The 57,671-nt window shown below is 44.4% G+C and carries 51 protein-coding genes (2 of these 51 cut by a window edge); 47 read left to right on the forward strand and 4 right to left on the reverse strand.

Annotated elements, in window-relative coordinates; all coding sequences use genetic code 11:
- The 44 genes from EXU57_RS17665 to rsgA form a co-directional block, all read left to right on the forward strand.
- Positions 1-226: the 3' portion of an N-acetyl sugar amidotransferase gene (locus EXU57_RS17665; RefSeq protein ID WP_133269568.1), read on the forward strand. It extends 935 nt beyond the left edge of the window; 226 of the gene's 1,161 nt are visible here — the last part of the coding sequence; its start codon lies off the left edge, out of view; it ends in the stop codon at positions 224-226.
- Between the two features lie 484 nt (positions 227-710).
- Positions 711-1,646, forward strand: a complete 936-nt coding sequence (locus tag EXU57_RS17670; RefSeq protein ID WP_133269569.1) for a hypothetical protein — start codon at positions 711-713, stop codon at positions 1,644-1,646.
- A 47-nt stretch (positions 1,647-1,693) separates the two neighbouring features.
- Entirely contained in the window at positions 1,694-2,623 is a 930-nt protein-coding gene (locus tag EXU57_RS17675; RefSeq protein ID WP_165958192.1) for a glycosyltransferase family 2 protein, read from the forward strand.
- Between the two features lie 8 nt (positions 2,624-2,631).
- Positions 2,632-3,678: an NAD-dependent epimerase/dehydratase family protein gene (locus EXU57_RS17680; protein ID WP_133269571.1), complete on the forward strand. Its 1,047-nt coding sequence runs from the start codon at positions 2,632-2,634 to the stop codon at positions 3,676-3,678.
- A gap of 8 nt (positions 3,679-3,686) precedes the next feature.
- Entirely contained in the window at positions 3,687-4,757 is a 1,071-nt protein-coding gene (locus EXU57_RS17685; protein ID WP_133269572.1) for an acyltransferase family protein, read from the forward strand.
- A gap of 62 nt (positions 4,758-4,819) precedes the next feature.
- The gene (locus EXU57_RS17690; RefSeq protein ID WP_133269573.1) at positions 4,820-5,821 is read left to right on the forward strand and encodes a glycosyltransferase family 1 protein; all 1,002 of its coding nucleotides are present in this window, start codon (positions 4,820-4,822) and stop codon (positions 5,819-5,821) included.
- Between the two features lie 2 nt (positions 5,822-5,823).
- The gene (locus EXU57_RS17695) at positions 5,824-6,984 is read left to right on the forward strand and encodes a glycosyltransferase family 4 protein (RefSeq protein ID WP_165958193.1); all 1,161 of its coding nucleotides are present in this window, start codon (positions 5,824-5,826) and stop codon (positions 6,982-6,984) included.
- Positions 6,984-8,006 carry a glycosyltransferase gene (locus EXU57_RS17700; RefSeq protein WP_133269575.1) on the forward strand — a complete coding sequence of 341 codons (1,023 nt, stop codon included), beginning with the start codon at positions 6,984-6,986 and terminating at the stop codon, positions 8,004-8,006. Before EXU57_RS17695 ends, EXU57_RS17700 begins: the two co-directional genes overlap by 1 nt.
- A gap of 4 nt (positions 8,007-8,010) precedes the next feature.
- Positions 8,011-9,003: a Gfo/Idh/MocA family protein gene (locus EXU57_RS17705; protein WP_133269576.1), complete on the forward strand. Its 993-nt coding sequence runs from the start codon at positions 8,011-8,013 to the stop codon at positions 9,001-9,003.
- Complete coding sequence (locus tag EXU57_RS17710) at positions 8,987-10,072, forward strand: NAD-dependent epimerase/dehydratase family protein (RefSeq protein ID WP_133269577.1); 1,086 nt, start codon at positions 8,987-8,989, stop codon at positions 10,070-10,072. Before EXU57_RS17705 ends, EXU57_RS17710 begins: the two co-directional genes overlap by 17 nt.
- A gap of 359 nt (positions 10,073-10,431) precedes the next feature.
- Complete coding sequence (locus tag EXU57_RS17715; RefSeq protein ID WP_133269578.1) at positions 10,432-11,385, forward strand: glycosyltransferase family 2 protein; 954 nt, start codon at positions 10,432-10,434, stop codon at positions 11,383-11,385.
- 122 nt (positions 11,386-11,507) lie between these two features.
- The gene (locus tag EXU57_RS17720; protein ID WP_133269579.1) at positions 11,508-12,884 is read left to right on the forward strand and encodes a hypothetical protein; all 1,377 of its coding nucleotides are present in this window, start codon (positions 11,508-11,510) and stop codon (positions 12,882-12,884) included.
- Complete coding sequence (locus EXU57_RS17725) at positions 12,850-13,995, forward strand: glycosyltransferase family 4 protein (protein ID WP_133269580.1); 1,146 nt, start codon at positions 12,850-12,852, stop codon at positions 13,993-13,995. The genes EXU57_RS17720 and EXU57_RS17725 overlap by 35 nt, the downstream gene beginning before the upstream one ends.
- Entirely contained in the window at positions 13,992-14,549 is a 558-nt protein-coding gene (locus EXU57_RS17730; protein ID WP_133269581.1) for a WcaF family extracellular polysaccharide biosynthesis acetyltransferase, read from the forward strand. Before EXU57_RS17725 ends, EXU57_RS17730 begins: the two co-directional genes overlap by 4 nt.
- A 308-nt stretch (positions 14,550-14,857) precedes the next feature.
- On the forward strand, positions 14,858-16,807 hold the full coding sequence (locus EXU57_RS17735) for a dehydrogenase E1 component subunit alpha/beta (protein ID WP_133269582.1): 1,950 nt from the start codon (positions 14,858-14,860) through the stop codon (positions 16,805-16,807).
- The gene (locus EXU57_RS17740) at positions 16,807-18,111 is read left to right on the forward strand and encodes a 2-oxo acid dehydrogenase subunit E2 (protein ID WP_133269583.1); all 1,305 of its coding nucleotides are present in this window, start codon (positions 16,807-16,809) and stop codon (positions 18,109-18,111) included. The genes EXU57_RS17735 and EXU57_RS17740 overlap by 1 nt, the downstream gene beginning before the upstream one ends.
- Positions 18,112-18,113: 2 nt before the next feature.
- Positions 18,114-18,857: a holo-ACP synthase gene (locus EXU57_RS17745; RefSeq protein ID WP_133269584.1), complete on the forward strand. Its 744-nt coding sequence runs from the start codon at positions 18,114-18,116 to the stop codon at positions 18,855-18,857.
- Positions 18,858-18,876: 19 nt separating this feature from the next.
- The gene (locus tag EXU57_RS17750) at positions 18,877-19,626 is read left to right on the forward strand and encodes a glycosyltransferase family 2 protein (protein WP_133269585.1); all 750 of its coding nucleotides are present in this window, start codon (positions 18,877-18,879) and stop codon (positions 19,624-19,626) included.
- Between the two features lie 392 nt (positions 19,627-20,018).
- A complete protein-coding gene (locus tag EXU57_RS17755) occupies positions 20,019-22,373 on the forward strand; it encodes an SLBB domain-containing protein (protein ID WP_165958194.1) in 2,355 nt (784 codons plus the stop codon).
- Between the two features lie 67 nt (positions 22,374-22,440).
- Positions 22,441-23,490, forward strand: a complete 1,050-nt coding sequence (locus EXU57_RS17760; RefSeq protein ID WP_133269587.1) for a lipopolysaccharide biosynthesis protein — start codon at positions 22,441-22,443, stop codon at positions 23,488-23,490.
- 147 nt (positions 23,491-23,637) lie between these two features.
- Positions 23,638-24,591, forward strand: a complete 954-nt coding sequence (locus EXU57_RS17765) for a hypothetical protein (protein WP_133269588.1) — start codon at positions 23,638-23,640, stop codon at positions 24,589-24,591.
- Between the two features lie 65 nt (positions 24,592-24,656).
- Positions 24,657-25,451, forward strand: coding sequence for a class I SAM-dependent methyltransferase (locus tag EXU57_RS17770; RefSeq protein ID WP_133269589.1), 795 nt, complete (start codon positions 24,657-24,659; stop codon positions 25,449-25,451).
- Positions 25,452-25,569: 118 nt separating this feature from the next.
- The gene (locus tag EXU57_RS17775) at positions 25,570-26,568 is read left to right on the forward strand and encodes a GDP-mannose 4,6-dehydratase (RefSeq protein ID WP_133269590.1); all 999 of its coding nucleotides are present in this window, start codon (positions 25,570-25,572) and stop codon (positions 26,566-26,568) included.
- A gap of 13 nt (positions 26,569-26,581) precedes the next feature.
- The gene (locus EXU57_RS17780; protein WP_133269591.1) at positions 26,582-27,697 is read left to right on the forward strand and encodes a glycosyltransferase family 4 protein; all 1,116 of its coding nucleotides are present in this window, start codon (positions 26,582-26,584) and stop codon (positions 27,695-27,697) included.
- Positions 27,694-28,407: a glycosyltransferase family 2 protein gene (locus tag EXU57_RS17785; protein ID WP_133269592.1), complete on the forward strand. Its 714-nt coding sequence runs from the start codon at positions 27,694-27,696 to the stop codon at positions 28,405-28,407. Before EXU57_RS17780 ends, EXU57_RS17785 begins: the two co-directional genes overlap by 4 nt.
- A 196-nt stretch (positions 28,408-28,603) precedes the next feature.
- Complete coding sequence (locus EXU57_RS17790) at positions 28,604-29,455, forward strand: glycosyltransferase (RefSeq protein ID WP_133269593.1); 852 nt, start codon at positions 28,604-28,606, stop codon at positions 29,453-29,455.
- Positions 29,439-30,674 carry a hypothetical protein gene (locus EXU57_RS17795; protein WP_133269594.1) on the forward strand — a complete coding sequence of 412 codons (1,236 nt, stop codon included), beginning with the start codon at positions 29,439-29,441 and terminating at the stop codon, positions 30,672-30,674. The genes EXU57_RS17790 and EXU57_RS17795 overlap by 17 nt, the downstream gene beginning before the upstream one ends.
- Positions 30,675-30,856: 182 nt before the next feature.
- Positions 30,857-31,615 carry a glycosyltransferase family 2 protein gene (locus EXU57_RS17800; protein ID WP_133269595.1) on the forward strand — a complete coding sequence of 253 codons (759 nt, stop codon included), beginning with the start codon at positions 30,857-30,859 and terminating at the stop codon, positions 31,613-31,615.
- A 161-nt stretch (positions 31,616-31,776) separates the two neighbouring features.
- The gene (locus EXU57_RS17805) at positions 31,777-33,552 is read left to right on the forward strand and encodes a DUF4838 domain-containing protein (protein ID WP_133269596.1); all 1,776 of its coding nucleotides are present in this window, start codon (positions 31,777-31,779) and stop codon (positions 33,550-33,552) included.
- Positions 33,553-33,990: 438 nt separating this feature from the next.
- Positions 33,991-35,100 carry a GDP-mannose 4,6-dehydratase gene (gene gmd / locus EXU57_RS17810; RefSeq protein WP_133269597.1) on the forward strand — a complete coding sequence of 370 codons (1,110 nt, stop codon included), beginning with the start codon at positions 33,991-33,993 and terminating at the stop codon, positions 35,098-35,100.
- Positions 35,100-36,032, forward strand: a complete 933-nt coding sequence (locus tag EXU57_RS17815; protein ID WP_133269598.1) for a GDP-L-fucose synthase family protein — start codon at positions 35,100-35,102, stop codon at positions 36,030-36,032. Before gmd ends, EXU57_RS17815 begins: the two co-directional genes overlap by 1 nt.
- Positions 36,033-36,177: 145 nt before the next feature.
- Positions 36,178-37,419 (forward strand): glycosyltransferase, encoded by a 1,242-nt coding sequence (locus EXU57_RS17820; protein WP_165958195.1) that lies wholly within the window; start codon positions 36,178-36,180, stop codon positions 37,417-37,419.
- Positions 37,416-38,471, forward strand: a complete 1,056-nt coding sequence (locus tag EXU57_RS17825) for an NAD-dependent epimerase (protein ID WP_133269600.1) — start codon at positions 37,416-37,418, stop codon at positions 38,469-38,471. Before EXU57_RS17820 ends, EXU57_RS17825 begins: the two co-directional genes overlap by 4 nt.
- Positions 38,468-39,520 (forward strand): dTDP-glucose 4,6-dehydratase, encoded by a 1,053-nt coding sequence (rfbB, locus tag EXU57_RS17830; protein WP_133269601.1) that lies wholly within the window; start codon positions 38,468-38,470, stop codon positions 39,518-39,520. Before EXU57_RS17825 ends, rfbB begins: the two co-directional genes overlap by 4 nt.
- Complete coding sequence (gene rfbC, locus EXU57_RS17835; protein ID WP_133269602.1) at positions 39,521-40,072, forward strand: dTDP-4-dehydrorhamnose 3,5-epimerase; 552 nt, start codon at positions 39,521-39,523, stop codon at positions 40,070-40,072.
- Between the two features lie 2 nt (positions 40,073-40,074).
- Positions 40,075-40,950, forward strand: a complete 876-nt coding sequence (gene rfbA, locus EXU57_RS17840; RefSeq protein ID WP_133269603.1) for a glucose-1-phosphate thymidylyltransferase RfbA — start codon at positions 40,075-40,077, stop codon at positions 40,948-40,950.
- Positions 40,951-41,329: 379 nt separating this feature from the next.
- Positions 41,330-42,208: a MerR family transcriptional regulator gene (locus EXU57_RS17845; RefSeq protein WP_133269634.1), complete on the forward strand. Its 879-nt coding sequence runs from the start codon at positions 41,330-41,332 to the stop codon at positions 42,206-42,208.
- Positions 42,209-42,420: 212 nt separating this feature from the next.
- A complete protein-coding gene (locus EXU57_RS17850; RefSeq protein WP_133269604.1) occupies positions 42,421-42,921 on the forward strand; it encodes an RNA polymerase sigma factor in 501 nt (166 codons plus the stop codon).
- 185 nt (positions 42,922-43,106) lie between these two features.
- Positions 43,107-43,643, forward strand: a complete 537-nt coding sequence (gene idi, locus EXU57_RS17855) for an isopentenyl-diphosphate Delta-isomerase (RefSeq protein WP_133269605.1) — start codon at positions 43,107-43,109, stop codon at positions 43,641-43,643.
- Positions 43,644-43,785: 142 nt separating this feature from the next.
- Positions 43,786-44,745: an AAA family ATPase gene (locus tag EXU57_RS17860; protein WP_410528415.1), complete on the forward strand. Its 960-nt coding sequence runs from the start codon at positions 43,786-43,788 to the stop codon at positions 44,743-44,745.
- A gap of 21 nt (positions 44,746-44,766) precedes the next feature.
- Positions 44,767-45,678, forward strand: a complete 912-nt coding sequence (locus tag EXU57_RS17865) for a DUF58 domain-containing protein (protein WP_243745639.1) — start codon at positions 44,767-44,769, stop codon at positions 45,676-45,678.
- Between the two features lie 36 nt (positions 45,679-45,714).
- The gene (locus EXU57_RS17870; protein WP_165958196.1) at positions 45,715-46,647 is read left to right on the forward strand and encodes a protein BatD; all 933 of its coding nucleotides are present in this window, start codon (positions 45,715-45,717) and stop codon (positions 46,645-46,647) included.
- A complete protein-coding gene (locus EXU57_RS17875) occupies positions 46,647-47,654 on the forward strand; it encodes a vWA domain-containing protein (protein ID WP_133269608.1) in 1,008 nt (335 codons plus the stop codon). Before EXU57_RS17870 ends, EXU57_RS17875 begins: the two co-directional genes overlap by 1 nt.
- Positions 47,655-47,739: 85 nt before the next feature.
- Positions 47,740-48,666, forward strand: coding sequence for a ribosome small subunit-dependent GTPase A (gene rsgA / locus EXU57_RS17880; protein WP_133269609.1), 927 nt, complete (start codon positions 47,740-47,742; stop codon positions 48,664-48,666).
- Between the two features lie 2 nt (positions 48,667-48,668).
- On the opposite strand, the gene EXU57_RS17885 is transcribed toward rsgA, so the two are convergent.
- Positions 48,669-48,959, reverse strand: coding sequence for a hypothetical protein (locus EXU57_RS17885; RefSeq protein WP_133269610.1), 291 nt, complete (start codon positions 48,957-48,959; stop codon positions 48,669-48,671).
- A 311-nt stretch (positions 48,960-49,270) separates the two neighbouring features.
- Positions 49,271-49,804: a gamma carbonic anhydrase family protein gene (locus EXU57_RS17890; protein ID WP_133269611.1), complete on the reverse strand. Its 534-nt coding sequence runs from the start codon at positions 49,802-49,804 to the stop codon at positions 49,271-49,273.
- Positions 49,805-49,934: 130 nt separating this feature from the next.
- Between EXU57_RS17890 and EXU57_RS17895 the strand changes: the two genes are divergently transcribed.
- On the forward strand, positions 49,935-51,119 hold the full coding sequence (locus tag EXU57_RS17895; protein WP_133269612.1) for an aspartate aminotransferase family protein: 1,185 nt from the start codon (positions 49,935-49,937) through the stop codon (positions 51,117-51,119).
- Positions 51,120-51,459: 340 nt separating this feature from the next.
- Here the strand turns inward: EXU57_RS17895 and EXU57_RS17900 are convergent, their stop codons facing one another.
- Positions 51,460-53,946: a DUF5686 family protein gene (locus EXU57_RS17900; RefSeq protein WP_133269613.1), complete on the reverse strand. Its 2,487-nt coding sequence runs from the start codon at positions 53,944-53,946 to the stop codon at positions 51,460-51,462.
- Positions 53,947-54,071: 125 nt separating this feature from the next.
- On the opposite strand from EXU57_RS17900, the gene EXU57_RS17905 reads away from it, so the two are divergent.
- Together EXU57_RS17905 and EXU57_RS17910 are read left to right on the forward strand one after the other, a co-directional pair.
- Positions 54,072-54,728, forward strand: coding sequence for a hypothetical protein (locus EXU57_RS17905; protein WP_133269614.1), 657 nt, complete (start codon positions 54,072-54,074; stop codon positions 54,726-54,728).
- Between the two features lie 145 nt (positions 54,729-54,873).
- Positions 54,874-55,173, forward strand: coding sequence for a winged helix-turn-helix domain-containing protein (locus tag EXU57_RS17910; protein ID WP_133269615.1), 300 nt, complete (start codon positions 54,874-54,876; stop codon positions 55,171-55,173).
- Positions 55,174-55,449: 276 nt separating this feature from the next.
- On the opposite strand, the gene EXU57_RS17915 is transcribed toward EXU57_RS17910, so the two are convergent.
- Positions 55,450-57,671: the 3' portion of a hypothetical protein gene (locus EXU57_RS17915; RefSeq protein ID WP_133269616.1), read on the reverse strand. 1,153 nt of this gene lie beyond the right edge of the window; 2,222 of the gene's 3,375 nt are visible here — the last part of the coding sequence; the start codon falls outside the window, past its right edge; it ends in the stop codon at positions 55,450-55,452.

Genomic DNA, 57,671 nt, shown 5'->3' on the forward strand with positions numbered 1-57,671 from the left:
AGAGTTATCACATGACCTTTATCCAGTCCGTGACCTTGAGCGCGATAAGGCCTATGTATTGAAAAAGCTTGGTCTGAGCAATGCTGAATTCGACGCCATCATGCAAATGCCCGTGCAATCCCATCACGATTTCGCCTCCGACAGGCACCTGAAAGCGGGCTTCATGACATTATTAAGAAGAACCGAACGATTCCGTCATTTACTTAGGAAAAAGCAACAAAACTAACCGTTGGTAGAGCGCCCGGTTCTCCTATCCATTGCGGTTGTAACCATTTTGATTGTCCGGTTGGGCAAAATGCCTGGTCGCAATGATAGGCTCACCGGATTGATAACAGACTGCCAGTCCTTAAAATTTGTTTTCCACACCTTCAGCTACTATTTTGCATCGCCTTAGAGCAGGGAGTGTTTGGTTAGTGTGACCCGAGAGACAATTATCTGCAGTTCTATGAGTCCTGCTTACTCTGGCGCCACATTTGCGTAGGAGAGAGCCGTTTTATTTGAACTGGTACTAGCTAAAAGTTTGAACAGGTCCCGGACAGTGCAGAGATCTTAGCTTTTTGCTCATTACACAGCGGGGCTTAGTTTCTGTACGGTGCAACAACCAGGTGGTGCGGTCGCGTCTAATGACTCGACATCTCCTGGTTCACGCTTCACATGATTAAAGAGGTCACCATTAGACCTTGGCATTAAGTGACCACAAAACGATTTATTTGAAAAACGATATTTCAGTTATCCTGTTTGCAAACAGCAAGGATTTCTTTCTTACAAAAATTTGTGTAGCCAGCATACGGTTTTACTCTCCGGATGTTAAGATTTACCTGGTTAAGGACAGATTGAACGGGGATTTTCGTACCCGGTATTTCGAAAAAGCCTGGAATGTACAAATCATTGAGTTTCCCAACAGGTACCTCGGCTGGGGAGCAGGAAAGGTCCACATTCTTAACTACGATAAACTGCCTAACGAGCGGTACCTGATTCTTGACTCCGACATCATCTTCATTGGTGATGTAATCGGAAGATTAAAAGAGAAGAGCAGCGACTTCATTGTTCATGGCGAACGCTACCCAGAGCCATTTACAGACCAGGTTAAAGAGACTTTTATCGATCCCGAGGCTGTTTTATCGGTTTACCCGGAGTATGAATATCCTGGTTATTTCTTTAATACCGGCCAGTTCGTAGCGCGTTTGAATGTTATTTCGGATGACCTGATCACACCAGGCTTCAATCCGCATACTTACTCTTATTTTTTGCACCGCCATTTGTTTCGATTACCCGACCAGGCATTGTTAAACACGATACTGCCAACGGCTGCGAAAAGAAAAGAGATCACGTTAGACGAAATGGAATTTATGCTTTGGAGTGGCGATTTCTTTACCAAGCCCGAGAATAACAATCCGGAATTGTTTAAGTCAGGTGATAAGTACCCTTACTTAGTGCACTACGCCGGCGACGTAAGAATTACAGACCTGGAAAAAATGAAGGGGAATAAGGTGCTTCAGTTTTTCAAAGACTTATACGAAAAGAAGTTGTCGCCATCTCAAAGGGCTTTTAGCCGTGCTCAGGACTCGTTATACTCATCAGACCTTCTTCGAAGATTGATATTCATTAAGAACAGGGTTCTCATGAAGTCCGTCGGTATAAAGTAATTCTATATAAGCTCAATATTTTCCATTTTATTATGCCGGATGTGCCAATGATTTCTGTGATCACGGTGAGTTATAACAGTGAACAGTATATTTCGAAAACGATCGAAAGCGTGCTCAGTCAAACATGGCCGGAGTTTGAATACATTATTGTCGACGATAACTCTACCGATAATTCCTGGAAGATAATCAATCAATATCCTGATAGTAGAATAAAAGCCTACCGTAATGAGTCGAACCTGCGCGAATATCCGAACCGCAACAGGGCTGTTCAACTGGCAACAGGCAGGTATATCATCTTTATCGACGGCGACGACGTGATCTATCCAAATGCGATTGAAACGTTCAATTATTATATCAGGTTGTTTCCCGAAAGCAGTATGTTTTTTACACGGGAGTGGGATCCGAGAATATTGTATCCCTTCCAGGTTGATCCCGAAACCATATACCGCTTTGAGTTTTTGGACGGGGGTATCATGGGAGGCAATTTTACTAAGGTCCTCTTTAAAAGACAGGCAATTCTCGACGCTGGGCTGTTTCCTGTACACATCAGTACGGGTGATAGTTATATGCAACTTAAAATTGCTTCTAAGAATAAAGGGGTTGCAATCAATGATGGCTTAACCTGGTGGCGGAGAAGAAAAGGGAATGCCACGGAAAAGTTCTTTAAAACCAACCGGCATCTTGCTGAAACAATCAACTACAAAATAGCATTCATCAACCATGCTGATTGCCCGTTAAGCAAAGAGGATAAGGAAACTGCAAAGACGAATATCTATGGGTTGTATTTACGGAGTCTTTTTCGTATGATTACCCATTTGAAGTTAAGTGATGTGGGATATTTATGGAAGAACATAAAAGTACCGCGCGAATATTACCGCACGGTGTTTATTCGTTCCAGAACAAACTATTTTAACAATCATAACGGCGATAATCCTTTGCATACGCCAGTGGACTCAAACAAATTGCGCAATAATTAAGATATAACATGAAAATTCTCGTAACAGGTTCAAGTGGTTTAATTGGTTCTGAAGTCTGTGTATACTTTGCAGAACAGGGACATAGCATATACGGAATAGACAATAATCAAAGGGCAGTTTTCTTTGGGCCTCAAGGCGATACCCGCTGGAACCAGGAACGTTTGCAAACAACACTCAAGAATTACACACATTATGAGCTCGACATTCGTAATCGCCAGGGTGTGTTAGACCTGATGAAGGAGTTGCGGCCGGATGCTATCGTGCATACCGCAGCGCAACCGAGCCACGACCGTGCAGCAAGCATACCCTTTGAAGATTTTGACACCAATGCGGTAGGTACACATAATCTCTTGGAAGCGGTGAGACGTTTTTGCCCCGAAACGCCTTTCGTACACATGTCTACGAACAAAGTATACGGGGATGCTCCAAACCTGATCGCACTTAAAGAAGAAGAGACACGTTGGGATTATGCCGATGAAACGTATGCTCACGGTATCCCTGAAACCTTTACGATTGACCAGTCCAAACACTCGCTTTTTGGTGCTTCGAAAGTAGCAGCAGATGTGATGGTACAGGAGTATGGCAGGTATTTCAATATCCCAAGTTGTTGCCTCCGGGGTGGATGCCTTACAGGACCAAACCACTCAGGTGTTGAGCTTCATGGCTTTCTGAGTTACCTTATAAAATGTAACCTCGAGAGAAAAGAATATAAGATATTTGGCTACAAAGGAAAGCAGGTTAGGGACAATATTCATTCTTTGGATGTTGCAATGTTTATTGATAATTTCATTAAGAATCCCGGAGTTGCCGAGGTTTATAATTTAGGTGGCGGAAAAGACAACTCTTGCTCGATTTTGGAAGCATTCTCAATTGTTGAGAGTATTACCGGAATTCAACAGGTTTATTCGTATGTTGACGAGAACAGGATAGGGGATCACATTTGCTATTATAGCGATCTTCGTAAAATGAAACAACATTACCCAAATTGGGACATTACTAAAAACTTGCGTACAACTTTCGAAGAAATTGTGGAAAGCTGGAAAAAACGTATTTAAAATATAAGGTGTACCCGAGAATTGCTCAAGAAAGTAAGCGCGTTAACCCACACCCCCCCGCGGTTCGATTTAAAGAACTGGATACTTTAAGGGGGGTCGCTGCTTTGTATGTGATGCTTTTTCACCTTTCAAGGATTGCAGGTTACGACATTGATTTTTTGAATACGGGTGTTACAGGGGTAGACCTCTTCTTCATCATCAGCGGCTATGTGATTTTTATGTCGCTTGAAAAAACCCGAAAGTCACGCGACTTTATTATCTCCCGGCTTTCAAGGCTGCTGCCATCATACCTTGTTATGATGGCAATAACGATTGTCACCATTCTACTATTTGCGAGTAGTCAAACGCCTTCGTTAACTACAGTACTTTTCAATACCACCATGCTTCAGCCGTGGTTTTCGGTGCCGTATATCGATGAGTCGTACTGGACGCTTACGGTGGAACTCCTATTTTACGTTTCGATGTTGGTTTTGTTTCGAATAAGAAAGCTCGACCACATAATCAAGATCGGCAGCATTGTAATTGCTTTTCTATTTATCTACTACTACGTTACCTCCCGTTACTTGCCAGAGAGCCGTTGGTTTATCGTACCAAGGCACCTCTTTCCAATTTCCAGTCACTTCCAGTTATTCTTCGCCGGAATAATATTCTATAAACTCAAATTTGTGAGTAACCAATGGCACAGCCATCTGCTGCTTGCCATCTGCTTCCTGTTAACCCTTTTCTTTTTCGATATGTCGGGCAGGGCACATTTTTTTATCGAATTTGAAACTTACGCGTTTGCCGTGTTGGTATATTTCATTGTTTTCTACCTGTTTGTTTTCAACAAGCTGTCTTTTTTGAATATCAGGATGCTGGTTTTTTTTGGCAGCATTTCGTACGGGATTTATTTACTGCACCAGGAATTTGCAATTGTACTATATCCCTATTTCGTAAATACCCTTGGTTTAAACCCCATCATGGCGATAGGTTTGTTGTCCGCCCTGATCATTGGCATAGCTACTTTCGTGACTTATAAAATTGAGCTGCCAGTTATCAAAATTATTCGTCATAAATACATAGGTTTTTCCCCAAGGTAATTTCGGCAAGCCGTAATGGTATATTTTTGGTAAACCTTCTCGGTTTACAAATATTATTGGCAATGAAGCATGTAGTAATAAAAGACAATGAACTAAACGGCTGGGAATATGGGATGCTTCGATCTTTTGAACGATCCATTGTTGAAGTAACCGGGGCGACAATCGCTAACATACCTGCATATAGCATTTCCAAAAACTACATGAACCATTTTGGACACTCCATGAACAAAGCATTCATGCGGAAAGTGTTGCCAAAAGATAGATTTGACCTTGAAGCAGATGTGGCCTGGTACATTCTCATGGGTCCAGAAAATTATAAACTAGACCTTTATGATGGCTGGAACGGCAAGATAAAAACAAAGGTTCTATACCTCTACGATACCCTGCCCGAACAGTACCAAACCATCAAAAAACTGTTTTCTTCAAACACATGGGATGTTTGTATCACTTCCTTTAACGATGCGGTTCCTGTGCTTGAAGAACTTACTGGCCGAAAATGGCACTGTGTGCCGCAGGCAGCCGACCGGCAGATTTTTACCCCGGTTAATTTTGAAAACAAGCTGATACACTTTTCTTCTTACGGGCGTAGGTTACCCGTTTTGCACGAGGCACTTATCGAGTTCTGTAAGGTGAACGGCTTGTATTACGATTATACTACCCACGACGGTAAACACCCAACGGCTGACTCTGTAGAATTGTACAAACAATATGCATGGCACCTAAACCATTCATTGTTTAATATATCGTGGCCGGTTGAAGTAACCAACCCGGTTAGGGCCGGCAACTTAAGACCAATCACTTGCAGGTGGTTTGAGGCGGCAATGGGCGAATGTATTATCCTTGGTAAAAAGCCGGCAAATCATCAATTCGACATAGAATTAACAACCGACCTCGTGGAAGACTTTGACGCGTTTGGCAGTAAAGCGTCTATTTTTAAACAACTCGATAAATTTTGGGACAACAGGGTATCGCTGTTTGAGAAAAGCAGGCGGATACGCACAGCAAATCAGGATAGGTGGGACTGGGAAACCCGGGTAAACACCATCCTGGATTTAGTTAAATGAGCATGGAAAAAGTAAATATTGCGATTTGCGTCGCGCATCCAATACAACATGAAATTCCGTTGTACCAGGAACTGGCCAAAATACCCTCGGTTAACCTAACTGTACTATATTTTTCTGACGTTGGTATTGGCAACTTCAATGTTTACGGATTGAAGAACATCAGCTACGGTATACCAGTTTTAGAAGGGTATAATTACAAGATCTTAAAAAACATCTCACCCTTCAAGACTTACAAGCTACAGTTTATTGCTCCCGATGTAACCAAAGAGCTGGCAGCTGGTAAGTTTGACAAGGTGATCCTATACGGATACAACTCTCCTACCTCGATTTTTGTAATGCGGTATTGCCGCAAACATAACATCCCCTTATATCTCCGGGCAGAAGGGGAGTCCGTTCAACCCATTTCGTCGAAAAAACAAAGGGTAAGGCAATTACTGTTGCCGAGAATATTTAAGCGCTTCGATTACTTTCTGGCATTATGCGAAGCAAACAGGTCGCACTACCTTGAATTTGGGGTTACCCCCGAACAGGTAAAGTTTATACCTCAAACGGTTAACGACGAGTTTTTCGCCGGTTATGATGAAAGTAATTTCGATGGGCTTAGGAACAAGTACGGCATTACAAGCGACGACATTGTATTTGTTTATGGTTCAAAACAACGGGCAGACAAGCGCCCAATGGATGCGGTTAAGGCATTTTGTGAGTTGCATGGAAGTGTAAAAGCAAAACTGCTGATGCTTTCTGACGGGCCTTTAAGAAAAGAATGCGAAGCATATGCAAAGGCACATGATAAGTACACCCGGATAGTATTTACCGGTTATATTGAATTTACAGAGATGCGCGATTTATTTGGCCTAAGCGATGTACTCATCATGACCTCGTTCGAAACAATTGGCGCAACGCTATACCAGGCCTTGTTTTCAGGTTTGGCCATTCTTTCGTCTGATATGGTGCCCGGCTGGCTCGACCTGGTAAAACCAGGAATCAACGGACTCGTATACCGGGCTGCCTGGCTCGATTCCCTTGTGAAAACAATAACGGCGATGTGCGAGTCGCGCGAGCTGATCGAAACAATGAAGGCAAACAGCAAGCAACTTTCAGAGCAATATACATCACAACTTACTGCCGCTAAACTCGCGGCTGAACTTACGAATTCCCATTGATGAAGATTCTTATAGTAGGTTCAGATAAGGTTTGGGCCATCGAACGCTTTTATCACAAGTACCTGAATGAACTCGGCGCCAGCACGGAGTTCTTCCTTGCCCAGTCTGTTTTCTACGATTATTATGGCAAAAGCATTATAAACAAGATTATTTTCAAACTGGGACTGTCGCCCATTTATAAGATCATTAATAAGCAATTCAGGGAGGTGATCCTTGCTAATAGACCCGACGTTATTTTCATTTTTAAAGGAATGGAAGTTTTTCCATCTACCATCAACTGGGCAAAACAGCAGGGGATAAGGGTAGTAGGGTATAACCCTGACAACCCATTTTTATTTACAGGTAAGGGCAGCGGAAACAAAAATGTAACGGATTCGATAGCGCTTTATGACCTGCATTTTACCTACAATACCAGTATTCAAAAGCAAATCGAAAAGGAATACAAGTTACCCGTAATATACCTTCCTTTCGGGTTCGAACTCAGTGAGGATCTTTATGAAAAGTGCAAAGCTGAACAGGAAGTTGTACGGGTCTGTTTTTTAGGCAACCCCGATCCCGATAGGGCAAAGTTTATTAACAGCATCGCCGAGGCCGGAATACCAATCGACTTGTATGGTAATGACTGGAACAAATTTGTTAACCATCAAAACATCAGGGTATTTTCCCCCATCTATGGCGATGAATTCTGGCGAACCCTGCGTAAATACCGGGTTCAGCTAAACCTCATGCGTGTGCACAACCCCGACTCACACAATATGAGAAGCTTCGAAGTACCCGGCATAGGGGGTATCATGCTTGCGCCGGACACGCTTGAGCACCGAGGTTTTTTTGAGCCGGACAAGGAAGTGTTTCTCTTCTCCGACCAACAGACCTGTATTCAAAAAATCAAATACCTGATAAGCCTCGATCAACAGGGTGCCGGACAGATCAGGGATCGGGCAAGAGCGCGTTCCTTATCATCGGGCTATACCTATAAAGACAGGGCAGCGCAAGTTTTAAAAGCCTTAAAGGAACTATCGTAAATAAATGAGCAAACAATATAAAGTAGGGATCATCGGTGCAGGAAATATTGTGGAGTCAAGCCATCTGCCGGTATTACAGAACTTACCCAATGCCGAGGTAGCCTGGATATACGATATCAATCAGAATCGTACGGGGCTGCTTTCGTCGATGTATGCTGTGCAAACACTCGGAGGCGCTCCTGAAGAGGGAATCAAAAACGTCGACATTTGCCTGATTACCATTCCGTATGGTGTTCGCCAGAATTATTACCAGGCTTGTTCAGCCGCAGGTAAGGCGGTGTACGTTGAAAAGCCTTTTGCCTTATCTGAACAAGAGCACTTGCAAACCAGTTCGATGTTCAGGCCGTACCAGTTGGCAATTGGTTTTCAGCGACGCAGTTACAAGATCGTTTACCAACTACGTCAGCTTGTGCAAAGCGGGGTATTTGGTAAATTAAAAAGCATAGCCTTTACCCAGGGCTATTTTTCTTTAAAAGGCGGTCGGGGATACCTGAGCGATGCGAAACTTGCCGGAGGGGGTGTAATCATTGAAAGCGCCATACACTCTTTCGACCAGATGTTGCAGATAACCAACGCCACTGATGTTGAAGTTTTGAACGTAGACTACCTTCAAAAGAATGGTATCGACTACGATTCGGTAACTAACTCCGTGCTTACAACACCAACCGGTTCTGTGGATGTGGTTTCAAGCGTTTCTACCCTTCGTAACCTGAAAAATGGGGTAGTTTTTACTTTTGAGAACGCCTGGGTTGAGTGCCGCTTTTCGGCCGACTCCGATTTAAGGGTATACGCCAACTCGGGCAAGCAGCTCTCGTTCGACATTGAGGCCCTCCTGGCAAACGAAAACAATATTGCTACCACTGTAGGTGCTTCTTTCTACTTTTTCTGGAAAAAATTCCTGGAAGCGCTGGACGAAGAAAAAGCCAATTTCACCTCGGCACAGGAAAGCTTACTTACTACCAAATGGATGGAGAAAATTTATGGAAAGATCAAATAAAGAAAAGTTGCGCATAGCCATATTTGCTGCGAGCAGCCAGGTTGGAAGTTCGGTTGCATTTTACCTGAAGCATTTTACCAACCATGAACCCGTTTGTTTTATCCGATCGAAATACAGCGCTGTTTTTTTTGAAATGGCGGGTATCACTACGATTTCTGCAGACATAAACGACGGTGCCGTACTAAAAGAATACCTGAAAGATGTTGACGGTGTACTCGATTTTAGCTTTCCGTCGGGCCAGATCTTCGAGATTCCCGGATTGATCGAAAAGAACTTCGAAGGCATAATGGGCAATATGCCGGCAGGCATCCCCTTTTTTCATATGAGCAGTATTATGGCTTATGGAATGCCGTCCGACGACAAACATCTGCGATCATATTCAATGCCCCGGGCCTCTTATGGCTATATAAAAAGAAATGCTGAGCAAAAAGCCCTGGCCGTAGGTGCAAAACATGGGGTACCTGTTTTTAACTACCGCCTCGGCCAGGTACATGGCTTCCTGCAGTCGGTAAGTGAGTCCTTCAGGGAAAAACTTGCCGCTGAACCCACAGCCTACCTCGATGGTAACCCCTCAGACCTCACCAATACCATTTTTATTCCTACACTTGCCGAGGCAATTATCAAATCTGTTACCGGAGAAATGAAACCGGGACTTTATACCCTCGTCGCCTCCCCACAATGGACCTTAAAAGAACTTTACGACTACTACCTCGATTGGTATCAATTGGATACCATGTTGAACTACAAGCCGCAGACTGCGGGACACCAGGTGCCTTTTGTTGCAAAGGCTTTCAGCCAACTCAAAAAGTACCGGCCACTTATTGAAACTTACCTGCTGCTTAAAATGCCTGAAACTTCAGTTAAAATAAAAGGCAGGTTTAGAAAGAGTGAGATAGCCAACCAGGTTTCCGGTGAAAGCATTAAATATGTTGACTTCAACCTGCTCGGAACGCCCACGACTGATGTGCCCAAAGGCATAAACAGCAGCGTGGCAAATGTAAAACAGGTTGAACAAGCCATGCAGGACCTGTACCTTTCCATGCTAGAAGCACGTATCGTAAAAGCATAGTTACACCAGCGCCCGCCAAACTAACCCGGCACCTTTATCGGTATTACAGCAGCTCAGTTTCGACCTGCAGGCATACCAATAAGGACCGGGAAATCGGCATTACGCGTTTATAATTTTTGGATACCGGTAAACGTTATAATTCGAAAAACATTTTTTGGTACAGTTCCGTCTTAAAGCGCTGTTAACTAATGTTCCTTAAAGATAGCGTGGTACAAGAGTGCGACGCAACGGCTGCTACATAGTACTACCTTTGCCTGGTTCAAAATAAAAACAGTATTCCGGCATAAGTTTGTACCGTGTATGGTATTCGTGCATTCTCCCCTACGCGGGTAGGTCGCACTTGCCGCAACTTAATAGCAATGACACCTGATTTAGCAGTTATAATACCCACCTTTAAAAGAACCGATAGCCTTGAAAGGCTGTTGGACCATTTGGAAGCACAGCAAGGCGTTTCGTTAGAAGTTATTGTTGTTGACCAAAATGAGCCCGGTTATTTTGCGGGATCACTGTTGCAAAAACTTCAGCAGCTTATTTGGGTAAAACAACCGGTGCCAAATGCCTCGGTTGCAAGAAACAATGGCTTCGCCCACTCAACAGCACCACACATTCTTTTTGTTGATGACGACTTAGTGCCGGAGCCAAAGTTCTGTGCAGAGGGCTTAAACATTTTTAAGACTCACCAGGATATAAAGTGCTTTGTTCCGTTGGTTTATGCACATTCCGGTAAAAGTCTTGCCCTGCAATCAGGAAAGGAGAAGTTTACCGAAGAACATTCCTCCGGAACCGGCATTTTCGGGATCACCGAAACAATAAGTGCCTGTATATTCTTTGAGCGCTCGTATTACCAGCAATCCGGTGGATTTGATGAGTTGCTGTTTGAATTTGCAAAAACTTCGGAGGACCAGGAATTCTTTTTGCGAATGAGAACCAACGGTTTAAAGCTTTGGTTGGTGCCATCAATCGAGATCTTTCATGATGAAAAAGTGGGTGGCGGTTGTGAACTTCGAACAGCAGGATACTGGAACACCCGGACCAAATGTATGCGGGCAATCGCATTACGGCACCGCATACATAAAGATCAACCCGGTGCGCTGTCGTTGTCGGACTTATTGCAACTATCACGATCCTCATTCCTGAACAAGCGCGCTATCACTTCCGGTGTCGGCAACCTTGTTTCGGAACTGCGGCTGCTTAAGAAGAGCATAGATGAAAGCCGTACTTTTTTCGAGGCCAACCGTAATGTTTACACCTCCGGTAAACCCGATTTTTTGAAAAATCATTCAAAGAAAAAGCAACAGGTAACTAACTATTAACCGGCTAAACCGCTGATCAACCGTACGAGTTTTTCAGCGGCGAAACTTTTTCCTTTCCTTTCACGTCTATAAAGTAAGCCGGTGTTCAGGATGGTTTAACAACCATTAACCGGGTAAGATATATGGAGCAGCATTTTGTAAAAAAGTCATTGGTATTTGCGCTAACAATTATCCTGATTATTAAGTTTTCTTTCCCGCTCTATACATTATTGGGGTTAGTAGCCCTGTTTGTATTTTTTCAACAACTCGGCTTTCTTATTCTTCAACTGGGCGACTGTATTCCTTACCGCAGTTTATTTGGGGTGATGATGTGTTTGCAAATGTTGGTTGGTCCCTCGCTGGTGTACAACGGCCTTGAGGATGATACCTCTATTTACCGGATGAAGATACCGCAGGAGGAATACTTCTTTTATGTATTGCCATCCATCATACTTTTTTTACTTGGCTTGTACCTGAGGGGCAACAAACGTGGCGAACTGTTCGACGCCGAAGCGATTACGGAACTGGTCAACAGGAATAAAAAGATGCCATTTGCCTTGATTGCCGTTGGTTTTGCGGCCTCGTTTGCAGGCGGCAGTGTGGCAGGAGGACTGGGGTTTATTTTTTACCTGATACAGATGTTTAAGTTTATCGGCTTATTCCTGCTGTTTTTTGGCGATTATAAGTTTAAGATAGCGTGGTTGTCGGTGATCTTTGGTTTATCCGTAGCGTCGTCGTTTGCGCAGGCCCTGTTTCACGACTTGCTGACCTGGATTATTCTTGCCGGCACCTTTATCTGTATGCGTTATAAATTCACCTTCCCGGTAAAGATTGGCGCATTCCTGGTATTTGCTGCGCTGGCCATATTTCTGCAGACCATCAAAACCAGTTATCGCCAGATTGTATGGGAAGAAGGTGCAGCGGGCGATCTTGGAGCAATTACCGAGGCGAGCCGTAAAACCCAGGAAAGTACAGGTGGGATATTTACTGCGGAAAGTATTTCTGCCCAGGTTGTACGAATTAACCAGGGATGGATCGTTGCATCGGTAATGGATAATGTTCCGAACAATGAACCTTATGCAAACGGGCAGTCGCTGTACAAATATTTTGAGGCCGCCCTGTTACCCCGGTTTTTGGCGCCCAATAAACTGGAAGCCGGCGACCAGGAGATTTTTACCAAGTATTCCGGGATACGAATAAGTGAGGGAACGTCGATGGCACTGAGTTCTGTTGGCGATGGTTATGCCAACTTCGGCATATTTGGTGGGTGGATCTTCATGTTTTTTTACGGCCTTATGTTTAACTATGTTATCAAGCTGGTGGGTAAGTATTCAAGGATTTTTCCGGCACTCGTTATGTTTGCCGCAATCATATTTGTTTATCCCATCAGACCGGACTGTGAGCTGCAAACGATTTTAGGTCATTTGGTAAAAGCTTCGTTCCTCATCTTTTTACTTCACAGGACTTTTCCCAACTACTTTAAACTTGAACAAAAAGCCCAAACTCTTAATTTTAGTTGATTGGTTTGCGCCGGGTTACAAGGCCGGCGGACCTATCCAATCATCCGTTAACCTTGCTATTGCTTTAAAAAATGATTTCGAGGTTTTTGTACTTACTGCCGATACCGATCATGGGGAAACCCTGCCGTACCCCGGTATAGTGCCGAACAAATGGACAAACGACTTCGATTCGCAGATCAGCGTTTATTACGCCCGTAAAGCGACCTTGTCTGCAGGCCAGATAAAGCGGGAGATGCTGGCGGTAAATGCCGACTTTGTTTACCTCAATCACATGTGGAGCCCGATGTTCGTGGTTTATCCATTATGGCTGAAGTATGTCGGCGTAATTAAGGGTAAGGTAATTGTTTGTCCCCGTGGTGCGCTTTACGACAGTGCATTATCGGTGAAGCTGTACAAGAAGAAACCATTTTTATTGGTTTTTAAGCTGTTGCAAATCAGTAAAAAAGTAACTTTCCACGCGACAAATGATCGTGAGAAAACGGCAATTTTAAAATACTTTCCTGGTGCCAGGGTTTTAACAGCGGACAACCTGCCAAAGACCCTTCAAAAAGAATGGGTTCCAATATCAAAGGAAAGTGGATCGGTGAAGTGTATATTCATCGCCCGGATTGTACCGATCAAAAACATTTATTATTTACTGGATGCACTTTCCAGGGTAAAGTGCAAGGTTGAATTGAGCATTGTCGGACCAATCGAGGACCAGAACTACTGGAACTCCTGCCTTCAGCTTATCAGTCAGTTACCTGCAAACATCCAGGTAAAATATAAAGGCAGTATCGAAAACGCTTTGCTCGCCGATATCGTAAATACACATCATATTTTCGCCTTACCCACAACAGGCGAAAACTTTGGCCATTCAATATTCGAAGCACTACTAGTGGGGCGCCCTGTGTTAATTAGTGATCAGACGCCCTGGTTGAACCTTCCGGACGACAAAGCCGGGTGGGACTTACCCCTAAATGCTCCTGAAAAATTCACAGCTGTGATAGAAGAGGTTTGTGCCTGGGACCAGGCAGCATTCGATGAATGGTCCCATTCGGCATGGAACTATGCGCGAAAGTTTATATCAAAGCCTTCATTAAAAACAGATTACTTAGAACTCTTTTCATGAATCACTTGAAAAAGGTTAACAACGCCCTTTATACGGTTAGTATAGAGATCGGAGCGTCGCGCCTTAAACAGATGGCCTGGTACATTATTAATGTCGTTTTTTTCAAAAGCAACCTTTTTATATTTTCTTCCTTCAAGGTAACGTTGCTCAGGTTCTTTGGTGCACGTGTTGGTGCCGGTACGGTTATCAAACCGGCGGTAAACATCAAGTACCCCTGGAAACTCGAGATCGGCGAACATTGCTGGATTGGTGAAAAGGTATGGATCGACAACTTATCTGAAATAACAATTGGTAATAGCGTAACGATTTCGCAAGGTGCTTTATTGCTTACGGGCAGCCATGATCATTCAAAAGAAACCTTCGACTATATCTCTAACCGTATTGTTTTGGAAGATGGGGTTTGGATAGGTGCAAAAGCAACGGTTTCGGGTGGGGTTACGTGTAAGTCGCAGAGTATACTGGGTATAGGTTCGGTTGCGGAACACAATCTCGACTCGTACATCATTTATAAAGGCAACCCAGCGATCCCCGTAATTACGCGAATGATTTACTAGCAAAACAGGGGTGAGTGTGTTTGAACGGGTTTTGTTTAAAGGCATTTTTTTTGGAGACCGGCAGTGGGATCACGATGAGGCTTTTGTTGTGTCACTCACTTGTACGGCAGTAATGCTAAGCAGCCGGTTTTGGTATACCAGCGAATGTGGAATTATAAATAACAGCAAGGAGGTACTTAACAACAGGAAGGAGTGCCACCTGGTTTTTTGTTGACAGGCAGTAGGGTCAACCAACAAATACCAGGATTAAGAACAGGCAACGGTTATTTAACTGGTTGCGCACGTATAAGAATCATTTTAGGCTAAACATGAAGACGGTCCCTTTAAAGATCAATCACAAGCATATCAAAGACGCGCTCCGGATACGAATAGTAGAGGAGAAGTTTTTGCAACTATTTTCTGAAGGTAAGCTCAACGGAACCGTTCATACCTGTGTCGGGCAGGAGTTTTCGGCGCTCGCTTTTGCAGGGCAGTTGAAAAAGAGGGATTTTGTTTTTTCAAATCATCGTTGCCACGGCCATTATATTGCTTTCACGGCCGACGTCAGGGGTTTGCTTGCCGAACTCATGGGCAAAGCATCGGGCACCTCCGGCGGTATAGGCAGTAGCCAGCACCTGTGTCACAACAACTTTTTTTCTAATGGCATCCAGGGAGGTATTGTTCCCGTGGCTGCCGGTTATGCATTGGGCAATAAGCTTAAAGAAAACGGAGCCATTGGGGTAGTATATATAGGAGACGGCACACTAGGTGAAGGTGCTCTCTACGAAACGATGAACATCATCTCCAAGTGGAACATCCCGCTTTTAATCGTTTGTGAAAACAACTTTTACGCACAGTCTACGCCCCAGTCAGTAAACCTTGCCGGCGACATTCAGGCCCGTGCCGAAGCCTTTGGCATTCGAAGCTGGAAAGGTAATACCTGGTCGCCCGATCAGTTGATGGATGAGGCACAGGAAGCAATCAACTATGTGCGTTCCGGATCGAAGCCCGGGTTTTTTCTTGTTGAAACTTACCGTTTAAATGCGCACTCCAAGGGAGATGACGACCGCACCCGCGAAGAAGTAGAAGAACATAGCGAGCGTGACTTTATTAACCAGTTTAGTAAAGACGGGAGTTCCTATTTTAAAATGTACCACGATGGTATTTCGGCGGAAGTTGATGCATTGGTAGCTGATATACTGTTGGAGTCCGAACAACCCATAGCGGATTATTACCAGCCCGCAACCGGCAACACTGATCAAACCTGGTTACCCCTGAGTTCGGTTAACAAGCGACAGGTTGAACTAATAAACACCTTTTTTCGTGAGCGCATTGCTACCGACGACAAGCTGATATTCATTGGTGAAGACATCCTGTCTCCCTATGGGGGAGCGTTTAAGGTTGCCAAAGACCTTTCATTTATCAAGCCCGGCCAGGTATTTTCGACTCCAATATCGGAAGCAGCAATCATGGGCATCTCTAACGGGCTTGCGTTGAACGGCTTCAAGCCGTTTGCCGAGATTATGTTTGGTGATTTTATGACGCTTGCATTTGACCAGATCGTCAACCATGCGTCAAAGTTTCACCACATGTTCAATAAAAAGGTAAACTGTCCGGTTGTGGTGCGCACGGCAATGGGCGGGCACCGGGGTTACGGGCCAACCCATTCGCAAACGCTCGACAAATTTCTTATAGGTATCGACAATGTAAAAACCGTTGCGATAAACACGTTGTTTGACCCCACCGTTATTTACGAATCCATATACAAGGAGCAGCATCCCGTAATCCTGATCGAAAATAAAGTTGACTACGGCAAGAAAATCCTTGCAAACCCCTCCAAACATTTTGTTTACGAACGAAGCACGGAACAGTACCCTGTTGTACGTATACGACCCGCTGTTTCTGAGCCAGCTCTAACCATCGTTGCCTACGGTGGTATGGCAGATATGCTTGCCCCTATGCTGGAGCAAATCTTTCTTGAAACTGATCAAAAACCAGAACTTATTGTACCCTCACTCATTTCGGATCTGCCAATTGATTTTGTTGTAGCATCTGTTCAAAAAACCAGGCGTTTGGTAATGATAGAAGAAGGAAGCGGCTATGGCGGAATCGGAAGCGAACTTATTGCAGCAGTTTCAGAAAGGATAGGTGATGGAGGTTTTAAAACTAAGCGCATATCGGCGATGCCGGTGCCAATACCATCGGTGAAGAGCCTGGAGCAAATAGTGTTACCGGAAAAAAACAGGATAATAAAAGAACTAAAAGAAAGTTTTCTCTAATGGCTTTACTGCAACAAATAAAAGTGCCGCTGTTGTCGGTTAACGATACCACCTTAACGGTGGTTGAGGTGCTTTTTAAAACCGGCGAAGCTGTTTCGAAAGGAAGCCTGGTGCTGGTTTTTGAAACGTCCAAAACCACTTATGAAGTTATTGCTGAAGCCGATGGCTATATCGACTACCAATGTAAAGCTGGTGAAGACTACGAAGTGAACAGGGTTGTGGCAAATATCTACAGCGACCTTGCCGAAATCGAAGTTGCAGTAAAATCGAAACTCAACGGAACTAAGGTTCATGTTGACCAGGCAAGCTACCAAACGGTTAGCTGGAATGGTGACACCATGTTTTCGAACAAGGCGCTCGACCTTATAAAGCAGCATGGTTTTGACAAAGGAGTGTTTGCCGACTACGACTTTGTGAGTTCAACAGATGTTGAAACGAAGTTTGGCCTGGCTTCACCGGTTACCGCTATGCCCGTGCAACCACCGGCAACTAAAAAGATGGCCGGCCAGGGCTCCGTACCTGCAAATGTGACAATGCAGAAATTGTCTTCCACCAAAAAACGGGAGATCGAATTTCTTTCCGCGGTTCAATCTTCCGGCTTAACCAGTACGCTGCACATCACCGTTGAAACCGCGGGTATCTTTTCGAATATCAATAACTCCCTTAAGTACCTGAAGAATTCTCTCCTTCCAATAATACTGTACGAAAGTGCCCGGTTGCTAAAGAAGCATCCACTGTTAAATGCTTTTCTAAACAATGACCAGATAGGCCTGTACGACAGGGTTAACACGGGTTTTGCGATTGATGCAGGCAAGGGCCTGAAGGTGTTGAAAGTTGAGGATACGAACCAAAAAACGATCAACCGGATAGAGGAGGAGATCATGCAGCTGTCTGAGCGCTACCTGCAGGATCAGCTCGCGATTGAAGATCTGAGCGATATCACCTTTACGGTAACAGACTTGTCATCAGAAGGCGTTACAGCCTTTCAGCCCCTGGTGAACATGAATAACAGTGCGATCCTCGGCGTTTCTGCTGTCGACGAAAAGCTGGGCAGGTGCAACCTTAGTATAACGTTTGACCATCGTGTAACAGAAGGCAAGCTGGGAGCGATCTTCCTGCGTGAGTTAAAAGAGCGGCTGGAGTCTTACGGGTTAGAAAATGGTGCCATTGACACTTCCGGGATTGCTTGTTTCAGGTGCTATAAAACACTTGCTGAAGACCTTAGCGGAATTGGATTTGCAAAATGTGTTACCAGCGCCGGCAAAGAGGCATATGTCTGTCAAAGTTGTCTTAAAGGATTTTAGCTATGGAGGAGAAACTTAAAGAACTGGTATCAACTTATATTAATGTTCCGGGAGAACAGATAACTGCAGATACCGCCATCGATCGTTTGCGGGTTTCCAGCTCTATAGTTCTGCATCGGATGTATGCAAAGCTTGCCGAAAACGGGTTTAAAGTAGATAATTACTGGAACATCAAAACATTTGGGGGGCTGGTAAAGCTCAATAATGGCCAGGTTGTGAATGGTACTGCTACAAGCCAATCCTTGGGCGTTGAAACGGTTGATCAAGGTGTTTCATCAGGCATCGACATTGAAGAAATTGACTCTATGCCGGTTGTAGACGATTTCAGGGAAAGCCCGTTTTACACCATGAATTTTGCGCCCTCCGAAATCTCCTATTGCATTCTGCAAAGCAATCCTTATGCATCGTTTGCAGGCTTATTCGCATTAAAGGAAGCAATTGTAAAATGTGACAACAGGTTTAAGAACCGTGAACTCAACACGATTGTTATTGAACACTCACCCCTGGGCAAACCGGTTTTCAAAGATTTTCAGGTTTCGGTTTCTCACACCGGTACTTTTGCAGCAGCAATTGCCTTAAATATAAAGAACGATACTAAGCAGGCCGTACCGGAAAGGATAATAACACCCGCTGTTATACCAGCCCCTGTTAAGCCTGCTACAAGCTGTGTTGCGTGGCTTGCGCTGCTCATCTCACTTGGCACATTGGTCGCTATTCTTTTATATATTAAGCCTTTTAATTACTAGAGCCAGCACTCCGAAGCTAATGAAGATATCCATCATTACCGCAACGTACAACAGCCAGGCAACTATTGGCGACACCATCCGATCGGTAAATAGCCAGACTTATAAAAACATCGAGCACATTATTATTGATGGTGCATCTACCGACAATACGTTGAACATTGTTAAGGAACTACACCAGGGACCTGTAGTTTCTGAACGCGACAAGGGTATTTACGATGCCATGAATAAAGGTATTGCCATCGCTACCGGCGACGTTATCGGCATAATCAATTCCGACGACTTCCTGGCCAACGATGAGGTGATAGAAAATGTGGTTAAAACCTTCCAGTCGGAAATATGCGATGTTGTATATGGGGACCTGGTATATGTTGATCCCGTAGATACGGACAAGGTGCTCAGGAGATGGATCGCCGGAAAGTATGTACCAAGCCAGTTTTTGCAAGGGTGGATGCCTCCTCACCCAACGGTATTTGTGAAAAAGAAGCTCTATTCAAAATATGGCCACTTCAACCTCGAACTGAAAAGTTCAGCAGATTATGAATTGTTGTTAAGGTTGCTTTTTGTAAATAAGGCTAAAGTGAAGTACCTGCCAGGTGTGCTTGTACGCATGCGATCAGGAGGGCAGAGCAACCGTTCCTTCCAAAACAGGTTGACGGCGCACAAAGAAGACTACCTCGCCTGGAAAATCAACGGTCTTTCACCAAAATGGTATACGCTAATGATGAAGCCGGTTAGAAAAATCAAACAATTCATCGTGATCGACCGCTAGACGGTGCGTTGTACATCAACCTTATAACCGGCAACCGGGCGCGGGATTACTCCGCGTAATTTTTAACGGCCGTGTTCCTTCCAGTTCAAATCGGTACGCTTTGCCCACAGATGATGTGGGCTATTCCTTTTTATATGGAATGGAAAGCAGCCGTAAAGCCCTGCCCGTCCGAATGGATAGCATGGCGGATGTGGCAACGATGTTGAATCGTTAATTCCTGCTGGTCCTATCATCTTAACACGCGACAGGAGCATATTATTTCAATTTCTCTCTTAATTTCATATACTTTAGTTTTGCGCTCCAATAAATAACCCTTAATGAAAGTTTTTGCGAGAATTGGATTCCTGTGTGTTGTTTTTTTATGTCTCTTCCAAATCGCCCAAGCCCAGGACATGTTTAAGCTCAAAGATCTGAGCAGGGTTAATGTAGATGCTTTAACAGATGAGGAGGTGTTGCGTTACAGGGATCAGTTCAGGGCTTCCGGGATTTCTGAAACCCAGGCCGAACAACTCGCCATACAAAAAGGGCTTCCATCTTCGGAGCTGTTAAAGCTCAAGGCCCGAATTACCAAACTTGAAAACCTGGGTCCCGGAAAGGTTACCGCACCACCCATAAAAAGGGGAGTCGATACCGTTTTGCCGATCCGGGAGCGTCGTGAGGAAGACCAGGACACAGTTAAGAGCCTGATTTTTGGAAGTGAATTGTTTAGAAATAATAACCTTTCTTTTGAGCCCAACCTCCGGATAGCATCGCCAAGAAACTATACACTCGGGCCCGACGACGAGGTGCTGATAGATGTTTACGGCTACCAGGAGGTAAATTATCGCCTCACGGTAAGTCCGGAAGGCACGATTGTAATTCCCTATGTTGGGGTAATCACCGTCTCAGGATCTACTATTGAACAAGCAACCGTTCGCATTAAGGACCGGATGAGCAGGAATGGTTACGCCAGCCTGAGGAGCGGGCAGTCGAAGCTGGTAATCAATGTTGGAAAGATCAAGAGCATACGGGTTACTGTTGTTGGAGAGGCCAAACGTCCGGGTAGTTATACCGTATCGGGGCTTTCGAACATGTTCAATGCGCTTTATGCTGCTGGTGGTATAACGGATCGTGGATCTTTCAGGACCATTCAACTGGTGAGAAGTGGAAAAGTGATCGACACCCTTGATGCGTACGACTTCTTGCTCCGTGGCGACCTTTCACACAATTCGGGTTTGATGGACCAGGATGTAATATTAATACCGGTTTCAGAGGCCCTTGTTGAGGTAAGGGGCGAAGTAAAACGTCCGGGCATCTATGAGATTCTTCCAACCGAAAATCTCAATGACCTTTTTCGTTTTACCGGGGGCTTTGGCAATGAAGCTTATACCGCCGGAATTCATGTTGAGCAGGTAACTGACAAGGAACGCCAACTTCGCGACGTAAGCAAAAACGAGTTTGCCACCTTTAATCCTGGCAGGGGTGATATTGTTTATGTCGACAAGATCCTCGACAAGTTCGTCAACCGTGTTACAATCAGGGGGGCCATTATGCGCCCCGGCGCTTATGAACTTACACCGGGGCTCACCATAGGTGGTCTTATTCGCAGGGCTGAAGGTTTGCGTGAAGATGCACTTAAAGACCGTATCATTATTTTGCGCAGCCGCGAGGATATGACAGTAGAATATATCCCCGTTCAAGTAAACGAGGTACTAGCCGGACGCGAAAATGACCTTCCGCTTCGTAAGGAGGATGTGGTCACCATTGCTTCCGTATTTGACTTTAAGGAAAATTATACCGTAACCATACAGGGAGAAGTGAGAAAACCGGGTGTTTACCGGTACGTAGACAGCGCAACCCTAAAAGATCTGCTGTTTGAAGCGGGCGGACTAACCGACGCCGCGGCACCCCAGCAGATTGAGATTGCCCGCCGCCTGAACTCCGATACCATTACTGCGAACGATCAGCGGGTGTCGCAAATTATAGAGGTAGCTTCAGAACGCGACTTACGGGTGAGGGGTAACGAGGTGAAAATTGCACCATGGGATATTGTAATTGTCCGAACCAAGCTGGGGTATAAACCTCAGGTTACCGTACGGCTGGATGGCGAGGTGCAGTATCCCGGTATCTACGTGCTCCAGACCAAAGACGACAGAATTAGTGATATCATTAGCCGGGCAGGTGGCCTTACACCGCAGGCTAATTTACAGGGGGCTTATCTTAGCCGGATAAATGTAAGTGAGCGCGAGAAGGATGCCAACATCGATCGGGTGAAGAAAGTGCAGGAAATGTCAAGGGATACCACCGATAGCCTGGTCAAACAGGTAACCAAACCTCTGGTAAAAATTGGGCTCGACCTCGATAAGATATTAAAGGCCCCACACCAGGGAGAGGATATGATGCTTCAGGAAGGTGATGTACTAAATGTAGGTCGGCACACTTTCGAAGTAAAGATTAACGGAGAAGTTCTTTTCCCAACCCAGGTTGTTTTTAGGCCCGGTGCCGACGTTCGTTATTATATTGACAAGGCCGGAGGCTTCGCCGAAAATGCTGTGCGAAAACGAACCTACGTGCTGTACGCAAATGGCTATGCAGCAAAAACACGCAAATTTTTGTTTTTTAAAAATTATCCTGAAGTAAAGCCTGGGTCAGAAATACTCGTTCCGCTAAAACCTGAACGAAAAGGAGGCCTCAGTACAGGTGAGTTAATCGGCCTGACTTCCGGTTTGGCAACAATCCTCACCCTGATCATAACCCTTACACGTTAGGCTCGGGCAGGCAAATAATTCCAACAACACATCAAAGCATCTCATCACCAAACAACCAGGAGTACACATGAGTGAGTCGGGAGAACAGGTAACGATGCACGATTTTAAAAACATCCTCAATGGCTGGTTTAGGTACCTGCTATCGAAGTGGCTTATCATCCTGGTTGTCGGGGCTGTATTTGGTGTTTGCGGTATTCTGTATGCCTGGTATCAGAAGCCACTTTATACGGCTGAATTAACTTTTGCTTCAGAAAACACCAGTGCATCGAGGTTGAGCGGCTACGCCGGGCTGGCGGCGCAATTTGGCGTTGACCTGTCGTCGGGTGGAGGAACAGTTTTCGAGGGCGAAAACCTCATGGAACTGTTGCGCAGCAAACTCCTTGTTCAAAAAACGCTATTGAGCCAGGTAACCGTTGATGGAAAGCCGGAACTCCTGGTGAATTATTACATCCGCATAAACAAACTGGACGAAGGCTGGGATAAACGACCAGGGCTAAAAGGGTTCCGGTTTACTAGCGATCAAAAACCGGGTAATCGGTTGAGAGACAGCTTGCTTAAAAACTTCAGCCGCGGTATCATTGAGGGTAGCCTTGTTATTGGAAAGGTGGATAAAAACTTAAACCTGATTTCCATTGCAATGACAGACTACGACGAGTTGTTTGCGAAAATGTTTGTTGAACAGCTTGCTGACAATGCAATCCAGTACTACATCGATTACAAGGTGCAAAAGTCACGGCAAAATGTAGCGATACTTCAGCGGCAAACCGATTCCATCCGAAGTTTACTTACGGGCAACATCGTATCTGTAGCGGTGTCGAACGACTTAAATGTAAACCCGGTAAGGCAGGTGGTGCGGGCAAATGTGCAGCGTAAGCAGGTAGATGTACAGGTGAACAGCCAGGTTTACGGAGAACTGCTCAAGCAACTGGAGTTCTCAAAAATTACCCTACGCCGCGAAACCCCGTTGATCCAGTTTATAGACCTGCCAACACTGCCGCTTGATAAGCAAAAGATGGGTAGGTTTAAGGGAATGATGCTATTCGGAATTGTAGGTGCTTCGTTGGCGATATTTATCCTTTTACTCAGGAGAATGTTTTCTACAAGCCCGGGCCGTTAGAGCACAGATCCTATTATCTATCTTCGATTATTGCCACTATTTCGTGATCCAGGCGCTTACCACAATGCCATACAGCAGCGAAACGTAAACACCGTTGCCCAATAAAGATTTTATCTTTCTTTTGCACAAACTTACCGTGTTAACTTAATGCCCTCCAGCGACCATCTTAATACAGCTGTTCTACTCATCATCTTCAACCGTCCCCGAAATACACAGGAGGTTTTTGACGCAATTGAAAGAATCCGACCTAAACAATTGTTTGTCGCAGCGGATGGTGCCAGGGAAGGTGTAGTGGGAGAAGCAGAACTCTGCAACGAGGCCAGGAGTATCGCTACCCGGGTTACGTGGCCATGTGAAGTTAAAACCCTATTCAGGGAAAAAAATCTTGGCTGTAAAAAGGCAGTAAGCGAGGGTATCAGCTGGTTTTTCCAACACGTACCAGAAGGTATCATACTCGAGGATGATTGTGTTCCCAATCCTACTTTCTTCGGTTTTTGCGAACAAATGCTGTCGTATTATCGGGAAGATAAACGGGTAATGATGGTATGTGGTACCAACTACCTGTCTGAAGAAGTCATGGCTATAACAGAAGACTCCTACTTTTTTTCTAATTATTACCCGATTTGGGGATGGGCTACCTGGCGACGTGCATGGGAGTTGTATGATCCTGCAATGAAAGGCTGGGAAAAACATCGCGAAGCAGGTCAGCTCGACTACCTGTTCCCCTACCAGGCAATTGCCCGATATTACCACACTATGTTTGATATGATCACCAATGGCTTTGATACCTGGGACATTCAATGGTGGTACACTTGCATTTTCAACCACGGTTTGTCGGTGATTCCAAAGTATAACCTGATTGCTAACCGGGGCGAACAAGGCACACATACAGGAACCCAGGGCAGTTTCGCAATCAACATGCCCACTATCGACATCGATTATAACAAACTCAAACATCCGGCTAACGTAGTTCCATTAAGGCGGGTTAATGAACTTACCTATACGAACTCCCATGCACAGGTTGTGCTGGTTGAAAGCACATGGGTTAAGGTGAAACAAAAAATTAAAAGTTCCATTAAAAATAAGGTGGTGCCCAAATAGCCATCCCGCTGCCAGATGGCTTTTTATCCGGGCGGCATAACGCGTCAATGAAAAGGTAGAAGAGTATGAATTGTAAAATTTGCAACGGTGTTTCGACAGTTTTGTTTTCTGCCAGGATCTTAAATAAATACGACACCCGGTATTACAAGTGTGGGCGTTGCGAATTTATTCAAACCGAAGAGCCGCATTGGCTCGAAGAAGCCTATGCTTCTGCAATTACTTCGCTTGACCTCGGTCTTTTATCGCGAAACCTTGTGTTGATCCCGATTACATCAGCGCTGATCAACAAAGGATTTGATCCGTCCGGTAAATTTCTAGACTATGGCGGAGGATATGGCGTTTTTACACGCCTGATGCGTGACCAGGGTTTTGACTATTATCGATACGATATCCATTGTGAAAACCTGTTTGCCAAACATTTTGATATCGCTGATACCCAAGATGGCAGCAAATTTCAGTTGGCTACAGCATTCGAAGTTTTTGAGCACCTGGTGGATCCAAAACTGGAATTGGAAAAAATGCTCACAATGACCGACTCTGTTTTCTTTTCTACCGAATTGGCGCCGGCCGGGGTCAGTGGGAATAAAGATTGGTGGTACTTTATGCCGGAAACCGGTCAGCACATCGCGTTTTATTCGGTTAAGAGTTTAACCTACTTAGCAAGCCTTTATCAATTGAATTTTTATACCAACGGGTTTAATCTTCATTTACTTACAAAAAAGAAGTTTTCGCCGCTTACCTTCAGGCTGATGACGAAATACAAAGCTGCGAAGGTGTACAACTGGATTTCTAATCGAAAGAAGTCGTTGTTAATGAAAGATTATCAGCAGGTTTTAAAAAACCTGCAAAAGCAGGATTAATTCATCGGTTGCTTGCACCGGGAAAGTTTTTTCCGGAAATTGCCGCCGCTAACATCAGCAATACACCGCTATATATGTTCAACGAATGCTGTCTGACATTAAATTTCTGCAACAAAGTATGAAGACAGCAATAATTACGGGTATCACGGGGCAGGATGGAGCATACCTTGCAAAACTGCTTCTTGAAAAAGGGTATAAAGTCATTGGTGTTACGCGTAATATCAGCAAGATCAGCAACTTCAGGTTTCAATACCTGAATATCGCTAATGCAGTACAGATCGTTGAATACGATCTAATGGACCTCTCCAGCGTTATTAAATTGATCCGTGAGTATAAGCCTGACGAATTTTACAACCTTGCTGCCCAAAGTTCAGTCGGGCAGTCTTTTGCTCAGCCAATCGGCACCTTACACTTCAACATTATATCCGTTCTGAATATACTGGAAGGCATCAGGTTGATGAATCCCTCCACCCGCTTCTACCAGGCTTCCAGCAGCGAAATGTTTGGTAAGGTGGCGAACCTCCCTGTTACCTTACAAACCCAGATGCATCCGCTAAGTCCCTATGCCATTTCCAAAGCATCGGCGCATTGGATCGTAGTAAACTACCGCGAAGCATACGGCATTTTTGCATGTAACGGAATACTCTTTAATCATGAATCATTCCTTCGCGAAGGCAACTTTTTCGTAAAGAAAGTAATCCGGGAAAGCATTTTGAACCGGAATAATCCCGGCTGGAAGTTGCAGGTAGGCAACCTTAATGTAAAACGGGACTTTGGGTACTCCCCGAAATTTGTAGAGGCGATGTGGCTCATCATCCAGCAGGAAAAGCCACGCGACCTTATCATTTGTTCAGGAAAAAGCATACTCTTGCACAACATTGTTGAGCACATTTTCTCAAGGCTGAACCTTGATATTAAAACCCAGCTCCTGATCGACGAGAAGTTATTTCGCCCTGTGGATATCGAGGATATCTATGGCGATAATACCGAATCAAAAGCAGTTCTGAACTGGGATTATGATCTCGACTTTATGGATGTATTGGACTTACTGATAGAAGAAGAACGCAGGTTTTTGGAATCGTCCGGGTCTCAATGGAACCCAGGTAATAAAAACTAAAGGAAAGGAACATATGAAGGTTTTATATGATCATCAAACTTTTAGTTTGCAGGATTATGGTGGTATTTCACGCATATACACTGAGCTACTTAAATTTGGACCGTCTCACCCGGAGATCAAGGCTGAACTTTCCATACTGTTTTCAAATAATGCATATCTCGAAGAACTCAGGAATGTACCTTATCGTCACTTTCTAAAGCGCTGGGACTCCTACCACAAGACTCGCGTGATGATGGTGATCAACCGGCTTTATACGATTGCGAAGCTAAAAACTACCAAAGTAGACATCTTCCACCCAACCTATTACGATCCCTATTTCCTTCCCCATCTGAAGGGGACTCCCTTTGTCGTTACTTTTCTCGACCTTATACATGAACGTTTTGGTAACCGATACTCGCAACTCGCTGACGATAAACTGATGTTCGGTCGTAAGAAAATCATGCTCGAACACGCATCAAAAGTTATTGCAATTTCGGAATGTACTAAAAAGGACATTGTAGAGGTATTTGGAACTGACCCGGCGAAAATTGAAGTGATATATCTCGGGAACTCCCTTCGCGTCGACCGCAATAACGACATACCTGCACTTATTAAAGGCGACTACCTGCTTTTTGTAGGCAATCGGGGAACATATAAAAACTTTGATTTTTTTCTTGATGCTACCCGTGAATTGCTAGTAAAGAACAAGGAGTTGAAAATTGTTTGCGCAGGCGGTGGCAGGTTTTCACCGCATGAGTTGGAAAAGCTTCGAAAGCTCGAACTTACCAGCCAGGTTGTACATGTTCCGGTGGTAAACGATAACACCCTTGTTAGCTTGTATAAAAACGCGGTTTGCTTCATTTTTCCCAGCCTCTACGAAGGATTTGGGATCCCTGTTCTTGAAGCTTTCTCCTGCGGCTGCCCGATTGTGCTGAGTAACCGTGGATCTTTGCCCGAAGTAGCTGGTGATGCCGTTTTGTATTGCAACCCTGAAGATGCACATTCAATAGCTACGCAGGTAACTGCCTATCTGGACGATGCCGGACTTCGAACGCTCAAAAGCGGAGAGGGCTATAAGCGGCTGGAATCCTTCTCATGGGAAAAGACGAGTGCTGAAACTTTCGCATTATACAAGACGATAGCCAGATGACTATGGTTAACCAGGGCGCCCGTATTACCATTATTACTGCTGTGTTTAATGCTGCGGCTGCTCTTGAGGAAACCATTCAAAATGTACGGGAACTCAATTATACCCCCCTCGATGTTATTGTTGTTGATGGTGGATCTACCGACGGAACTCTTGAAGTAATTAAGCGTTACCCTGAAGTTATTACCAAATGGGTCACCGGCCGCGACAGCGGTGTTTACGACGCCATGAATAAAGGTTGGGAGCTTGCGACCCATGAAAGTTACGTCTTGTTCCTGGGGGCGGGCGATAAGGTGCTCTCGCTACCTGCTTACCTTTCTACGAGATATGATGAGGTGGTATTTGGCCAGGTTTACAAAGGGGACCTCCTGTTTAAGTCTGTGTACAATTTCAAGCTAAAACTTGGGAATACATTGCATCACCAGGGACTTCTTGTTCCCCGGAGGCTGCATATTGAGCCGCCTTTTGATCTTTCCTTTCCGATATATGCTGACTTCGACTTTAACCAGAGGTTAGATAAGATGGGCGCCACTTTCCGATTCGACGAAGCATTTAAGGGCTATGCAATGCCCGGCGGAATAAGCGCAGTACAAAATGATCGGGAAATGTCGTCTGTAGTTCAAAAAAATTACGGTTGGGCCGGAAAATTTGCTGCCAGGCTTTTCTATTCGCTGCAGAAACTAAAAAGTACATTTTTTTTTAAAGAGTCATAGCCGTAATTTTGGCCGAAATCGTGTTTAATGGTTACCACGATTTGCAAAAGGGTAAACACCAATAACCTATACATTATTTTATAAGTAGCTGTGTTCCATCGGAATCAGTAGTCGTAAAGGGTTGAGTTCTGGTAACAGATATACACTTAAGTTCGATACCAGAATTATCATCCAATATTCTTTTAATAGGAAAATAATGTTTGAAGTACAAAATCTTATTGGTGTCGTTGTCACTTATAATATAAAAGTGCAGGAGACACTAACCCTCCTGACCTTAAACGACGCTGCTGCATATGCAGGGGTAAAGCTGGACATGATCATTTATGATAACAGCAATGCTCCGCAGGCGGTGTCGGCGGATTTATTCAGTAATCTGAATTGTACTTATTACCACGACACGAGTAACCCTGGAGTAAGCGCGGCTTACAACTTCGCTGCAAATGAAGGACGTAAGCGGAACAAAAAATTTATTCTCTTACTCGACCAGGACACGAGTTTTCCCGCAGACACCCTCCTCAAATACATGGAGGGTTTGAACTCAAACGCCAACATCAATTTACTTTGTCCAATCCTGCATACTCCTAAAGGGATCTTTTCCCCGTCTAAATACTATTTCAGGAGGGGAGTGATCTGGAAAAATGTGGAGCCTGGAAAATATCGTTTAAAAAACCGGTCGGCTTTAAACAGCGGGATGCTGATCAACCTGGATGCTTACCATTCAATTGGCGGTTACAATCCCGACATTCAGCTTTACTTTAGTGATTTCGACTTTCTAAACAGGTTCAAAAAAAGGTTCCAGGAAATGGTTGTGCTGGATATCCGTTGTACCCACACGCTTTCGGATATTGTAAAAGGAGACCTGTTTTCGGCGGTGAGCCGGTTTACCTACTATGTTCACGGTTCGTATAACAGCGTGTTGTGCTTCAAGGATTATTCGTTTCTTTTTCTAACGATCCTGTTAAGATCACTCAAATTAAGCCTGCAGTATAGAAATACCCAGTTTTTGAGTATCTTTTTCAAAAAGTACCTGATTGAGAGAATATTTTAAGTTCGGCATAAACGCTCTCTTGTACCCGCTGGTGTTTGTACTCTTAATGGATCCGGCAGACCGGATATTTCGCCTCAAACTTCCCCTTTTCGCGTTAATTTTTGGCCTTTGGTTACTGGAAAAGATCGTAACCAACAAGATAAAAACCAAAAAGGACTCGTTAATACTGATCCTGGTTTATTTTCTCATTTCCGTTACCGGGATATTTGTTGCTTTGGTCCAGAATAACTTTGCCGACCAGGGATTCGCATTTGGCTTCCTGAAATCGCTGGTTGTACTTGTTTTGCTTTTCCTCATAGATGACTATGGGTTGAGGATAGACACCATACTTATCAGGGCATCGATAGTATTGCCCATTATGACTGTGGGTGTCTTCTTTGTTTTCCTGTACGGATCGGGAGCATTTATCCACCAGGTATTTTTGTTCTTTGCTGAAGAGAACGGCGCTGCCGCGTTTTCGTTAAGGAACTTTTACGGGTTTGAGCTATCAATGTTTTTCTTCAAAACCTCACCGTTGCTCGTTTTTCCCATGGGGTACTATACCCATAAGTTAATGAAAGGGGAGAAGCCGGTTCTTAATACTTTCCTGGTTGTAACTTTCCTTATAACGATGATCTTGTCAGGAACCAGGGCGAATATCCTTTCAGCTTTTTTGATCCTCATCATTATCGTGTTTCTCGGCCTGGCAAAAAAAAGGAACAAGTTTCCTTTATTGCTTGCTTCCATGGTTATGGTGTACCTGGTTTCCTTGTTTATTTCTAGAGCAACATTTGCCAAGGCCGACGTATCCCAGCAGGCAAAAACCGAGCACCTGGATGCTTATGTACAGCTCTTTAACAATAATCCTGAGTACCTCATTTGGGGCCAGGGCCTTGGAAGTGTTTTCTATTCCCGTGGGTTTAGTAATTATGTTCCACAGTCTGAACTTACTTATATTGACCTTATACGAATGTTTGGCATCCCTTTGGGCCTGGTCTTCATACTTTTTACTTTTTATCCGGTCTTCAGCCTTTTGCAACTCTTGCGCAGGAACAAAGAAGTTTTTTATTCGTTAATAAGTTTCACTGCCTACCTGTTTATTGCCGGAACTAACCCACTTTTGATTAGTTCAACCGGTATGCTTGCGATTTTGGCGGTATTTTCAACGATTAACTATGCAAGTAGTTCTAAATCAAAGCCTTTCGTAAGCGATAGACCGCAACCGATAGGAGGTATGTGACTTTCGTTAGTTGACTTTTGAAGGGTTATCAACTAATTTCGCCGGCCGGAAGCAATATCGACGGGAAAAACACCGTTTTATTTGTTGGCACAATGACGATTTAATTACTTAATTAAAGCATCTTTGAAAAAATCCCGGAGGTAGTTAAAATCATTAATATGTATAATTACGCTTTATAACCTATGCTAGTTTCTGTGTGTCTTGCAACATATAATGGTGAGAAGTATATTAAAGAGCAAATTGAGTCCATTCTGAAGCAACTCCAGCCCGACGATGAATTGGTAATAACAGATGATGCTTCAATTGACAATACCGCCGAGATCATTCGGTGCGTTCAAGATGACAGAATTGTATTTATCCAGAATAGCAACCGTCTCGGAGTTATTAAGAACTTCGAAAAGGCGCTAAAAGTTGCACAGGGCGAATATATTTTTTTGAGTGACCAGGATGATGTTTGGCTTGATGACAAGTTACAGACCTTTTTGCGCTACCTGCAGAAGTCTGATATCATTGTTTCTGACGCGATCATTGTAAACGCCGAGCTTGAAGTATTGCACGCAAGCTTTTTCAGGCAAAAGGGGGTTAGGAAGGGATTGCTCAGAAATTTTTACAAGAACAATTATATGGGTTGCAACATGGCCTTTCACCGAAAGGTGCTATCTATTGCATTACCCTTTCCCGACGATATCCCCATGCACGATATCTGGCTTGGCATTATTGGTGAAATGTTTTTTACCACCAGGTTTATACCCGAAAAATTAAACCTCTATCGCCGGCATTCCTACAATGTCTCCCAGGCCGGCTCAACATCTCCATTTAGCCTGGCACAAAAAATTAAGTTCAGGCTGAATCTGCTCAAGTATTTCCCGCTGCTGTTCGCCCGTAAGTATTTCGGTCAAAAACAACGACCCGTTCCCCGCCCTGCAGAAAAAATACACTAACTCGTTAAAGGCTTCGGTATAGATATTGCATTTTCGTCAGGTGCAATGTTATACGCATGATCAATTGTGTTACATGAATTGTAACAACAAATTGGAGCCCGCTTACGGTCCGGTTTTGTCCCGCTTTGGTGCGGTACCCATGTAACCCGGACCCAAACCGTATGAAGTTGCGCGCGATTTTTCTTTTAACTAAATCAACGATTATCAAAAACTTATTCTTCTTCCCCATACTGCTGCTGTTTGTCGTTGGCCAAGCCCAACGGCCCCTGGTAATAACTGCCAACAGCAAAAGCGATTATTCAATTGTGATACGGCCTGATGCTACCAACATGGAAAAGCATGCCGCAGATGTGCTTCAAACTAACCTGTTCAAAGTAGCCCAATGCCGGCTCCCGATCGTCACTCAGGAAAAGCCATCGACTGTTAAACAGATTATCATCGGGAGAACCACCAAGCTGTCTGCTGCCGATACGAAAGGAATTGAGCTTGATGCCGTTTTGATCAAATCAGAAAACAATAGCCTTATCCTTACCGGCGGCAATCGTAAGGGTGTTCTCTATGCAGTTTATACGTTTCTTGAAGATTTTGTCGGCTGCCAGGCTTACAGCGCTAAACTCATTGATATTCCACGAAAAAATACCATTTCTATACCTACACCGATCAATGTGCGGCAGGTGCCATCGTTTGCTTACCGTATGATGTTCTTTCCCGACATCCGGAACAACGAATATGCCGACTGGAGAAAGGTGAGCTACTTTTATGAGGACTGGGGCCTTTGGGTGCACTCTTTCGCAACCCTGCTACCGGAGAAGGAGTACTTCGCAAGCCATCCTGAATACTTTGCCCTCGTCAATGGAAAACGCAATCCGGCTCAGCTTGATCCCAGCAATCCGGCTGTCATCAAAATTGTTGTTCAAAACCTTAAAAAACTTATCGATGCTAAGCCTGGGGTAAAGTTCTGGAGCGTTAGCCAAAACGATAACCAGGAATATTGTCACTGTGCCGCTTGTAACCGGATCAACACCCAACAGGAAAGCCCGCAAGGGGCATTGCTTTCTTTTGTTAATGCGGTCGCCAAAAACTTTCCCAATCAAATTATCACTTCCCTGGCTTACGGCTATTCTGAGAAACCGCCTAAAACCCTGGTGCCGGAAAAAAATGTCATGATCATGTTAACGGCGTCTTCCATTACCGACCGTCGCAAATCCATAACAACCCAAAGTCCCGGCCTTCAGCAGAGTTTTAAAAAATGGTCCCGTATCTCAAATCACTTGCTCGTATGGGACTACGTGGTCCAATTTGAACATACCACATTGCCTTTTCCAAACCTGAATAGTTTACAGCCCAACATGAGGTATTTTGCCTCAGGTAATACCGATTATATGTTTATTCAGGGAACTGGCGACATCGTCGGCGAATTTTCTGAACTAAAATGCCACCTCCTTAGCAAACTGATGTGGAACAAAGACATTAACGTGCCGTTGACGGTAAAACAGTTTCTCACCAATTTTTACGGCCAGAAAGGAGGTGCTTATGTGCAACAATACCTCGATCTTTTACAAAAGGAAGCAAACGCGAGCAGTGCGCCTTTGTACACGTCCGGAACATTAAAAGGTGCACTTTCAAGCTACCTTTCTGTAGATAAGATCAGGAGTTATAAAGCCATATTCCAGAAAGCTTTTACCGAGGTGGACTCAAAAACCATTTACGGAAAACGCCTTTCCAAAGAGTATGCAACGCTATTGTATGCTGAACTCGAAAATCTTCAACCAAATGCAGGCAATCAACAAACATCGCGTTCTGCGCCACGCACGAACACCAAAGAGATTCTAAATGAATGGTACAAAAGAGTAAAAGAGGCAGACATCCAGTATTTGAACGAAGCAAGGATGGGAATCGACGATTATTATAATACTTACGCGGCCAAGCTCAACTGAGGATCAAACATCCACTTTTAACATACCTTAATTCTAGTTATATAACATTTACTTTAATACTTTTGCCGAAATTCTGATTTCTGCAGTTTACAAGCAACATTCGTCCCAACGTTTTCGTCTTGTAAGGGCTCCTTGAAAACCAATACAGCTTGCTGGCGGCTGTTGTAGGTGTTATGTAACACGATTACGATCGGCTTACTTGTAACACCATCACGGATGAGTATTGAGATTGCCTTATGATTATTCCCCTGATCAACTGACACCTGATTACCAGGGCAAAGGTTTCTTGCAAATACACTTAAACGGGCATTGATACGTTATTAATGGTATCAATACAATCCTGGTAAATGGGTATGAATGGCATACCTGGCGACCAGCCGGAAAAATACAGCCAGAATTAAATAATTAAATTTAAAATTGCAGCAATTCTAATTACAAATGAAAAAAGCTCTGATCACGGGTATTACGGGCCAGGATGGCGCCTACCTTGCAGAATTACTACTCAGTAAAGGATATGAAGTTCACGGAACAAAGCGTAGAAGTTCCTTGTTTAATACTGATCGTATCGACCACTTGTACCAGGATCCACACGTTTCTCACCGCAATATGGTTCTGCACTATGGCGACTTAACCGACTCAACCAACCTGATCCGCATTATACAGGAAGTTCAGCCCGACGAGATTTACAACCTCGCCGCAATGAGCCATGTACAGGTTAGTTTTGAAACACCTGAATATACGGCTAATGCCGATGGTATCGGAACCCTGCGCTTGCTTGAAGCAATACGTCTATTGGGTTTAATTAAGAAAACAAGAATTTACCAGGCATCTACATCTGAATTATACGGACTGGTACAAGCGGTTCCGCAAAGCGAAACCACTCCGTTCTATCCAAGATCTCCTTACGCTGTTGCAAAACTTTATGCTTACTGGATAACAGTAAACTATCGTGAAGCATACAATATGTTTGCCTGCAATGGTATTTTGTTTAACCACGAGTCTCCGCTTAGGGGTGAAACATTTGTAACCCGTAAGATCACGAGGGCGGTCGCTAAAATTGCGCTGGGATTGCAGGATACTGTTTACCTGGGTAACCTGAATGCTCAACGCGACTGGGGTCATGCAAAAGACTATGTAGAAGCAATGTATCTGATCCTACAGCAGGATGTGCCTGAAGATTTTGTAATCGCAACGGGTGTAACAACAACCATTCGCGACTTTATTCACATGGCATTCGATAACGTAGGTATCGAGATCGAGTTTTCAGGCGAAGGTGTCGACGAAATTGGTGTGGTTAAATCATGCCGCAGCGAATACCAGATTGCTGAAGGAACAGTGGTGGTAAAAGTTGACCCACGCTATTTCAGGCCAACTGAGGTTGAGTTGTTGATTGGCGACGGTACCAAAGCGAAAGAAAAACTGGGTTGGACACCAAAATATAGCCTGGCAGAATTGGTACAGGAAATGGTGGAAGCCGATATTCAACTGTTCCGTAGTGAAGTTCTGCTTAAAGAAAGCGGCTTCGTAATTAAAAATCAATACGAATAATGGAGAAAGACGCCAGGATATACGTTGCAGGTCACCGTGGAATGGTTGGAAGCGCGCTCATTCGCAAAATGAAAGCGGAGGGCTACAGTAATTTCATATTCCGGAATTCTGGTGATCTTGACTTGCGTAGCCAGCAGGCTGTCCGCGACTTTTTTTCGCTCGAAAAACCCGACTACGTGTTTCTTGCAGCAGCTAAGGTTGGGGGCATTCATGCAAATAATGTTTATCGCGCAGAGTTCCTGTACGATAACCTGATGATTGAAAGTAACGTTATCCATACTGCTTACGAGCACAAGGTTAAAAAGTTGTTGTTTCTTGGTTCAAGTTGTATCTACCCAAAGATGGCTCCACAGCCATTAAAGGAGGATTACCTGCTCACGGGCCCGCTTGAAGATACAAATGAGCCGTACGCAATTGCCAAAATTGCGGGTATTAAGCTTTGCGATGCTTATAGGGCGCAATACGGTTGTAACTTCATTTCGGTGATGCCAACCAACCTCTTTGGGCCAAACGATAATTACGATCTTCATGGCAGTCATGTATTGCCGGCCTTGTTGAGAAAGATTATCACGGCTAAAAACCAGAATGCTGACTCAGTCGAGATTTGGGGGAGCGGAAAACCATTGCGCGAGTTCCTGCATGTCGACGACCTCGCTAATGCCTGCTACTACCTGATGGAAACCTATAACGAACCAGGATTGGTAAACATTGGAACAGGTACGGATATCAGCATCATGGACCTTGCTAAAATGATCAGCAAAATCGTTGGATTTGAAGGTGAAATCAAAAATGATCCTTCCAAGCCTGATGGTACCCCCAGAAAGTTAATGGATGTTTCGAAGCTTGCTGCTGTAGGTTGGAAAGCGCAGATACCCCTCGAACAAGGGATACAGATGGTGTACGATGAAGTTAAAGACTCCGACTGGAAGTAGACACTTAACCCGAATTTTTTTGGACCTGGCATTAAATCGCTGATCAAACATCGTTGCGTCGCACTCTTGTACCACATAACGTTTAGCAACGGTGCATATTATTGAACGAGCAAATTACCTGCATATAACTACGCCAGTAAATATTTTGAAATCGGGCCAGGAAAGCAGGACTTTTAAGCAGGTTGTCAGGCCGCGCTTATTGGTAATCTTAAACAGGTTTGTTATCGGTGGCCAGTCCACCGACACCATACCTTTGCTGTACCAACTCAGCAAACGGTATCATGTCAAAATCATATACGGAAAAAAAGAAGCGGACGAAATTGCGCCGCTTTTTTTATTGGAGCAATATCCGGGTTTAACAATGATCGAGGTTCCTGCCATGCAGCGAACGCTAAACCCAGTAACAGATGTAGTTGCGTTCCGCAACATCGTGAAAGAAATAAAGGCCTTTAAACCCGACATTGTGCATACTCATGGCGCAAAGTCGGGTTTTCTTGGGAGGCTTGCTGCCCGCATGTGTAAGGTGCCTGTTGTTGTACATACTTTTCATGGCCACGTGTTTCATTCTTATTTCAATCGTATTATTTCTAAAGCCGTCGTAAATACCGAGCGGCTAATGGCGTCAGTAACCGATGCAGCTATAGCACTTAGTACTTCGCAGAGGAACGAGATCGTAAATACATTCAAGGTTTTTCCCAGGATGAAAGTACACGTGATCCCCCTTGGGCTGGAAATGAAATTGGCAGGCAGTGACGCCCGCATGAACTTTCGTGATGGTTATGGGCTTCCCTCCCATGAAGTAGCGGTTGGTATAATCGGAAGGATCGTTGCCATAAAAAACCATCACCATTATTTGAGGATCGCAAAAAACTTACTCGACAGCGGTTGTAACAACTGTACTTTTTTTATTATTGGCGATGGTAACCTGGCTGCTGCCCTGCAGCAGTACCTTGATGAAAACGGAACCCTGTATTCGACACCACACAAACCCAGCGCTGGTGCAAAGGTGATTTTTACTTCCTGGCTTTACGACATGCCAACAGTAGTTGCCGGGTTGGATATTATTGCACTTACCTCTTTAAACGAGGGAACACCGGTATCGCTGATTGAGGCACAAATGGGTGGCAAACCCGTAATCGCTTACGATGTTGGCGGTGTTGCCGACACCTTTCTTGATAATGTTTCCGGCTACCTTGTGCCCAAAGGAGATATCGAAACCTTTACTCAAAAGCTTAGTCAGCTTATTGGTAATCCTCAGTTGAGGCAGGATATGGGTGAGCAGGGGAAGGTATATTGCACACAAAAGTTCTCGAAAGTATCGGAGGTGAACGCAACGGACAATTTATATATAAGTTTGCTGGCCAAACGCAATCTAGCAACAGTATGAAAATATTGGTTACAGGCACTGCAGGTTTCATCGGTTTTCACGTTGCAGCAAGGCTGGTGCAACGGGGCGACATTGTTGTTGGTCTTGATAGCATCAACGAGTATTATGATATCGACCTTAAATATGCCAGGCTTGCGGAACATGGTATCCAGCGTTCAGTAATCAAATACAATTCACTCGTACAAAGCGATGTTTTTCCAAACTATTCATTTATCCAGTTGCAGTTGGAAGACAAAGAAAGTTTTGATCGCCTGTTTGCGGAGCAGCAATTTGATGCAGTAATTAATCTTGCCGCTCAGGCCGGGGTAAGGTACAGCCTTACCAACCCCGATGTTTATATAACCAGCAACATCGTAGGATTTACCAATATTCTCGAAAATGTACGCCACCACAAGGTTGGTCACCTGGTATATGCCAGCAGTTCGAGTGTTTATGGTTTAAACGAAAGCGTACCCTTTACAACGTCGCAAAATGTAGATCATCCAATGTCGCTTTACGCCGCAAGTAAAAAAAGCAACGAACTGATGGCGCATGTGTATAGTCACCTTTTTAATATCCCGACTACGGGCTTACGTTTTTTTACGGTTTATGGTCCATGGGGACGGCCCGACATGGCCCTTTTTCTTTTTACCAAAGCTATCATCGATGGCAAACCTATAGAGGTTTACAACAACGGTAATATGGTGCGCGACTTTACTTATGTGAATGACATTGTCGAGGGGATTGTTCGCGTAGTTGACCACCCACCACCAGGTAATGAACATTGGAGCGCAAAGAACCCGGATCCGTCCAGTTCCAAGGCTCCATACAGAATATATAATATAGGGAACAATTCTCCCGTTACTTTACTGGATTTTATTATTGCCATTGAATCAGAACTGGGCATAGCGGCGCGGAAGGAGATGAAAACCATTCAGCCGGGCGACGTGCCGGCCACCTTTGCCGACGTGTCGGGTTTGATAGAAGACTTCAATTATAAGCCTGAAACCACAATTAAGCAGGGCATAAAGGAGTTTATCAAATGGTATAAAAATTATTATAGCATAAAATGAAAAATGTTTTAATTACCGGTGGAGCCGGATTCATCGGTTCACATGTTGTCAGGTTATTCGTAAATACCTATCCTGAATATAAGATTGTTAATCTCGACGCACTGACTTACGCAGGCAACCTTGAGAATCTATCAGATGTTGATGGTTCTTCAAACTATACTTTTGAAAAAGTAAATATTCTTGACGTCGAAGAACTCGAAAGGGTGTTCTCCGAACATGAGATCACCGATGTAATTCACCTTGCAGCCGAGTCGCACGTGGACCGTTCCATTCATTCACCGCTGGATTTTGTGCATACCAATATCGTTGGAACAGTTAACCTGCTGAATACTGCTAAAAAACATTGGGCAAATAATTTTAGCGACAAGCTATTCTATCATGTTTCAACGGATGAGGTTTATGGTGCCTTAGGTGCAACCGGCTTCTTCACAGAAACAACACCATACCATCCCAATTCACCCTATTCGGCCAGTAAAGCAGCCTCCGACCATTTCGTACGTGCATATGGCGAAACATACGATTTGCCATTTGTGATCTCGAATTGCTCAAATAACTACGGGCCTTATCATTTTCCTGAAAAGCTGATCCCGTTGTTCATCAACAATATTATAAACAAAAAACCTTTGCCGGTTTACGGGGACGGTCTTTATACAAGAGACTGGCTTTTTGTAAAAGATCATGCTACTGCAATCGACCGGGTATTTCACAAGGGAAAACGTGGCGATACCTACAATATAGGTGGCTTTAACGAGTGGAAGAACATTGACCTCGTGAAGCTTTTGTGCAGCCAGATGGACGAGAAGCTTGGCAATCAAAATGGCACCAGTGAACAACTGATTACCTACATTAAAGACCGGCCAGGGCATGATCGTCGCTACGCCATAGACGCGACAAAAATCAACCAGGAGCTTGGATGGAAACCTTCGGTGACCTTTGAAGAAGGACTGGCTGAAACCATCGACTGGTACCTGGAGAATACCGGTTGGCTTAACAATGTGACATCGGGTGCCTACCAACAATATTATAGTAATATGTACACCAACAGATAAATGAAAATAGAAGAAACACCGTTACAAGGCTGCCTGCTTGTTCACGACACCGTATTCAATGATGAGCGGGGTTATTTTTTTGAAGGTTTTAATGCACAGCGCTTTGCTAAAGAAACAGGGATAACAACACCCTTTGTACAGGATAACCAGTCGAGGTCGACCCGGGGTGTGCTACGGGGGCTTCACTTTCAAACTGGTGAACACGCACAAGCTAAGCTCGTACGCGTTTTAAGGGGAGAGGTGCTGGATGTAGCAGTCGACATCAGGAGAGACAGCCCGACTTTTGGACAATACTATTCTACAATACTGTCGGAAACCTCGAGAACCCAGCTTTTTGTTCCGCGCGGATTTGCACATGGGTTCCTCGTGTTAAGCGATGTTGCAGACTTCTTTTATAAGTGCGACAACTACTACAACAAGGCTTCCGAAGGAGGAATAATCTACAACGATCCACAAATAAATATTAACTGGCAAATGCAGTCAGACGAGCTGATCATTTCTGAAAAGGACACCGTACTACCGCTACTCGCCGATCAAACAAAGCTTTTTTAAAGATGAAAGGAATTATTTTAGCAGGCGGTTCGGGAACCAGGTTGTATCCGATTACAAAAGGTGTAAGTAAGCAGCTTATGCCGGTGTACGACAAACCCATGATCTATTACCCGATATCGATATTGCTGTTAGCCGGCATAAAAGATATTTTAATCATCACCACCCCTGAAGACACTGTGCAGTTTCAAAAGCTGCTGGGTGACGGTACTGATATTGGATGTACATTTTCTTATGCTGTACAGGCAGTACCCAACGGTCTTGCGCAGGCCTTTGTAATTGGTGAGGAGTTTATTGGTAGTGATAAGGTAGCGCTTATTCTTGGCGATAATATATTTTATGGTACCGGCTTTGGTAACCTGGTAAGGTCGTTTAATAACGTTAATGGCGCTGCGGTTTTTGCCTATGAAGTATCTGATCCGGAAAGGTATGGTGTGGTGGAATTCGACAAGAACTTCAAAGCGGTAAGTATTGAAGAAAAGCCTGTGCAGCCGAAGTCGAATTTTGCGGTACCGGGTTTATACTTTTACGACAATTCGGTAATTGATATTGCCAAAAACATAAAGCCATCTCCACGGGGTGAATTCGAGATAACCGATGTGAACCGGGTTTACCTTGAAAATGGTACGCTTCACGTTGGTGTTATGGACCGGGGAACCGCCTGGCTTGATACAGGTACGTTTGACTCGCTCAGTGATGCTTCAGAGTTTGTTCGGGTTATTGAAAAACGACAAGGTCAGAAGATTGGCTGCATCGAAGAGATCGCCTATCGTATGGGGTTCATTGATAAAGACGGTTTGGATGCGCTTGCAAAAAAATACGATAAAAGTGGATATGGGGAGTACCTGCGAAGGGTAAAGGCTTCAACAGAACTTCTTTAAACCGGCAAGTGCCGGTTTTTTTGTGCTGCAAATAGCATAGCTGCTTGCCGGTAAAATGTTTTCATCGGCGCAGACAGCCTGATGATTGCAGGCATGGGTGAGGGATTGAAGGGGAAAGCCCGCAGTACCCAACGTAGTTGGGGACGAGGACTTGTACCGTAAAGCCCGACCCCAACCCTTAGGGTGGGGGCACCCCCAATTAAACCTGCTTTCCACATGGCTGATAAGTTTTACCTGGCAGTATCGTACTTGTTTTGGCTTTATGGATGCTGGATTATGTTGTTAAATTATGATTATTGTTTGCAAGTGAACCATCTTGCTTGTTGAGCGTTAGTTGTTTGAGTAAACATTTTTAACCACCCTCCCTGTTTCTTTGCATATGAATGCGTTCACCATCAAAGATCTAGAAAACCTTTCCGGGATAAAGGCCCATACCATCAGAATATGGGAGCAGCGGTATTCCTTCCTGAAGCCGCAGCGTACGGAAACCAACATCCGTTACTACTCCAACGATGAGTTAAAGATGATCCTTAATGTGGCCCTGCTGAATAAGTATGGTTTCAAGGTTTCGCACATCAACAAAATGAACCTGTTGGAGATGGAAGAAAAAGTTTTCTCCCTATCTCCCGGACAGGCTCAACAGGAACGTGTTGTGAACCAACTTATACAGGCAATGGTTGATCTCGACATGGATGTGTTTGAACGTGTTCTGGAAGCCTATATCTCGAGTGTGGGGATAGAAAAAACCATCACCCAGATCATATTTAGTTTTCTTGAGCGTATCGGTATTCTTTGGCTAACCAATCATATCAATCCTGCGCAGGAACATCTTGTAACGAACATCATTCGGCAAAAGCTGATTTCGGGTATTGAAAATGCACCGCCTACCATCGTCAGGGAGAAGTTGATAGTACTTTTTTTACCTGAAAATGAGTACCACGAACTTGGCTTATTGTTTATTTATTACCTGCTGAAACGCAATGGCATAAAGGTGCTTTACCTTGGCGCAAACGTTCCGTTGAAGGACGTTGAGTATATTGTTAAGTTGAAAAAACCCGATGCGCTCTATTGCCATCTTACCTCTGTTGCAAGCAATTTTAACTTTGCAAGGTTCCTGCAACAAATGCAAACCCGCATGCCTGATGTTGCTCTAACCATCTCGGGCCCACTTACGCAGTCCTACAAAAAGAAGATACCTGAGAATATCCTGTTTAAACGATCGCTGTCGGAAGTGGTTGAATACATTGTAACACTTTGATAATCCACCCTGTTGAAACTACCGTTAGGTAGACAAAATCCGTTGCCCATGGCAGCGGTTTTTTTTTGCATTAAATCATCCTAACGACATCTATTCCCGTATATACCTGTGTTCGTTTTTTCCGACATTCTGATACTAAAAATATTATATGAAAACTGGTTTGTTACAAAAGTTTGTTTAACTTTGAGTATAACATTCCTAAACAATATTCCATGGGTAGCATAGAATTTAATCAACTGCTTTTATCTAATGCTGAATTCCTGAAGCCTTTTGCGGTTACCTTAACACGCGACCAGGAGACTGCTAAAGACCTGTTTCAGGAGACTTTATACCGGGCATTGGCTAACAAGGACAAGTATAATGTGGGGACCAACATCAAGGCCTGGCTTTATACCATCATGCGCAATGTATTTATCAATAACTATCGTCGCAAGCTTAAGCAGAATACCGTACTAGACAGTACGCCCAATGAGTTTTTGCTTGACTACAATCAAACATCTGTAGCAAATTCGGCGGAGACAACGATGAATTTAAAAGAGATCAAAGAGGCTATACACAAATTGCCGGAGATCTTTCGTAAGCCTTTCCTAATGTACTTTGATGGTTACAAGTACAACGAAATTGCCAACATTGTTGATGAGCCGCTAGGTACGATTAAGAGCAGGATCCACTTTGCGCGTAAGCTCCTGAAAAGCCAGATCCAACGCTATTAGGCTGAAGTTCATTAGAAGCTAAGCTTTATAATCAAGCTGCGACTATTTAAAATAGTTGTGCTAGTATCTAACAGATTCCAGGTAATTATTTCTTTAATCGATAGCTTTGAATTACTACTTTTACCAACCCTGAAGTGGCTGGATCGCCTTTGAATAAGGCTAAGATCCTGTATAAATTTATATCGATGGATGAAGTGATTTTGGTGAATGAACAGGATGAAGCCATTGGTACTATGGAAAAAATGGAGGCGCATTACAAAGCTGTTCTTCACCGTGCATTTAGTGTATTTATACTTAACAGTAAGGGTGAGATGCTGTTGCAGCAAAGGGCCTTTTCGAAATACCACAGCGGCGGTCTGTGGACCAATGCCTGTTGCAGTCACCCCCGCCCCGGTGAAGAAACGTTGGCTGCTGCTGAACGAAGGTTATATGAAGAACTTGGCTTTAATACCCCACTGGAGAAAGTTTTTGATTTTACCTACAAGTCTCAATTTAATAATGGGTTAACAGAACATGAGTTTGATCATGTTTTCCTGGGATCGTATCATGGAAGTGTACGCCCTAACAGTGCTGAAGTAAATGACTTTTGTTACAAACCTCTTGATGAAATTGCGGGCTTACTTAAAACAAGCCCGGACAAATTTACCTCCTGGTTTCATATTGCATTCTCCCGCTTAATGGAATGGAAACGTAGTGTTGAATTGCCGGCAGCTGTCTCCTGAGTGTGCCAGGGCATTGATTCCGCCGTTTAAATAATATATAATTTTCCCCTAAGGCCATGATTGTTCATGGCCTTTGTGATATTTTCACCGCTAAATAGTTTACATGCAAACAGCAGAGGACATTAAGCTGCTCAACGAAAAAATACAGCACGCGTCGGGATTTGTTGAAAGATTGAGAACGGAACTGGGAAAGGTGATTATCGGGCAGCTTTATATGGTTGATCGTTTGTTGATTGGCTTGTTGAGTAATGGACATGTTTTGCTGGAAGGTGTACCGGGGCTGGCCAAGACATTAACGATAAAGTCGCTTGCTGATGCAGTAAACGCCCGCTTTAGCAGGATACAATTTACGCCCGACTTGTTGCCCGCTGATGTTGTAGGAACGATGATCTACAACCAGCAACGCAATGAGTTTTTGATCAGGAAAGGACCCATATTCGCCAACTTCATTTTAGCGGATGAGATTAACCGGGCCCCTGCAAAGGTGCAAAGTGCATTGCTGGAGGCAATGCAGGAGCGGCAGGTGACAATAGGTGAAGAAACACATAAGCTTGAACAACCGTTCCTGGTGCTCGCAACACAGAACCCTATAGAGCAGGAAGGAACCTATAACCTGCCTGAGGCGCAGGTGGACCGCTTTATGTTGAAGGTTGTTGTTACTTATCCCGACAGGGCAGAAGAACAACGTATTATCCGTCAACAGGTGCAGGGAGAAATGAATCAGCCTATTCAGCAAGTGGTAAGTGTACAGGAGATCATCCAGGGTAAAGACCTGGTTCGACAAGTGTACATGGACGAAAAAGTTGAGCAATACATTATCGATATCGTTTTTGCGACCCGCTTTCCTGAGCAATACCGGCTTGAACGATTAAAGCCGTTGATCAGTTATGGTGGCTCACCACGTGCGAGCATTAATCTTGCCCTGGCGGCAAAGGCACATGCCTTTATGAACAAACGTGGGTTCGTTATACCCGACGACGTTAAAGCGATCTGTAAAGACGTAATGAGACACAGGATAGGCCTGACTTACGAAGCAGAAGCTGAAAACATCAACTCCGAAAAAATCATTGACGATATTCTAAAAACCATAAACGTTCCATAGCATCCGGTTCAACACTCACACGTGATATTTTGCCCGGATCAACCCATACCTGTTAAGTACTACATGCCCGCTATTGAAGACATATTGAAAAAGGTTAGAGCGCTTGAAATAAAAAGCAAGCGGCTGACTAACCACCTGTTTACGGGCGAGTACCACACCGCTTTTAAGGGTAGGGGAATGTCGTTTAAGGAGGTTCGGGAATACCAGCCTGGTGATGATACCCGCTTTATCGATTGGAACGTTTCGGCTCGTATGGGACATCCTTACAGCAAGTTGTTCGAGGAAGAACGGGAGTTGTCGGTCTACCTGTTGGTTGACCTTAGCGCGAGTAGCCTGTTTGGAACTTTTCGCCAGAATAAAAAGGACCTGATTATCGAGATCTGTGCGGTGCTTGCGTTTTCTGCAACAACAAACAATGATAAGGTTGGGATTATATTTTTTAGTGATAAGGTAGAAAAGTTTATCCCGGCAAAAAAAGGCAAGGACCATATCCTGTACATTGTTCGTGAACTGATCAACTACCAGCCACACGCCGCCGATACCCATATCATTAATGCACTTCAATACCTCAACAGCGTTACCCGTCATAAAAGCATTGTGTTTATCCTAAGCGATTTTGCCGATGCGGGCTACCAGGATGCCTTGCGGGTTGCTGCAAAGCGGCATGATGTAATCGGACTACAGGTTTATGATAAGCGGGATGAACACCTGCCGCAAATTGGCTTGTTACAGGTTATGGACTCGGAAACTGGTAAAATGGTACTGCTGGATACGAATGATACTTATACCAGGTTCAAGTATAATCAACAGTTCAACAAAATACTTGATGACGCAAAGGCGGCCTTTCGCAAATCAGGAGCCGATCTAATGCAGGTTGCCACAGGGGAGGACTATGTAAAACTTCTTCAACAATTTTTTATCCGGAGAGCATAAGTGAAAAGCAAGGTCTATAACATAGGATTGGGATGGATGCTTTTGTTGATCAGCTTTTCATCATTTGCACAAACGATATCTGCAGAAGTAGACCGGGACCGGATATTTATTGGTGAACAGATTGTGCTGAAGTTAAAAGTATCTGAGTTCAACCCCAATAGCCGCGTTGTTCAAACCTGGTTTCAACTCCCTGATACCATAAATCACCTTGAGGTAGTTGAAAGGCCCAATATTGACACGATCCAGGTTGATGGCATCTATAGCCTTCAACAAAGAATTACAATTACATCATTTGATAGCGGTCAGTGGGAAATTCCCGGGTTGACGGTGGTGGTAAAAGACCGGGTGAACAATTCGGTAATAACCCAAACGACCAAACCGCTAAGTATCCAGGTGTTGCCTGTAGATGTTTCGGAGCTTAAGGATTACCACGAGATCAAAGAGATTATCGCCGTAGAGGAAAAAAATAATCCGTTGATCATTGGCTTGATTGCCGCAATTACAATCCTCTCCTTGTTCGCGATATATCGTTTGTCAAAGTCACGCAAGAAGGTTGCATTAGCTAAGCCGGTTATCGGGCCAACAGATATGTCGCCCTACGAATGGGCCATTTCGGAATTGGATAAGCTTCAAAGACAGAACCTTGCCGGCAAAGAATCCAGGGCCCATTATGACCAGCTAACACAGATCAGCAGGCAGTTTTTTCACCTGCAATTGTTGCAACCCTCTTTACAGCAAACAACCGATGAATGGATGGTTCAGCTTCAACCCTTGCGTGTTGGGCACGATACGAAAACCTCGTTCTTCCAGGTTTTGCGTTTAGCTGATACGGTTAAGTTTGCCAAATACATTCCGCCGGCAACCGACAACGAACAATCTATTACCACGGTGAAACATATGCTCCGTGAAGTGGTAGAGCAACAAAAACAATTTGCCCCAAATCCAAATGCAAAATATAAACCTGTATAGTGCTGAGTAGCTGGTTACGTGATATCACATTTTTATACCCCTGGGTCCTTAGTTTACTGCTTTGGATCCCGATCATGGTGTTTTGGTACTACCGGAACAATACGAAGCGGCAGGCATCAATGCTGATTACAACAACGCATTTCATTACTTCGGTCAGGAGTTATCGCACCTGGCTGATCCATACACCATTTGTACTTCGGATGCTGGCGCTTGGTTTTATTATCATTGCCCTTGCAAGGCCCCGGCACCAGTTTAACGAACAAAGTACTGAAGGCGAAGGCATCGACATTGTATTGTGTTTCGACATCAGCGGAAGTATGACGGAAAAGGACTTCCTGCCGAACCGGCTTGAGGCCTCGAAAGATGTTGCGCGCACATTTGTTGACAACAGAACCGGCGACCGCATTGGTATCGTAATTTTCAGTGGTAAAAGTTTTACGCTTTGCCCCATTACGACAGATAAGAAAGCCGTTCAGTCGCAAATTGATGTTATCCAAAGCGGCTACCTTGAAGAAGATGGTACCTCAATCGGTTCGGGTCTTGCAACCAGTATCGACAGGCTCAAAGATGCAAAAACAAAAAGTAAGATCATTATCCTGCTCACAGACGGTGTTGATTTTGGGGGGATGATCCCGCCGGATATTGCAATGGAGATGGCAAAACTGTATGGTATTAAGATTTATGCTATTGGTGTTGGCTCCGAAAAAACGGTGGATGAGCAGGTTGAAACGCCCTTCGGCAGAATGAATAACAAGAAGAAGCTTGAATTTAATGAAGGGCTGCTCAAAAACATTGCACTTCAAACCGGGGGTCAGTATTTCCAGGCTACTGACCGTGCTGCGCTCGAGCGTATATATGCAAGCATTAATAAGCTGGAAAAATCAAAGGTGAAAATAACCACGTATAACAGGTATACAGAAGAGTACCTGCCCTGGGTACTGATTGCACTTGGATTGCTGTTGCTTGAGTTTGTGTTGCGGTACACTATTTTCAAGAAGTTTCCTTAGGAGGAATAATTCCTTCCTTAGCACCTGAACCCCCGTCCTATTCACCAGTAATTGATGAGGCTTCATAATCGTATCTTAGCAGAATATGAAGGCGCTTATTTATAAATCTACCGGGAGCTGGTACTTCGCAAAAATTCCTGGCGGAAAGGTATTCAACGCCAGGATTAAAGGAGTGCTTAAGCTTGATGGGATAACCTCTACAAACCCTATCGCGGTTGGAGATTATGTTGAAATGGAACAGGAAACCGACGGCCAGGAAAATGCGATCATTTCCCGCATTTACGATCGGAAAAATTACATTGCCCGGGTCTCACCTCATAACAAGAATCAACATCACATTGTAGCTTCAAATCTCGACCAAACCCTTTTGTTTGCCACCCTTCGGGACCCGAAGACGTCACAGGGGTTTATCGATCGTTTCCTGATTTCTGCGGAAGCTTACCATATACCGGCTGTGATTATCTTTAATAAGGCCGATCTGTACCGGAAAAAAGAATTGGAGAAGTTCGACGAAGTAAAACAGATCTATGAAGAAGCCGGTTACCGGGTGGTGCTCACCAGTGTTCAGGATGGTAGGGGAGTTAGCGAGATTAAAGGCCTTTTGCAAGACAAAGTATCGCTGCTAAGCGGCCATAGCGGGGTCGGAAAATCAACCCTGATTAATGCATTGTTTCCCGAACTGAATCTTAGAACCAAGGAAGTAAGTGAATGGAGCGGAAAGGGCATGCATACAACTACGTTTGCCGAGATGTTTGACCTTCCGGGAACGGGCCAAGTTATAGATACACCAGGTGTGAGGGAGTTTGGGCTTGTTGATATCTCAAAGCAGGAGTTGTCGCATTATTTTCCTGAAATGCGAAACAAGTTAAACGATTGCCAGTTTAACAATTGTATGCACATAAATGAACCCGGATGTGCTGTTAAGGAAGCCGTAAGTGATGGTGTTATTCATGAAGACAGGTATGTAAGTTATGTTACCATACTCGACACAATGACGGACAAAAACTATTAAGCTTAAAAGTATTTTTTCTCCAGTATTGTTGCCAATTCTTTAACAACTGCATTTGCCCTGCTGTTATCCGGTGAAATTGAAACCCCATTGTATATATTATAATGCAACTTCAGTGGATGTCCCTTATATAAAAAGGTCCAGTCAGTAGAGTGAAACTCGTCTGATTTAGCAGTAAACTTTACCCTCAGTTCAGTTGACAGCAGGTTTGCAATACTGTAAAACTTCTTCATCCCGCAATTGTCATCTATAACGGCTTCTACAACGCCGGATGACTTGGTTAATTGATAGCTCATGACATTTTCTTTATGGCAATAGTGGTCGTTAGCCTTTGAATTTTTTTGCTTTCTTTAAATCTTTCGCAGTTTGCTTATCAGGGTTTAGCAATCGTTCAGCACCCACATTGCGGCCGTTACCGGGGCAACCTTTTCGAACATTGCATGACTGCGCGCACATGCATGCAAGAATGATGACAATACCTGTGAATGCTTTCATAAAAGATTTTCAATTACCCGGAACAGCGGGCTCCGGTTACCCTTGCCGACAACAAATCACCTTATGGTAAGTATTTACGACCGGGTGATATATAACGTTGCTTTTATAACGATTATTTCTTTATGGAATTAAAATCGTCGAACCACGATGCGTACCTGGTATAGTTGCCGGCTATTCTGTTAATCTGCCCGCTGATCAACTCTTCTGAAATGTCTTTCACTTTTTTTGCCGGAACACCTGCATAGATACTTCCGGGCTCTACGATGGTTCCTTCAAGAACAACGGCTCCGGCTGCAATAATGGAATTGCTGTTTACCACGCAACGGTCCATTACGATCGCACCCATGCCAACGAGTACATTGTCGTGAATGGTGCAGCCGTGCACAATGGCATTATGACCTATAGACACATTTTCGCCGATATGTGTTGCATGTTTGAGGTAGGTACAGTGGATAACGGCGCCATCCTGAACGTTTACGCGGTTGCCCATCTTTATATAATTCACGTCGCCGCGTAATACCGCGTTAAACCAGATGCTGCAGCCATCACCCATAGTAACGCTGCCAACAATGGTTGCATTTGGTGCAACAAAACAATCGTTTCCAAAAACAGGTGATACCCCATGTACAGGAAAAATGTAGGCCATAAGTATTGTTTAAGTTGTTTGTTAAGCTGTTTAGGTTTTCAAGTTAATGTATTGCAGATTTGATCCCGAAACAAAGCCCGATTATGAATTAAATTGCAGGGCTTCTTTTTTGTAATTAGTAAAGTTTATAATGACCAATCGCCAGATATTTCTTCAACATGTCGGTCAAACCTCCACTGAGCCCCTTTGTCTTGAGATCGTGAAAGCCGCCGGGGTGGAGATGTGGGATGTGAACGGTAAAAGGTTTATTGACCTGATTGCCGGGATCAGTGTTTGTAATGTAGGCCACTGCCATCCTGAAGTAGTTGCTGCTGTTCAAGGCCAGGCAAGTGAGTATATGCACCTCTTGGTTTATGGCGAGTTTGTACAGGCACCGCAAGTGCGGTATGCCGCGGCGCTTACGCAGCAGCTACCACCCACATTAAACAGCGTGTACTTCACCAATAGTGGGGCTGAAGCAACAGAAGGAGCAATGAAGCTGGCGAAACGGTATACCGGCAGGTCTAAAATCATCGCCTTTAACCACAGCTATCATGGCAGCACACAAGGCGCACTGAGCATTATCGGCGATGAATTCTGGCGACAAGCATACCGGCCGCTATTACCCGATGTTTACCACTACAATTACAACAGTAACGAAGTACTCGCAGCAATCGACGAACAAACGGCTTGCGTTATCATGGAAACGGTACAGGCAGAGAAGGGGATTATTAAACCTGCCGGCGAGTGGATCGCGAAAATAGAACAGCGCTGCAAAGCTACCGGTACATTGTTCATTCTTGATGAAATACAGACCGGCTTCGGCAGAACCGGAACGCTGTGGGCATTTGAACAATATGGGGTAGTGCCAGACATACTGTTGCTTGGAAAAGCATTGGGCGGGGGAATGCCCCTTGGTGCCTTTGTCGCCGATAAGCAGATCATGGATAGCTTTACCGTTAGCCCCGTGCTTGGGCACATTACCACCTTTGGCGGGCACCCGGTTTCCTGTGCGGGTGGACTGGCGGCTTTCGAGGTGTTGACTCGTGAGTCACTTTATAAACAAGTTGAAGCGAAAACCGAACTTTTCCTCCGGCTGCTGAAGCACCATCAAATACTGGATGTTCGCGCTGCAGGGTTATGGATGGCGGTTGAGTTCGATAGCTTTAGCACTTGCAAAAGGGTCATTGATGCATGTATAGCCAAAGGCCTTATAACAGACTGGTTTCTATTTGCACCAAATTGCCTGCGAATAGCCCCACCACTCACCATAAGTGAAAACGAGATTGTGGAAGCATGCGAGATCATCCTGGCATGTTTATCAGCCGGTGATTAGTTTCATCAGCGGGGAGAAAACTGGTGACACGAAATGCCGTGCAGTATAATCGGGATTTCGCGTAATTTTTTTTGGACGAGCACGAGGATCCATTTTCAACATCGTTGCCGGCTCGGCTGCGCCAGTCGGAGGCCCGCCCGGATGAACCGGTTCGGACGGGAGTGTCACTCACTTGTACGCTCTGTTCGCTATTCGACTTACGTAAACCATAGCTAAACACAACCGGGAGTTACCACCAGGGTCGCTTCGGATAGACATGTATGCAAGGCAGTTGCTTTACTCTCGGGGTAATAATTGAAGTTATAGACCCCAACCTATATTGTTGCCTGAACAGTAGCAATCAGAAGCCTACTTTGAAGCTTGCGAACACACCAAATCTTTTGTTTTGTTCTTTCGGAAGTGGTTGTGGTAGTACCCGCCAGATGAAATCGAGGCGGAGAACTTTTAGAATGTTGTCGACACCGGTCCCAACTTCCAGGTACACTTTGTCGTTAAGTGTTGCGAAAGACTGGTTGCCTACAAAATTCAAATTCCTGTTTGCAGTGCTAAGTCCTCCTATAAGTCCTTTTGCACTCCAGAACTGGCGGAACTTAAGCTTACGTGTTATTGGAATGTATTTAAATAAACCGTTGCCAATGTTGTGTTCCACATTAAAACCTGCATATCGATCGCTGATGTACTCAAAACGGTTCATCATGTTGAATGCATACTTATTGTAATAGTAAATTTCATTGCCCGGGTGAATTTCGAGGAACGGATAGGGCACGGTTCCAAATACCCTTCCACCAAACAGGTTGTAATAAAAAGATCCAAAAGGTGGAATCTTCAGGTAGTCGCTAATGCTTCCGCTTACTTTATGGTAATTGTAACTGCTTCGCATTACCCCTGCCCAACCTTTGTTTACCCGCAATTCAACCACAGGCAGCTCAGAGCCCAGGCTAGTGCGATAGAAGCTGTTTTCTATGAACTTCTCCATGTATGCAAATCGAAATCGAATGGCAGTCTCGAAATTGCGTAATGGATCGCCGGGAATGTTGTTGGAGAACAGGAGTTTTCCGGGCAGGTTCATGAGAGGATCATATTGTTTATGCGTTACCTCCAGCAGAAATGACAAACCGAAATTGGTCTCTTTAAAGGCTTCAAACCGCTTTTCTTCGAGGCTCAGGTATTTTACCGGTACCCCGCTTTTCCGGATGGCAAGCGAAAAGATGTTGTCTGTACTTACTTCGTCATAGTAGTTTTGCGCAAAGTCTCTATCCTTACTGTAAGAGGCGTACAGGTAGAACCTCGGATGTTTTTTTGGAAGCACAAAAATTTCTGCTTTGCCTTTGAACTTTTTATCACCAAAGCCATAGGCCAGGTAGCCATGCAGAAATAGCTTTTGGTTAAATTTATAGTTGGTCGCGAGGTCGAACCTTACACGGGTGCCTTCCTGCAGGTTTCCACTCACCCAGTTATACCATGGTCCAATACGATAATTACCAATGTTTTTATAACCCGTTCCGAGAAAGGTGATTGCATCGTTGTACTTTTTGAACGCCGGAATACTTTGGATGGTATCGATCATTTTATAAACGTCCGACTCGTTTTTGTTGAGCTTTTCATGGCGGCTCTGCACCCAGAAGCTGTCTGTATGTATCTCCGCATCGGGTAGTACATCAACCTGTTCAGGCTTCTTATTTTCTTTAAGTATTGCCGCGATACTTTCCTGGTTCAGGGCAACGTTCCGGTAGGTCGCCGTTTTGCGTCCCTTAAATCCGCCACGCGATTTCCCCATAGGAGAGATGTCCACTACAAATCTGTCTTTACTCAAAAACCAGGTGGTGTCGTTAACAAGCCGAAACTCCTGGATGAGTGTTAGTTTTTCTACAAAGTTGATGTTTGCTTCTACAGAGGGGCGAAGCGTAATCTTTTGAATAGCATAAGAACTATCTACTACCCAACAGTCACCTTCAAACGTATTTCCACCTTTGCTCTTCGGTGTAAACCGGAGGTGTACCAGTCTTTTGTTATTGAGGTATTGGGTATCGAGTAATTTGAAATTATAATAATTGTCGCCACGCTCGTGAAATGGACTCACAAATTGTTTGTCGAGAACAGGGATGTAGTTAAGGTAAATGTTTACATTTTGGTAGGTGCCGCCAAGAAATTTGGTGACACTTTCATTTTCGATACCGTTGGTTTTGCTTGCTTTGATGATCTCCCTTGTGCGCCGTGGATTGTGTTGTACATAGAAGTCAGACAGGGTTTCAGTAAGAAAAACCGGTAAAAACGGCTTTCCTTCAGTCGTATCGATGTTTTGAAGAATAAAATTAAAAGGCTTCAACAATCGTTTACCGGCAAGTTTTTCCTGGTCTACATTAATGAGATCTAGTTCGAGCTTATTGTAGATCTCGTACGAAAAGTTTTCAAACTGCGCCGGATCAAACTTGTACTTGTTTTTGATAATGCGGTTCCAAAGCCAGAGTGCACGATTGAACTTGACCTTTACTACAGCTTCTTTGCCAACCTGTGCAACGGCTAGTTTGATTTCAATAGAAGTTGAGTCCTGGTATTTTGGTAAAACGACGGCCAATGGATTGTACCCAACTGAAGTTACCAACAGGGTATCGCCACCCGTTGAACTATAGCTAAATACAAATTTTCCCAATGAATCGGTTAACGAACCGGCCGTGGCGTTTTTCAACTGTACGGAAGCAAAAGGAATGGGCTCATCACTCTGCTGATCCCTTACGCTGCCTGCAATAGTTTTCCTCTGGCTGAACAGACTACCAGGTATAAAGAACAGCATCGCTGCAAGAAGAAGGAAAGGAATTTTAGGTCGCATAGGAGAATAACAAATGCAAGATACAACATAGCTGTTCAAGCTTCTACCAGCACCTGCGTTCCCCGGTGCAAAAGAATTTGGAAGAGTGGCAAACTATCTATTCCTTTGAATTTCAAAGTACTTTTATGCCGGACGCACTGCAACACCTTAACGATCTCAAAGACATCAAAAAGATGATGGAGCGAAGCAGCCGTTTCATAAGTTTGAGCGGACTAAGTGGGGTTTCAGCGGGTATCTGTGCCTTAATTGGTGCCTGGTTTGCAAACGAGACCTTGAATGCTGATTACTATTCACCGGCCAATGGTCGCATGTATGACGAGGCCGGGGTAAGTAGATTTGCAGATGGAAGTGCTCTACTGTTTAACCGGTTATTTCTGATCGCTGCCGCCACGTTCATCGCTGCCTTTGTACTGGCTTTTGTATTTACTTATATACGAAGCAAGCGGGCAGGGCTTGCGATATGGGGAAGCACCGCACGCAGGCTTATGTTTAATGTTAGTATTCCCATGCTGGCCGGTGGCATTTTCATAATTCACCTGGTGCAGAGCGGGGCGGTTGGCATGATTGCGCCTGCCTGCCTTATATTTTATGGACTTGCATTGGTAAATGCAAGCAAATACTCGCTGGAGGAAATCAGGTATCTCGGTTATGGTGAATTATTGCTGGGTGTGATTAGCTGCTGGTTCGTTGAATATGGCCTTCATTTTTGGGCAGCTGGGTTTGGTGTATTGCACATCATTTATGGCGCACTGATGTGGTGGAGATACGAACGTGCAGACTGATTTGGAATTACTCCGGAGCACAATTACAGGCAATTGCCGACCTGGTTTACAGGTCATGGCTGACGGGGAGTTGCACAGTCGTGGTAAAACACCTGTATAGTGTTTCTACCGCCGGCCTTTAACTATGGTTTAGACCATCAATGAAATGAAGAATCCTATAGAGCACTTAAATAAAACTTTTGATAGCCGCATCCGCCTCGGTATAATGAGTGCGCTGATGGTGAATGCAGAAGTAAATTTTAATGAACTCAAAGAGTTGATTCAGGTTACGGATGGGAATCTCGCCAGCCACTTGAAGACCCTTGAAGAAAATGATTATGTGAAGGTGCATAAAGGATTTATCGGGCGCAAAACAAATACCACCTACACAATAACGAAAGACGGGGAAAAGGCATTTAAAACACACCTTGATGCATTGGAAAAAATGATCCGTGCACTGGATTGATATTTCCTTTTTACGAGAAACGGAGTTAACGTTCCAGGCACAAACACAAGGTGCATCGATCAGGGATTAGCGTGGAAAATGAAAGAGGAAAGCGCTTCATCTGCGTAGTGCAGGGCCATAATGATAACCGGGTTGGGTATCATGAAAGTGGCCTTGATGCCATGAAATACAAACTTTGAACGGAGCGTCGCAACTAATGTCTCCCAAAGTTCAACTGTTGGCTACAAAAAAAAGAACCGCTTTTGAGGGCGGTTCTTCTTCATTTGTATGAATATCTTAGAAGTCTAAGCCAAGTGCGAAATACGCTAATGGTTTGCCCTTGAACACACCATTCATTTCCCATGCAAGGTCGAATTTAACAAAGTAACCCAACAGCGTGCTTCTTGCACCAAAACCATAACCCCCCGCGAAAGGCCCGATACCACCTGCTTTTACTTTAACGCTAACCGGGTTGGTAGCGTCGCCGGGATACACCACATTCGGCCGTTCGATACTGTTGTACTGACCGTTCCATGCTGAACCAAGATCAAAGAACTGGATCAGCTGGAAGTTACGCAGCAATGCGTTGTTGATGGGTTTATTCAGCAACGTAGAAAATACCGGCAACCTGAATTCACTGTTGATTACAAAAGCGTTGTTGCCATTGGCAACGTTCTGGTTAAAACCACGCAGATTTACTGCCAGGGACTGGAATGCATACGACTGATCCTGGGCAGGCTTGTTAGCTGAGTTGAAGCGTGGGCGCAACCATCCATCAACACCACCAAGATAGTAGATGATCTTTTGGGTACCCCAGCTGACATCAGCAGCGCCACGAACTGCCCAAATGAAGTTGCGGTATATGGGTACATAATAGCGCGCATCAAAGCCAAAATTGTAGGTGTATTTGCCACCATTAACTTTATCGCGAACCGGCATGTTGATGTCCATAAATGCTTTCCACCGCAAACCGTTCCAAATGTTTTGGGTTGGATTGATCGTGTTATCATGTACATATTCAATACGACCAAGCGCATATTGCACCAGCTGGTCTGGAAGTTCGAGGGCCCCAGGATCGGGCTGGTCATTTTTGAGCTTAAATATGTAGCGATCTTTACGATAACCCAAGGTTGCACGAAGGCTCTTTACTTCGTTGAACGGGTAAGATACATGCCCCTGGTAAAGGCTGGTGTTTAATTGCCCGTTGAAGTATGAATTCGGGTTATTGAAGTTTTCGAGTATCTGGATATTACGATCACTGGTTTTGTAATAGGTAATCCCCCAATCCAATCGCTTGCGCAGGTTCCAGAAGTTAAGCAAGTAGTCATTATCCCTCAGGTTGGTACCTAACCGGAAGCCGCCGGTGAACTTAATATCTTCCATCAGGTCGCTGATGGTTGCACGAAACGTGAAGTTGAGGTTTGATCCATTACCAAGTTGTATTGGTCCTGAACCCCCCTGGTAGGGCTGGTAGCGGTTGATGAGAATATTATTGGAAACCCCGCTAACAATGTTATCGGTACTGAATTTAAGCTTGTAGTTATACAATTTTGATTGAGACAGTATGGTCTGTTGTTCCTCTGTTTGAGCAGCGGTTATTGCTGCTGCAGCACTGTCCCAGTTTTCGTCCTGGAACTCGTTGAGGAATACATCCCGCTTGCGAACGGTATCAACATCCGTACGCTGGTAGGTTGTGGCTTTGCCTGCCCTTGCCTTTTCTTCCGCGATCATTTTCTTCATGTACTCGGTAGGGCGTGCGTTTACGTTACGCCGGCGGAGTGCAAGTGAGTCGACCCGAAGTTTGTAGAGAAACTTAAGATCGCCCTGGCGCAGGACCTCGCTTACCTGCCCACGATCACCTGCAACCCGGGTTTCGAGCAGGCTGCTTTGATAGTTGGTAAGTGGAAATGTATAAGTAGAGTCTTTGGTAACCTGGAAAGTTGAAATACTATCCGGCTCATTTTTTTGCCAAGCAACCATGGTCGAGTCCAGCTCCTTATCGGAAGGATTTCTAAGAATTTCATCACCGATAAAGAACAAGGTATCCAGGCCTTCGCGTTGTGTGGTAAAGAATCCCGCCCACCTGTTGCCGATACCATTTTCGTCGGTTACAAAGGTGAAGTGGTTAACATTATATTGAGATGGATAACTGCCATTACCATACTTAAGGTTCGACAGTTGAGTGATCTGTTGTTTGGTAAGGTAGTCGAGCAAAAATATGTTGAAACGGTTTTTGCTTGGCAATACCGTATCCGCACTCACCGCCTCGGGCGATGGACGGTTGGAAGAGAAGATAATACCTGATTTATTCGGAAAGGAAACAAACGAAGGATTCAGGTCATCATAAACATCGTTGGTCAACTGCTCGAGCTTCTGGTTATCTATTTTGAACGTGTAGATGTCGCTATGTCCGTTTTTCACGGCACTAAGCAACAACGTATTTGCATCGAGCATGTATTGAACATCGAGTACCTGGTCAACACCTTCAATCACCTGCCGGTCGCGGAAATAGCGGGCAA

The sequence above is a fragment of the Segetibacter sp. 3557_3 genome, assembly GCF_004354985.1.
Taxonomy (GTDB): domain Bacteria; phylum Bacteroidota; class Bacteroidia; order Chitinophagales; family Chitinophagaceae; genus Segetibacter.

Coding starts and splice junctions, on each gene's coding strand:
- EXU57_RS17675 (WP_165958192.1), top strand. CDS start 1,694: ATGATTTCTGTGATCACGGTGAGTTATAACAGTGAACAGTATATTTCG.
- EXU57_RS17680 (WP_133269571.1), top strand. CDS start 2,632: ATGAAAATTCTCGTAACAGGTTCAAGTGGTTTAATTGGTTCTGAAGTC.
- EXU57_RS17690 (WP_133269573.1), top strand. CDS start 4,820: ATGAAGCATGTAGTAATAAAAGACAATGAACTAAACGGCTGGGAATAT.
- EXU57_RS17695 (WP_165958193.1), top strand. CDS start 5,824: ATGGAAAAAGTAAATATTGCGATTTGCGTCGCGCATCCAATACAACAT.
- EXU57_RS17700 (WP_133269575.1), top strand. CDS start 6,984: ATGAAGATTCTTATAGTAGGTTCAGATAAGGTTTGGGCCATCGAACGC.
- EXU57_RS17705 (WP_133269576.1), top strand. CDS start 8,011: ATGAGCAAACAATATAAAGTAGGGATCATCGGTGCAGGAAATATTGTG.
- EXU57_RS17710 (WP_133269577.1), top strand. CDS start 8,987: ATGGAAAGATCAAATAAAGAAAAGTTGCGCATAGCCATATTTGCTGCG.
- EXU57_RS17715 (WP_133269578.1), top strand. CDS start 10,432: ATGACACCTGATTTAGCAGTTATAATACCCACCTTTAAAAGAACCGAT.
- EXU57_RS17720 (WP_133269579.1), top strand. CDS start 11,508: ATGGAGCAGCATTTTGTAAAAAAGTCATTGGTATTTGCGCTAACAATT.
- EXU57_RS17730 (WP_133269581.1), top strand. CDS start 13,992: ATGAATCACTTGAAAAAGGTTAACAACGCCCTTTATACGGTTAGTATA.
- EXU57_RS17735 (WP_133269582.1), top strand. CDS start 14,858: ATGAAGACGGTCCCTTTAAAGATCAATCACAAGCATATCAAAGACGCG.
- EXU57_RS17740 (WP_133269583.1), top strand. CDS start 16,807: ATGGCTTTACTGCAACAAATAAAAGTGCCGCTGTTGTCGGTTAACGAT.
- EXU57_RS17745 (WP_133269584.1), top strand. CDS start 18,114: ATGGAGGAGAAACTTAAAGAACTGGTATCAACTTATATTAATGTTCCG.
- EXU57_RS17750 (WP_133269585.1), top strand. CDS start 18,877: ATGAAGATATCCATCATTACCGCAACGTACAACAGCCAGGCAACTATT.
- EXU57_RS17755 (WP_165958194.1), top strand. CDS start 20,019: ATGTTTAAGCTCAAAGATCTGAGCAGGGTTAATGTAGATGCTTTAACA.
- EXU57_RS17760 (WP_133269587.1), top strand. CDS start 22,441: ATGAGTGAGTCGGGAGAACAGGTAACGATGCACGATTTTAAAAACATC.
- EXU57_RS17765 (WP_133269588.1), top strand. CDS start 23,638: ATGCCCTCCAGCGACCATCTTAATACAGCTGTTCTACTCATCATCTTC.
- EXU57_RS17770 (WP_133269589.1), top strand. CDS start 24,657: ATGAATTGTAAAATTTGCAACGGTGTTTCGACAGTTTTGTTTTCTGCC.
- EXU57_RS17775 (WP_133269590.1), top strand. CDS start 25,570: ATGAAGACAGCAATAATTACGGGTATCACGGGGCAGGATGGAGCATAC.
- EXU57_RS17780 (WP_133269591.1), top strand. CDS start 26,582: ATGAAGGTTTTATATGATCATCAAACTTTTAGTTTGCAGGATTATGGT.
- EXU57_RS17785 (WP_133269592.1), top strand. CDS start 27,694: ATGACTATGGTTAACCAGGGCGCCCGTATTACCATTATTACTGCTGTG.
- EXU57_RS17790 (WP_133269593.1), top strand. CDS start 28,604: ATGTTTGAAGTACAAAATCTTATTGGTGTCGTTGTCACTTATAATATA.
- EXU57_RS17800 (WP_133269595.1), top strand. CDS start 30,857: ATGCTAGTTTCTGTGTGTCTTGCAACATATAATGGTGAGAAGTATATT.
- EXU57_RS17805 (WP_133269596.1), top strand. CDS start 31,777: ATGAAGTTGCGCGCGATTTTTCTTTTAACTAAATCAACGATTATCAAA.
- gmd (WP_133269597.1), top strand. CDS start 33,991: ATGAAAAAAGCTCTGATCACGGGTATTACGGGCCAGGATGGCGCCTAC.
- EXU57_RS17815 (WP_133269598.1), top strand. CDS start 35,100: ATGGAGAAAGACGCCAGGATATACGTTGCAGGTCACCGTGGAATGGTT.
- EXU57_RS17825 (WP_133269600.1), top strand. CDS start 37,416: ATGAAAATATTGGTTACAGGCACTGCAGGTTTCATCGGTTTTCACGTT.
- rfbB (WP_133269601.1), top strand. CDS start 38,468: ATGAAAAATGTTTTAATTACCGGTGGAGCCGGATTCATCGGTTCACAT.
- rfbC (WP_133269602.1), top strand. CDS start 39,521: ATGAAAATAGAAGAAACACCGTTACAAGGCTGCCTGCTTGTTCACGAC.
- rfbA (WP_133269603.1), top strand. CDS start 40,075: ATGAAAGGAATTATTTTAGCAGGCGGTTCGGGAACCAGGTTGTATCCG.
- EXU57_RS17845 (WP_133269634.1), top strand. CDS start 41,330: ATGAATGCGTTCACCATCAAAGATCTAGAAAACCTTTCCGGGATAAAG.
- EXU57_RS17850 (WP_133269604.1), top strand. CDS start 42,421: ATGGGTAGCATAGAATTTAATCAACTGCTTTTATCTAATGCTGAATTC.
- idi (WP_133269605.1), top strand. CDS start 43,107: ATGGATGAAGTGATTTTGGTGAATGAACAGGATGAAGCCATTGGTACT.
- EXU57_RS17870 (WP_165958196.1), top strand. CDS start 45,715: ATGCTTTTGTTGATCAGCTTTTCATCATTTGCACAAACGATATCTGCA.
- rsgA (WP_133269609.1), top strand. CDS start 47,740: ATGAAGGCGCTTATTTATAAATCTACCGGGAGCTGGTACTTCGCAAAA.
- EXU57_RS17885 (WP_133269610.1), bottom strand. CDS start 48,959: ATGAGCTATCAATTAACCAAGTCATCCGGCGTTGTAGAAGCCGTTATA.
- EXU57_RS17890 (WP_133269611.1), bottom strand. CDS start 49,804: ATGGCCTACATTTTTCCTGTACATGGGGTATCACCTGTTTTTGGAAAC.
- EXU57_RS17895 (WP_133269612.1), top strand. CDS start 49,935: ATGACCAATCGCCAGATATTTCTTCAACATGTCGGTCAAACCTCCACT.
- EXU57_RS17900 (WP_133269613.1), bottom strand. CDS start 53,946: ATGCGACCTAAAATTCCTTTCCTTCTTCTTGCAGCGATGCTGTTCTTT.
- EXU57_RS17905 (WP_133269614.1), top strand. CDS start 54,072: ATGCCGGACGCACTGCAACACCTTAACGATCTCAAAGACATCAAAAAG.
- EXU57_RS17910 (WP_133269615.1), top strand. CDS start 54,874: ATGAAGAATCCTATAGAGCACTTAAATAAAACTTTTGATAGCCGCATC.